General features: G+C 42.5%; 52 protein-coding genes (2 of these 52 running past the window's edge). 31 read left to right on the forward strand and 21 right to left on the reverse strand.

The window, feature by feature from the left end:
* From queC to V6252_RS05120, 12 genes are all read left to right on the forward strand, one after another.
* Window positions 1-391 carry the 3' portion of a 7-cyano-7-deazaguanine synthase QueC gene (gene queC / locus V6252_RS05065; RefSeq protein ID WP_101205716.1) on the forward strand. The gene continues 386 nt to the left of window position 1, outside the view, so only the last 391 of its 777 coding nucleotides appear in the window; its start codon lies off the left edge, out of view; the stop codon is at window positions 389-391.
* 344 nt (window positions 392-735) lie between these two features.
* Window positions 736-1,065 (forward strand): hypothetical protein, encoded by a 330-nt coding sequence (locus V6252_RS05070; protein WP_057760815.1) that lies wholly within the window; start codon window positions 736-738, stop codon window positions 1,063-1,065.
* A 175-nt stretch (window positions 1,066-1,240) separates the two neighbouring features.
* Complete coding sequence (locus V6252_RS05075) at window positions 1,241-1,738, forward strand: peroxiredoxin (RefSeq protein WP_160020998.1); 498 nt, start codon at window positions 1,241-1,243, stop codon at window positions 1,736-1,738.
* A 145-nt stretch (window positions 1,739-1,883) separates the two neighbouring features.
* The gene (locus tag V6252_RS05080; protein WP_341609599.1) at window positions 1,884-3,374 is read left to right on the forward strand and encodes a dihydrolipoyl dehydrogenase; all 1,491 of its coding nucleotides are present in this window, start codon (window positions 1,884-1,886) and stop codon (window positions 3,372-3,374) included.
* Between the two features lie 160 nt (window positions 3,375-3,534).
* Window positions 3,535-4,719, forward strand: a complete 1,185-nt coding sequence (locus V6252_RS05085) for a mechanosensitive ion channel family protein (protein WP_228153189.1) — start codon at window positions 3,535-3,537, stop codon at window positions 4,717-4,719.
* Window positions 4,720-4,869: 150 nt separating this feature from the next.
* Window positions 4,870-7,176, forward strand: coding sequence for a bifunctional 23S rRNA (guanine(2069)-N(7))-methyltransferase RlmK/23S rRNA (guanine(2445)-N(2))-methyltransferase RlmL (rlmKL, locus tag V6252_RS05090; RefSeq protein ID WP_341609601.1), 2,307 nt, complete (start codon window positions 4,870-4,872; stop codon window positions 7,174-7,176).
* A 279-nt stretch (window positions 7,177-7,455) separates the two neighbouring features.
* Window positions 7,456-8,031, forward strand: coding sequence for a TerD family protein (locus V6252_RS05095; RefSeq protein WP_057760825.1), 576 nt, complete (start codon window positions 7,456-7,458; stop codon window positions 8,029-8,031).
* Between the two features lie 227 nt (window positions 8,032-8,258).
* A complete protein-coding gene (locus V6252_RS05100; protein ID WP_057760827.1) occupies window positions 8,259-9,326 on the forward strand; it encodes a DUF475 domain-containing protein in 1,068 nt (355 codons plus the stop codon).
* Between the two features lie 247 nt (window positions 9,327-9,573).
* Window positions 9,574-10,494 (forward strand): glutaminase, encoded by a 921-nt coding sequence (locus V6252_RS05105; RefSeq protein ID WP_341609604.1) that lies wholly within the window; start codon window positions 9,574-9,576, stop codon window positions 10,492-10,494.
* 454 nt (window positions 10,495-10,948) lie between these two features.
* Complete coding sequence (locus V6252_RS05110) at window positions 10,949-11,524, forward strand: TerD family protein (RefSeq protein ID WP_057760832.1); 576 nt, start codon at window positions 10,949-10,951, stop codon at window positions 11,522-11,524.
* Between the two features lie 206 nt (window positions 11,525-11,730).
* On the forward strand, window positions 11,731-12,483 hold the full coding sequence (locus tag V6252_RS05115; RefSeq protein ID WP_057760834.1) for a TIGR00266 family protein: 753 nt from the start codon (window positions 11,731-11,733) through the stop codon (window positions 12,481-12,483).
* 76 nt (window positions 12,484-12,559) lie between these two features.
* A complete protein-coding gene (locus V6252_RS05120) occupies window positions 12,560-13,168 on the forward strand; it encodes a TerD family protein (RefSeq protein ID WP_057760836.1) in 609 nt (202 codons plus the stop codon).
* Between the two features lie 121 nt (window positions 13,169-13,289).
* On the opposite strand, the gene V6252_RS05125 is transcribed toward V6252_RS05120, so the two are convergent.
* Window positions 13,290-14,564 carry a TerD family protein gene (locus tag V6252_RS05125; RefSeq protein ID WP_341609607.1) on the reverse strand — a complete coding sequence of 425 codons (1,275 nt, stop codon included), beginning with the start codon at window positions 14,562-14,564 and terminating at the stop codon, window positions 13,290-13,292.
* A gap of 288 nt (window positions 14,565-14,852) precedes the next feature.
* Between V6252_RS05125 and V6252_RS05130 the strand changes: the two genes are divergently transcribed.
* Window positions 14,853-16,004 carry an ATP-grasp domain-containing protein gene (locus V6252_RS05130; RefSeq protein WP_341609608.1) on the forward strand — a complete coding sequence of 384 codons (1,152 nt, stop codon included), beginning with the start codon at window positions 14,853-14,855 and terminating at the stop codon, window positions 16,002-16,004.
* A 129-nt stretch (window positions 16,005-16,133) separates the two neighbouring features.
* Here the strand turns inward: V6252_RS05130 and V6252_RS05135 are convergent, their stop codons facing one another.
* Both V6252_RS05135 and V6252_RS05140 read right to left on the reverse strand, forming a co-directional pair.
* Complete coding sequence (locus V6252_RS05135; RefSeq protein WP_341609612.1) at window positions 16,134-16,874, reverse strand: MHYT domain-containing protein; 741 nt, start codon at window positions 16,872-16,874, stop codon at window positions 16,134-16,136.
* 124 nt (window positions 16,875-16,998) lie between these two features.
* Window positions 16,999-17,706 carry a hypothetical protein gene (locus V6252_RS05140; protein ID WP_296211579.1) on the reverse strand — a complete coding sequence of 236 codons (708 nt, stop codon included), beginning with the start codon at window positions 17,704-17,706 and terminating at the stop codon, window positions 16,999-17,001.
* A 729-nt stretch (window positions 17,707-18,435) separates the two neighbouring features.
* Between V6252_RS05140 and V6252_RS05145 the strand changes: the two genes are divergently transcribed.
* The 6 genes from V6252_RS05145 to V6252_RS05170 all read left to right on the forward strand — a co-directional run bounded on the left by V6252_RS05145 (window position 18,436) and on the right by V6252_RS05170 (window position 24,882).
* The gene (locus V6252_RS05145) at window positions 18,436-19,662 is read left to right on the forward strand and encodes a trypsin-like peptidase domain-containing protein (protein WP_341609615.1); all 1,227 of its coding nucleotides are present in this window, start codon (window positions 18,436-18,438) and stop codon (window positions 19,660-19,662) included.
* Between the two features lie 42 nt (window positions 19,663-19,704).
* Window positions 19,705-21,030 (forward strand): phosphoribosyltransferase domain-containing protein, encoded by a 1,326-nt coding sequence (locus V6252_RS05150; RefSeq protein WP_341609617.1) that lies wholly within the window; start codon window positions 19,705-19,707, stop codon window positions 21,028-21,030.
* Window positions 21,017-21,691 (forward strand): hypothetical protein, encoded by a 675-nt coding sequence (locus V6252_RS05155; RefSeq protein ID WP_341609619.1) that lies wholly within the window; start codon window positions 21,017-21,019, stop codon window positions 21,689-21,691. The genes V6252_RS05150 and V6252_RS05155 overlap by 14 nt, the downstream gene beginning before the upstream one ends.
* Window positions 21,688-22,518 (forward strand): HAD hydrolase family protein, encoded by an 831-nt coding sequence (locus tag V6252_RS05160; RefSeq protein ID WP_341609621.1) that lies wholly within the window; start codon window positions 21,688-21,690, stop codon window positions 22,516-22,518. Before V6252_RS05155 ends, V6252_RS05160 begins: the two co-directional genes overlap by 4 nt.
* Before the next feature lie 52 nt (window positions 22,519-22,570).
* Window positions 22,571-23,752, forward strand: a complete 1,182-nt coding sequence (locus V6252_RS05165) for a cysteine protease StiP domain-containing protein (RefSeq protein WP_341609733.1) — start codon at window positions 22,571-22,573, stop codon at window positions 23,750-23,752.
* Window positions 23,753-23,817: 65 nt separating this feature from the next.
* Window positions 23,818-24,882: an HpcH/HpaI aldolase/citrate lyase family protein gene (locus tag V6252_RS05170; protein ID WP_341609622.1), complete on the forward strand. Its 1,065-nt coding sequence runs from the start codon at window positions 23,818-23,820 to the stop codon at window positions 24,880-24,882.
* Between the two features lie 153 nt (window positions 24,883-25,035).
* Here the strand turns inward: V6252_RS05170 and V6252_RS05175 are convergent, their stop codons facing one another.
* Window positions 25,036-25,848, reverse strand: coding sequence for an alpha/beta fold hydrolase (locus V6252_RS05175; RefSeq protein ID WP_341609624.1), 813 nt, complete (start codon window positions 25,846-25,848; stop codon window positions 25,036-25,038).
* Window positions 25,849-26,186: 338 nt separating this feature from the next.
* Between V6252_RS05175 and V6252_RS05180 the strand changes: the two genes are divergently transcribed.
* Complete coding sequence (locus tag V6252_RS05180) at window positions 26,187-26,984, forward strand: enoyl-CoA hydratase/isomerase family protein (RefSeq protein ID WP_341609626.1); 798 nt, start codon at window positions 26,187-26,189, stop codon at window positions 26,982-26,984.
* A 70-nt stretch (window positions 26,985-27,054) separates the two neighbouring features.
* On the opposite strand, the gene V6252_RS05185 is transcribed toward V6252_RS05180, so the two are convergent.
* From V6252_RS05185 to acnB, 3 genes are all read right to left on the reverse strand, one after another.
* Window positions 27,055-27,495, reverse strand: a complete 441-nt coding sequence (locus V6252_RS05185; protein ID WP_341609734.1) for a PACE efflux transporter — start codon at window positions 27,493-27,495, stop codon at window positions 27,055-27,057.
* Window positions 27,496-27,703: 208 nt separating this feature from the next.
* Window positions 27,704-28,147: a DUF805 domain-containing protein gene (locus V6252_RS05190; RefSeq protein ID WP_341609628.1), complete on the reverse strand. Its 444-nt coding sequence runs from the start codon at window positions 28,145-28,147 to the stop codon at window positions 27,704-27,706.
* A gap of 219 nt (window positions 28,148-28,366) precedes the next feature.
* Window positions 28,367-30,970 (reverse strand): bifunctional aconitate hydratase 2/2-methylisocitrate dehydratase, encoded by a 2,604-nt coding sequence (gene acnB / locus V6252_RS05195; protein WP_341609629.1) that lies wholly within the window; start codon window positions 30,968-30,970, stop codon window positions 28,367-28,369.
* Window positions 30,971-31,390: 420 nt separating this feature from the next.
* On the opposite strand from acnB, the gene V6252_RS05200 reads away from it, so the two are divergent.
* Together V6252_RS05200 and lipA are read left to right on the forward strand one after the other, a co-directional pair.
* Complete coding sequence (locus V6252_RS05200) at window positions 31,391-31,789, forward strand: carboxymuconolactone decarboxylase family protein (protein WP_341609631.1); 399 nt, start codon at window positions 31,391-31,393, stop codon at window positions 31,787-31,789.
* A 148-nt stretch (window positions 31,790-31,937) separates the two neighbouring features.
* Window positions 31,938-32,981 (forward strand): lipoyl synthase, encoded by a 1,044-nt coding sequence (gene lipA, locus V6252_RS05205; RefSeq protein WP_057760861.1) that lies wholly within the window; start codon window positions 31,938-31,940, stop codon window positions 32,979-32,981.
* Window positions 32,982-33,124: 143 nt separating this feature from the next.
* On the opposite strand, the gene V6252_RS05210 is transcribed toward lipA, so the two are convergent.
* Genes V6252_RS05210 through V6252_RS05220 form a run of 3 tightly spaced genes read right to left on the reverse strand, consistent with a single transcriptional unit; the run spans window position 33,125 to window position 36,699 of the window.
* Entirely contained in the window at window positions 33,125-35,128 is a 2,004-nt protein-coding gene (locus V6252_RS05210; protein WP_238050775.1) for a TRAP transporter permease, read from the reverse strand.
* Between the two features lie 10 nt (window positions 35,129-35,138).
* A complete protein-coding gene (locus V6252_RS05215) occupies window positions 35,139-35,702 on the reverse strand; it encodes a DUF1850 domain-containing protein (RefSeq protein WP_102092890.1) in 564 nt (187 codons plus the stop codon).
* On the reverse strand, window positions 35,680-36,699 hold the full coding sequence (locus V6252_RS05220; protein ID WP_057760864.1) for a TAXI family TRAP transporter solute-binding subunit: 1,020 nt from the start codon (window positions 36,697-36,699) through the stop codon (window positions 35,680-35,682). Before V6252_RS05220 ends, V6252_RS05215 begins: the two co-directional genes overlap by 23 nt.
* 483 nt (window positions 36,700-37,182) lie before the next feature.
* Here V6252_RS05220 and mtnP point away from each other — a divergent pair, with 483 nt between their 5' ends.
* Window positions 37,183-38,076: an S-methyl-5'-thioadenosine phosphorylase gene (gene mtnP / locus V6252_RS05225; RefSeq protein ID WP_341609632.1), complete on the forward strand. Its 894-nt coding sequence runs from the start codon at window positions 37,183-37,185 to the stop codon at window positions 38,074-38,076.
* A gap of 157 nt (window positions 38,077-38,233) precedes the next feature.
* On the opposite strand, the gene V6252_RS05230 is transcribed toward mtnP, so the two are convergent.
* The 6 genes from V6252_RS05230 to V6252_RS05255 form a co-directional block, all read right to left on the reverse strand.
* Window positions 38,234-39,277: a methyltransferase domain-containing protein gene (locus V6252_RS05230; RefSeq protein ID WP_341609633.1), complete on the reverse strand. Its 1,044-nt coding sequence runs from the start codon at window positions 39,275-39,277 to the stop codon at window positions 38,234-38,236.
* Between the two features lie 115 nt (window positions 39,278-39,392).
* Entirely contained in the window at window positions 39,393-40,055 is a 663-nt protein-coding gene (locus tag V6252_RS05235; RefSeq protein WP_341609634.1) for a TIGR04282 family arsenosugar biosynthesis glycosyltransferase, read from the reverse strand.
* 84 nt (window positions 40,056-40,139) lie between these two features.
* Window positions 40,140-40,844: a TIGR04283 family arsenosugar biosynthesis glycosyltransferase gene (locus V6252_RS05240; protein WP_341609635.1), complete on the reverse strand. Its 705-nt coding sequence runs from the start codon at window positions 40,842-40,844 to the stop codon at window positions 40,140-40,142.
* 45 nt (window positions 40,845-40,889) lie between these two features.
* Window positions 40,890-41,711: a DUF547 domain-containing protein gene (locus V6252_RS05245; protein ID WP_341609636.1), complete on the reverse strand. Its 822-nt coding sequence runs from the start codon at window positions 41,709-41,711 to the stop codon at window positions 40,890-40,892.
* Between the two features lie 120 nt (window positions 41,712-41,831).
* Complete coding sequence (arsS, locus tag V6252_RS05250) at window positions 41,832-42,821, reverse strand: arsenosugar biosynthesis radical SAM (seleno)protein ArsS (RefSeq protein WP_341609637.1); 990 nt, start codon at window positions 42,819-42,821, stop codon at window positions 41,832-41,834.
* 231 nt (window positions 42,822-43,052) lie between these two features.
* Window positions 43,053-44,249 carry an FAD-dependent oxidoreductase gene (locus tag V6252_RS05255; RefSeq protein WP_341609638.1) on the reverse strand — a complete coding sequence of 399 codons (1,197 nt, stop codon included), beginning with the start codon at window positions 44,247-44,249 and terminating at the stop codon, window positions 43,053-43,055.
* 377 nt (window positions 44,250-44,626) lie between these two features.
* Here V6252_RS05255 and V6252_RS05260 point away from each other — a divergent pair, with 377 nt between their 5' ends.
* From V6252_RS05260 to V6252_RS05285, 6 genes are all read left to right on the forward strand, one after another.
* The gene (locus V6252_RS05260) at window positions 44,627-45,583 is read left to right on the forward strand and encodes an alpha/beta fold hydrolase (RefSeq protein ID WP_057760879.1); all 957 of its coding nucleotides are present in this window, start codon (window positions 44,627-44,629) and stop codon (window positions 45,581-45,583) included.
* 224 nt (window positions 45,584-45,807) lie between these two features.
* Window positions 45,808-46,629 carry a 2,3,4,5-tetrahydropyridine-2,6-dicarboxylate N-succinyltransferase gene (dapD, locus tag V6252_RS05265; RefSeq protein ID WP_057760881.1) on the forward strand — a complete coding sequence of 274 codons (822 nt, stop codon included), beginning with the start codon at window positions 45,808-45,810 and terminating at the stop codon, window positions 46,627-46,629.
* A 225-nt stretch (window positions 46,630-46,854) separates the two neighbouring features.
* Complete coding sequence (gene queE / locus V6252_RS05270) at window positions 46,855-47,601, forward strand: 7-carboxy-7-deazaguanine synthase QueE (RefSeq protein ID WP_341609639.1); 747 nt, start codon at window positions 46,855-46,857, stop codon at window positions 47,599-47,601.
* A gap of 61 nt (window positions 47,602-47,662) precedes the next feature.
* Window positions 47,663-48,814 carry a multidrug resistance efflux transporter family protein gene (locus V6252_RS05275; protein WP_341609640.1) on the forward strand — a complete coding sequence of 384 codons (1,152 nt, stop codon included), beginning with the start codon at window positions 47,663-47,665 and terminating at the stop codon, window positions 48,812-48,814.
* A 100-nt stretch (window positions 48,815-48,914) separates the two neighbouring features.
* Entirely contained in the window at window positions 48,915-49,550 is a 636-nt protein-coding gene (locus tag V6252_RS05280) for a trimeric intracellular cation channel family protein (protein WP_341609641.1), read from the forward strand.
* 71 nt (window positions 49,551-49,621) lie between these two features.
* Entirely contained in the window at window positions 49,622-50,287 is a 666-nt protein-coding gene (locus V6252_RS05285) for a trimeric intracellular cation channel family protein (RefSeq protein ID WP_057760888.1), read from the forward strand.
* Between the two features lie 82 nt (window positions 50,288-50,369).
* Here the strand turns inward: V6252_RS05285 and recJ are convergent, their stop codons facing one another.
* On the reverse strand, window positions 50,370-52,208 hold the full coding sequence (recJ, locus tag V6252_RS05290; RefSeq protein ID WP_341609642.1) for a single-stranded-DNA-specific exonuclease RecJ: 1,839 nt from the start codon (window positions 52,206-52,208) through the stop codon (window positions 50,370-50,372).
* A 317-nt stretch (window positions 52,209-52,525) separates the two neighbouring features.
* Between recJ and V6252_RS05295 the strand changes: the two genes are divergently transcribed.
* Window positions 52,526-53,041, forward strand: coding sequence for a hypothetical protein (locus V6252_RS05295; RefSeq protein WP_341609643.1), 516 nt, complete (start codon window positions 52,526-52,528; stop codon window positions 53,039-53,041).
* Between the two features lie 184 nt (window positions 53,042-53,225).
* The gene (locus V6252_RS05300; RefSeq protein ID WP_341609644.1) at window positions 53,226-53,615 is read left to right on the forward strand and encodes a hypothetical protein; all 390 of its coding nucleotides are present in this window, start codon (window positions 53,226-53,228) and stop codon (window positions 53,613-53,615) included.
* A 98-nt stretch (window positions 53,616-53,713) separates the two neighbouring features.
* Here the strand turns inward: V6252_RS05300 and V6252_RS05305 are convergent, their stop codons facing one another.
* The 4 genes from V6252_RS05305 to uvrB form a co-directional block, all read right to left on the reverse strand.
* Entirely contained in the window at window positions 53,714-54,091 is a 378-nt protein-coding gene (locus tag V6252_RS05305; RefSeq protein ID WP_341609645.1) for a hypothetical protein, read from the reverse strand.
* Window positions 54,092-54,271: 180 nt separating this feature from the next.
* The gene (locus tag V6252_RS05310; RefSeq protein ID WP_341609646.1) at window positions 54,272-55,774 is read right to left on the reverse strand and encodes an AbiH family protein; all 1,503 of its coding nucleotides are present in this window, start codon (window positions 55,772-55,774) and stop codon (window positions 54,272-54,274) included.
* 152 nt (window positions 55,775-55,926) lie between these two features.
* Window positions 55,927-56,979 (reverse strand): histidinol-phosphate transaminase, encoded by a 1,053-nt coding sequence (locus tag V6252_RS05315; RefSeq protein ID WP_341609647.1) that lies wholly within the window; start codon window positions 56,977-56,979, stop codon window positions 55,927-55,929.
* A gap of 310 nt (window positions 56,980-57,289) precedes the next feature.
* Window positions 57,290-57,671, reverse strand: partial view of an excinuclease ABC subunit UvrB gene (gene uvrB / locus V6252_RS05320; protein ID WP_101206411.1) — the end only. The gene runs 1,730 nt beyond the window's last position; 382 of the gene's 2,112 nt are visible here — the last part of the coding sequence; its start codon lies off the right edge, out of view; the stop codon is at window positions 57,290-57,292.

A 57,671-nucleotide genomic window follows, 5' to 3' on the forward strand; every position in this document is an offset into this window, starting at 1 on the left:
TGCGCGTAATACTATCTTCTTATCATACGCGTTAGCAGTCGCCGAAGTCGCTGATGCCAATCATATCGTCATCGGTGTCAGCTCAGTTGACTACTCTGGCTATCCTGATTGTCGCCCAGAGTATATAGCTGCCTTTGAACATATGGCCAATCTCGCGACAAAAGCGGGCGTTACTGGTCATCGCTTATCGATTCAAACGCCATTGCAGCAATTATCAAAAGCCCAAACTATTGAGCTTGGTCTGTCATTAGGTGTCGATTACGGCCAGACGATTTCTTGTTATCGTGCAGATGCCAATGGTCTTGCTTGCGGTGTTTGTGATAGCTGCGCACTGCGTCGTCAGGGCTTTGCCCAAGCTGGCGTAACCGACCCTACTCATTATCAGTCTTAATTAATTTTAGTCGGTCCTATATAAGTTGGGTACGGTACAAGGCGCGCTTAGTCTACTACTTGTATTACGTCTACTCGCCTATCTTATACCCAAATCATATAAGACCGACTATGTATTAACGCTAAACGCTGCGTGGCATGATGATACCCATCAACATTCGCGCAACATTCGCTTGCATTAACACAGCACGTCGTTCTTGTATTCTAATCGACATACTTGCTATCGTATGAACGATTATATTTATCGAAAGATGTACATGACGATATCGGTCACTCATATATTGATGAGTTGACTTTGCATTGAGCAAAAGATAAAAAATTGACGCTACCCGTAAGAGGAAATTTATGAAGTTGTTGCCAGTACTACCCCTAGCCTTAGCGGCCCTGTTTGCCATGCCACAAGCTAACGCTGCTGACATTAAGCAAGACAATATCAATTCATGTGTCAATGGCGCAGTCAAATACAAAGTCGCTGACAAAAGCAACGCAACCAAACTATGTAACTGTACTATTGGTGTGCGCAGCAACATGACTATCGGTCAAATGTGGGAAATCGAAAGCTACGCACAAGATAAGAAAGACCCTTCTAATCTGCCATATGTGAAAGCGATGCAAAAAGATTTGCAGCAGTGCACCGTTGGCTTGGATTTGAAGAAGCCACAAAAACCTGCTTAATATTTAATCGTTTGATGTACAAAAGACTGGCTATTGCCAGTCTTTTTTGTTGCCAATGAATGGGCAAAGTGTAAAACTGATTATTTATTTCTACTAATCTGCCTATAATAAGAACACTATAAATAGAACCATCATCAAGCCAATACACATAACTAAAACTAATAAGGATTTTACAATGGCCAAGCCAACGACAGAAACCATTCACCTACCTGATTTTCCAGTAACCATAGTACGCAAGCTTGCTGGCAACTTTATTCATGATGAAATCAATCTAAAAGAAATGGTCGCCAATACCGATAAGGGCCTTATCCTTTATTTTTATCCCAAAGACAACACGCCAGGCTGCACCACACAGGCAACAGAGTTTACCTCGCACCTTCATGACTTCGATGAATTGGGCTACGATATTATTGGCGTCTCTCGTGATAGCGTTGAATCTCATGAAAAGTTTATTGACAAATATGACTTGCAGATTCCACTTATCAGTGACGCTGATGAAAAGCTATGCCAGTATTTTGACGTTATCAAAGAAAAAAATATGTACGGCAAAGTTACGCTAGGCCTTGTACGTTCGGCATTTGTATTCAACAAAAACAGCGAGCTGACTCATGCCCAGCGCAACCTACGTGCCAAAGACTATACCAGTCGCTTACTGACTATATTGGCGCCGTAATCACTGGTTCTGTAATTAAGTCAGTATTATTGACGTTATAGTTAAATCAGTATTGATCATAAGAACGATAAAAACCGAATAAAAAAATATAAGCCAAGCATTCAGTCTATTATTGAATGTAACCTTGCCCCTATTAGAGAATAATATGAATAAACAATCTGACACGACCACCGACGATACGCCGAAAGAAGTCACGCGTAAAGTATCTGTCGCTATTATCGGCGCGGGTACCGCAGGTCAAAACGCTTTTCGCCAAGCAAGTAAAATCAAAGATGACGTGGTCATTATTAATGAAGGGTTTTGGACCACGACCTGTATTGCGGTCGGCTGTATGCCTAGTAAGCTATTAATTGCAGCTGCTGATCGCGCACATGATGCCAATCATTCTGCTGAATTTGGTATCCATGCGACCGCGCAAATCGATGGCAAACGAGTCATGGAACGTGTACGTGACGAACGCAGTCATTTTGCTAGCTACATTAAAAAGCAAGTAGACAGCTGGCCTGATCATAAGAAAATCGACGGTCGTGCTCGTATTAATGAGCAAGGGCTAATCGAGGTCAATGATGAGCTGATTGCTGCTGAGCAAATCATTGTCGCCACCGGTAGCTCGCCATTTATTCCTGATGGGTGGGCGGATAAGCTTAGTGATACCATGCTCACTTCTGATAGTGTCTTTGAACTTGAAGACTTACCAAAAACGATGGCTGTTGTCGGTGCTGGTGCTATTGGCCTAGAGCTTGCACAAGCGTTTACACGCTTGGGTGTAGAAGTCACGCTGCTAAACCGTGCCAAACAAGTGGCTGGTCTAAAAGACGATGATATTAATAATAAAGCCATGGATTGCTTAAGTCATGAATTGACCATGCATCTAGGCAGCGAAATTACCGATGTAGGAACAAAAGCAGATGAAGGTAATAAAAGTGCGTTTATCAAATATGAAGATAGTGCTGGTGAGTCTCAGCAATGGCAAGGCGAGTACGTCTTAGTTGCTACTGGTCGTCGTAACAATATTAAGCAGCTAGGTGTCGAAAACTTAGGTGTCGAGCTAGACGATAAGAACCGTCCAAAAGATTTAAGTAAAAAAACAGGTCAGATTGGCGACTTAAACGTCTATATCGTTGGTGATGCCAATGCTAATATTCCGTTACTGCATGTGGCTAGCGATGAAGGCTATAGTGCAGGTAGCATGGTCTGCGAAAATACAGAGGCGGCCTATATTCGCCCACCTGCGACTCCGTTTTCTATCGTATTTTGCTCACCGCAAATCGTCAATGTTGGTCTGTCGCTACCAGAAATTCAAAAAGATTCAGAACTCGAATTTGTTATCGGTAGTGTGAGCTTTGATAATCAAGGACGTAGCCGTGTAATGGGTGTCAACTGCGGCTTACTACATATCTATGGCTGTAAAAAGACAGACAGAATTTTGGGCGCTAGTATGGTCGGCCCTGATGCTGAATATATCGGTCATATACTTGCTACAGCGATTACCAATGATCTGAGTATTAAAGATATGCTCGACACCCCTTTTTATCATCCAACGATACTAGAGGGGCTACGTACGGCGTTACGTGATGTGCAGTACAAAATGGAGATACCTTTCCAATCTCTAGATACCCAAAAGGATAATTCTTAATCGACCCTTTAGCTAAGTCCCCAAGTCAGTAATGCCTTTAAATTAAAAGTAGCTAGTCTTAACCATTACTTTATTTGATTGCCTTGACGACTTGAGGTAATTTATAAATAGATATTCGTTTATAATTTTTTGTACAAACACACCCTGCATGGACGAAAAAATGCCAATCGCTAGTGTTACCGACTTTTTTAAAGAGATCATTCGCGACTTACATACTAGCCTATATCTTGCTCTCGGCGGCTCTATCGATGAAGAGTCACTTAATTGGTCCTCTCAAGCAGTAGAACTGGCTAGCACTGGCATCAAAATCCTAATACTGCTTGCGGTATTGGGATTTTTTTATTGGTTGGCCAATTATATCCTTAGACAAAGCCGTGCCAAAATTCGATTAAATGAGCGCCGCACCAAGATTGTCCGTTCAGTTTTGCGCTATGTCTGGATTGTCGCCAGTCTGATAGCGATTATGAGTCAGATAAACTTTGAACCAGAAACCATCAAAGCCACCGCAAAGGCAAGCACTTGGGCAGGTATCTATTACGTACTTTGGGCATCATCAGGACAAATCATTCATAGAGTCCTACAGCATTATGGTCTCAATGCTTCCATAGAGCAGCTACTCAAAAATATTTTATCTGTATTACTATTGGTACTCGGGCTTGCCAGCGTCATGGCGCAATTTGGCTTTGACATTGTATCGTTAGTGGCGGGTTTGGGTATTGTTGGTTTGGCAGTAGGTTTTGCCGCTCAGTCTACCCTTGCTAATTTTATCGCTGGTATCACCATTCTGCTTGAGCAGTCTTTTCAAGTCGGTGATTGGATTCATATCAATGACAATGAAGGGCGTGTGGTACTTATCGCGTTGCGCACCACTCATATCCTCACTCGAGACAATATCACTGTCATTATCCCAAACTCCAACGTTGCCTCATCAGAAGTCATCAACCTGACTTCCAAAAACTTTATCCGTTTTGATATTCGTGTACGTATCGCGTTCGAAGATGATATAGAAACGGCTCGCAAGGAAATCTTGCAAGTACTTAGCGATACCGATGCGGTGCTTAATCGTCCTGAGACTTCAGCGACCGTGGCAGAAATTGGTGAGTACGGGGTGTTCTTTATCGTACGTTTTTGGGTCAAACCAGCAGCCGTTGCCCGCATACCCAAAATTAAAGAAGTGCTGCAAGAAGAGATTAAAATTGCGTTTGATGCTGCCAACATTTCTACGCCCTATCCGCATATGCGATTGCTGATGCCAAAAGATGTTGACTACCCTATCGCAACCAAGCCCTTTGCAACCACCACTCAAATCGTCCCAGAGGAATTACCACTGACGAAGGGTGAGTAGAGAATTTATTTTCACGTATTTGAGTATCACATCTTAAAATCTTAAACACGGCTACTTTGAACCATCCTACTGTGAATTATGGTAAAATTGCCGGTTACACCGATTATCTTATTATTTGCTTTTTTGTCAATTTAGCCCACAGGTACCCGTATGACCGAACAAACCGCGCCCGCATCTCTAACAGCAGCTTCACCAGAGTTGTCGCTTGATCTTATTATTACCTGTGCCGATGGGCTTGAGGCACCACTGCAGACTGAGCTAACCAGTTTTGGCATTGACAGCGAAATCAGAAGTACTGGCCGTCTAGCTGTCACTGGTGGCTTACGTGAACTATATACCATCTGTCTATGGTCGCGCGTGGCCTCGCGGGTATTGATGCTGATTAAACGTAAAAACATCAATGCAGAATACGACGTTGCGGAGCAGCTATACGGCTTGGCAAAATCGGTCAATTGGACTGAGCAGTTTAGCCTAGAGCAAACCTTTGCTATCCGTCTGTCTGTCGATAAGCGTGTCGCCGTCAGTCAGCAGTTTGCCATGCTACGTATTAAAGATGCGATTGCCGATACGTTTAACGAAGTTTACGACAGCCGTCCTAACGTCGATAGCAAAAACCCAGACTTCTCTGTTTTTGCAACCATCAATGACAAGCAAGCTGAGCTATATCTAGATTTGTCCGGTACCAGTTTGCATCGCCGTGGTTACCGTGTGGCCATGACAGAAGCACCATTAAAAGAAAACTTGGCAGCCGCCCTACTCTATAGTGCTGGTTGGCACAAGAAAAACGAAGCTGGCGACGCACCTTTTTATAATGCGTTAATCGACCCAATGTGCGGCTCTGGAACGTTCCTTATCGAAGCGCTATTGATGCATTGCGACTATGCCGTGGGTATCGACAAAGCTGCCAATCAATTTGGTTTTTACCAGTGGCAGCATCATGATGAGACGCTATGGCAAGAGATGATCGATGATGCTCAAACACGTTTCCGCGAAGCATTAGAGATTGCCAATGAGCAGCCTGATACATTGCCGCTTATGTTGGGCTTTGATGCTGATAGTGGTGCGATTCTTGCCACAGAAAAAAACTTAATTGCCGCAGGTTTACAAGACCTTTTACCATTACTCGATATCGAACATCGTGCGCTTGACCAACTCAGCAACGTGCTCAAGCCATTAGTCAATGATGGTCGATTGAGCAATCCTTTGGTCATTACCAACCCACCATATGGTGAGCGTTTGGGTGATGAAGAAATGATTAAGCCGTTGTATCAAGCGATTGGGCTGATATTGCAAGACAGCTTTGCCGGTAGTGGCATTGACCCGATGCTTGGCATATTGGCCTCTCATGTCGAACAAGTAGATATTCTACCGATTAAAGAACCAAAAACTTTACGCTGTCATAATGGTGCTATCACTGTCTATTTCCGCTACGGAACGCTTATCGCTGGGCAAACAGGCAATCTTGTCAGTCGTTTTGAGAAACGCGAGATTGAAGTAGAAGATGGTCAAGACTTCATTAACCGTCTGCAAAAAAACCTTGCTAAGCTTAAGAAACTGGCCAAAAAAGACAATGTAAGCAACATTCGTGTTTACGATGCTGATTTACCTGATTTCAAAGTTGCGATCGACTTATACGGTGATTATGCGCATGTGCAAGAATATGCGCCACCAAAGACCATCCCGCCTGAAACTGCAAAAAAGCGCTTTAACTTGGCATTGATGGGTATCCGTGAAGTCTTTGATATTAACCGTGAACAGATCTTTATCAAAACGCGTGCCCGTCAGTCTGGTAACGACCAATACAGCAAGCAGAACACCACAGAAAAACGTGGTAAGTTTCATGTTGCGCGCGAAGATGGTGCCTATCTGTATGTCAACTTTACAGATTATTTAGATACTGGTCTGTTTATCGATCACCGTAATATGCGCGCTCGTATCAAAGACAACAGCCGCGGTAAAGCAGTACTTAACCTGTTCGCTTATACTTGTACCGCAAGTGTGCATGCAGCGCTTGCTGGTGCGAAAAAAGTCACTAGTGTTGATTTGTCACAGAACTATCTAGATTGGGGCAAACAAAACTTTGTCTTGAACGGTTTGGACGTTAGCCGCAATAAATACCAATTCGTTGCTGCCGATATCTTTGAGTGGATAAAAGACAATACCGAACAGTTCGATGTTATCTTTATTGATCCACCGACCTTCTCAAACTCTAAGAAATTCCAAGGTACTTTTGATGTGCAACGTGATCATGCTGCATTGATTAATCGTGCCATGAACCGCCTCACCTCTGATGGCGTCTTGTACTTCTCTAACAACTTTACGCGTTTTGAGTTAGATGAGCAGTTGACTCAGCGTTATGACATCATTGATATTACGCAAAAAACCATTGGCTTTGATTTCAACATCAAAAAACCGATTCATCAAAGCTTTGAGATTCGTCATCGTCAAAGTCTATAACTCGAAGTTTTAGATTTACAGTTTAGAATCTAAAGTCCGTAAATAGGATTTTGATAAATAAAACTATAGATTTATAGTGGCAGTATAAGTACCTGAAACTTCTGTTTTTTGCCGAATGTATATGAAATATAACAATGGCCCAATCAGCTTTGATTGGGCCATTTTTTGTTGCTATGATAGAGCGTTACTAGGCGATGGATTTGCGCAGTTATTGCGTAAGCATCGCCTTTTTTCGATGACCTTATAAAACCACTAACGTCTAATAAAAAGGATAACACCATGGCTTTATCACTTAATAAAGGCGGTAATTTATCGCTAACGAAAACTGACCCAAATTTAACCAAGCTACTTATCGGTCTTGGTTGGGATGAGCGCGCCACTTCTGGTGCTGAGTTCGATCTTGATGCTAGCGTTTTTTTGCTAAATGGCGCGGGTAAAGTGCGCGGCGATCATGACTTTATCTTTTATAATCAGCTGAAGTCTGACAATGGCGCTGTCGAGCATACTGGTGACAACCGTACTGGCGAAGGCGATGGTGATGATGAAGTTATCAAAGTAAATCTCACTCAAGTACCTGCTGATGTAGATAAAGTAGTCGTGACAGTGACTATTCATGACGCTGCTGCTCGCAGCCAGAACTTTGGTCAAGTCGCAAACGCCTTTATCCGTGTTGTTAACGAAGAGACTGGCACTGAAGTCGTACGTTTTGATCTAGCAGAAGACTACTCTGTAGAGACAGCGATGGTGTTTGGCGAAGTATATCGTCACAACGGCGAATGGAAATTCCGTGCTGTTGGTCAAGGCTATTCAGGCGGCTTGCAAGCGATGTGTCAGCAATACGGTGTCGATATCTAAAACCATTATTTACTGGTATTTAGTCTGTTATTAGTCACCGTCATTACGTCCAAAATAGCAAACCGCCATCGTTGCAAATAGTCACAATTTTTAATGGCCAAATGACTAGTAATGCTTTACGTTTCGTTTAAAATTATGCATAAAAAGTGGTTAGTAATAACCGCTTTTTTGCGGTTCATGCCTATACTAGGTAGACCTTAGCTTTACGCAACCATACAGGATGTGTCATGAGACATTTTTATTTAGACTTTATCTTCACCGCAATTGCTTTGGCAATAGCAGCATGGTGGGGATATTCACATGGCGGTATGGGTGGCATGATAGCCACTCTTTCTATTACCGCTATTTTGGCCGTCATGGAGATTTCATTATCTTTTGATAATGCGGTGGTCAATGCTTCAGTCCTTAAGGGCTGGGACGAATTTTGGAAAAAGATATTTTTAACCGTTGGTATCCTAATCGCCGTATTCGGTATGCGATTGGTCTTCCCTATTGTCATCGTCGCGGTTACTGCTGACCTTGGTATGATGGAAGTCATCAACTTGGCTTTATATAGCCCTGAAGAGTACTCAGCAAGACTGATGGCACACCATGCAGAAATCTCAGCATTTGGTGGTATTTTCTTGCTATTGGTATTCTTGAACTTTATTTTTGATGACAAAGAAGTACATTGGTTTGACTGGCTTGAGAGCCGTTTAGCCAAGCTAGGTAAAGTCGATGCCATGAGCGTATTTGTAGCGCTTATCGTCTTGATGATTGCGGTATCGTGGGCTAATGCAGAGCAGTCAAGCGCTGTCCTAATCGCAGGTGTTTGGGGTATCTTGGTTTATCTGGGCGTACAGGTTGTATCAGGTATGCTTGAAGGTGATCTGGAAGAAGACCTAGAAAACGAAGAGAATGGTTCGGGCGCTGCGGCGACCAGTGCCATTATGAAGGGCGGTATCATTGGTTTCTTATACTTAGAAGTCCTAGATGCTTCATTCAGTTTCGATGGCGTGATTGGCGCATTTGCAATTACCAATGACGTGATTGTTATCATGTTAGGTCTTGCAATTGGTGCGATGTTCGTACGTTCTATGACTATCTTCTTGGTAGACAAAGGCACGCTTGACGAGTTCATCTATCTTGAGCACGGCGCACATTATGCCATCGGTGCATTAGCACTGATTATGCTATTGTCAGTGAAGTTCCATGTACCAGAGATTATCACTGGTCTGATTGGTATTGCCTTTATTGGTTGGGCGCTGCTAGCGTCACTTCAGCATCGTAAAGCTGAGAAAGCAAGCCTGAACTAAGGCGTGTTCTCAGTGTAGTCTGTATTTAGTTATACATCTAAGCAGGTCATATCATCAGGTATGGCCTGCTTTTTTTCACACTATTTTTGCCTTACTGTTAGGTGATATTGAAGCCCCAAAATATCGGAATAACCAATAATTGAGACAATTAATGGTTAAAGTTACGTTTGCCCTGTTACTATCACCCTATCTTCAGTTAAAATCCTCATCCTTAAATAACTTGTCGAAATAAGACCCTATAAACGATATGCAAAAAATTCTTGATGATATTGCCGCAGAGATGGCAAGAGAAACTGACCGCGGCAAAGTCGCAGATTATATCCCGCAATTGGCTCATATTGATCCTAATCAGTTCGGTATAGCCGTAGCGACTCCTGATGGGCATATGTATGCAGCAGGTGATGCCAGTACACTGTTTTCGATCCAAAGTATCTCTAAGGTATTTACCTTAACAATTGGTCTTGGCAAGCTAGGCGATACACTTTGGACACATGTCGGGCGTGAACCATCTGGCGATCCTTTTAATTCAATTGTGATGCTCGAGCATGAGTCTGGCCGCCCACGCAATCCTTTTATTAATGCTGGGGCAATCGCAGTTGTCGACGCTATCATGATGGGACATGAGCCAAAAGAGACACTGGGTGAGATTTTACAGTTTGTTCACCTCATTGCAGATGATGATTCAATTCGCTTTGATCATAAAGTAGCGGCTTCTGAGATGGCGCACAAGGACCGAAATGCCTCTCTGGCGCACTTTATGAAATCCTTTGGTCGTTTAAGACACGATGTGGATAATGTATTAGGTACGTATTTTCATCAGTGCTCAATTGCAATGAACTGCCAACAGTTGGCCAGTGCCGGTCTTTATTTAGTGTCTAACGGAGTTGATAAGCACTCAGGAGTACGTGTAATCAATGAAAAACGAGCACGTCGTATTAACTCATTGATGATGATGTGTGGTCATTATGATGGCTCTGGCGAATTTGCTTACCGCGTGGGCTTACCAGGCAAAAGTGGTGTTGGTGGCGGTATTTTGACGATAGCACCTGGTAAAGGGTCTATCGCGGTTTGGTCACCAGGGCTTGATCATGTAGGTAACTCTAAGCTTGGACTAAAAGCACTAGAGCGCTTCGTACAAAAAACTGGCTGGTCGGTTTTTGCAGAATAAGAGATACATGTATATTTATCTAAATAGGTTTTTTATATAATGCCATGCTCTCATACTAGCTGCGAAGCATACCTATGCCATGAGTTAGTTTGTTCTAAGCCCATATAGTCAGTCGGTGCTTTTCAAAGCGATTGTTTTATCTAAGCTACCTTTGTGCTAAATCCCTTTTGTATGAAACATTACTTTTCATAACAATATCTTAAAGACTATTGCTAAGTTGATTAGAAATTATCAAAGATACAGAAGTATTATGTCCCTTAGTAAGCATATAGTAAGCGCACAAAATACGCCTTGCTTAGTGAGCAAACGCTTAGTATAGTAAAACCTAATGATATGCAGGGCATAGGATACAGGTAAGTTTTTATTATTTGCTCTGAGATATCAGTCACTGCACAACTTTTAGTTTATTTTTTATCAATCAATCCACTTAACTATTAATCCAAAGGATATTTGTATGGCTATTAGCTTAACAAAAGGCGGCAACGTAAACTTATCAAAAGAAGCGCCAGGTTTAACTAACATTACAGTCGGTCTAGGCTGGGATCCACGTGCCACTGACGGCCAAGAGTTTGATTTAGATGCAATCGGTTTCTTGATTAACGAAGCAGGCAAAGTCCGTAACGACCAAGATTTTATCTTTTTCAACAACCTAAAATCAGACAACGGCGCTGTTGAGCATACTGGTGATAACCGTACTGGCGAAGGCGATGGCGATGATGAGAAAATCAAAATCAATCTTGCTAGCATCCCAGCTGACGTCAACAAAGTAGCTATCTGTGCAATCATCTATGAAGGCCAAGCACGTAACCAAAACTTTGGTCAAGTTGGTGATGCTTATATCCGCGTTGTAAACGACAATGGCGAATCTGAAATCGCTCGTTATGACCTATCAGAAGATGGCAGCACTGAAACAGCGATGATTTTCGGTGAATTATATCGTCACAGCGGTGATTGGAAATTCCGTGCGGTCGGTCAAGGCTTCAGCGGTGGTCTTGGACCATTAGCAGCCTCTTATGGCGTAAATGTTTAACGTTAAAACCAACGTAAACGTTTAGCAAGCCAATTATCATAATCAGACGTCTGGTTATGATCCAATGAGCCATCAAGTGTGCCCCTTTAACGCATTTGATGGCTTTAAATTTAATTGGCTTATCATTAAAATCTATAAAGCATCTAAAAGCACACGCACACATTAAGAGCATTTAACAAAGATATTAGAATAAGGATTTGCAAGCCATGGCCGCAACATTCAGTTTAATCGGTACTATTGAACCTTTTTTGCATTGTAATCTCAAAAAAGGCGATTCAATTTATTGTGAAGCCAACGCGATGGTGATGATGGAGTCCAATCTTGAGCTGAAAGGTAAGCTACAAGGTGGGCTGATGCAGTCACTGATGCGCCGCTTTGCAAACGATGAATCGTTGTTTCAACAGCAGATTGAGGCGGTTAATGGTGAAGGCGACTGTCTGCTTGCGCCTACGCTCGATGGTGATATGCAAATCATAGAAGTTGGCAAACAGCAGTATACATTGAGTGATGGTGCGTTTGTCGCGGCTCAAACTGGCGTCGATATCAGAGCCAATATTCAGCGCAATTTAGGCGGTGCAGTATTCGGTGATACAGGCGGCTTTATGGTGATGCAGACCCAAGGCCAAGGTCAAGTCGTGGTATCTGGTTTTGGCTCGTTGTTTGAGATTGATGTCACACCAGACAAAGATGTCATTATTGATAACGGTCATGTGGTCTGCTGGGATTCGAACCTTGAATACAAACTGTCAGTTTCGACCAGTAAGAAAAAAGGCATCATGAGCAATATTATCAACTCCGTCACTAGTGGCGAAGGTATGGTTCTGAACTTCTCAGGAAGTGGCAAAGTCATTATTTGTTCACGCAATCGTGACAGTTATCAAGGTTGGATACAAAGCGTCCTAGGTAGTAGCTCAGGCGGACGTGGCGGCGGTGGTGGCTTCTTAGACAATATCTTATAGTGCATTTCGCAATTTATCACATTCTTTAGCATTATTTTTAAACGGTTTTACTCACAATTATTATAAGGATACTCACATGGCAGTTAGTCTTCAAAAAGGTCAAAAAATCTCCCTAAGCAAAGAAGCGGGCGGCGAGCTGACTCAAGTTAAATTGGGTCTAGGCTGGGATGTCGCTCAAGGGCCACAAGATAAAAAAGGTGGCTTCTTAGGAAAATTATTCGGCGGCGGTTCTGGCGGCGACTCTATCGATTTAGATGCTTCATGCATCATGTTCGATGCTAACAAGCAAGCGGTCGATGCCATTTGGTTCAGTCAGCTAAAATCGAAAGACGGCAGTATCGTGCATACTGGCGATAACCGTACTGGCGACGGCGATGGTGATGATGAAGTCATCAATGTCGATCTCTCAAGAGTACCTGCCAATGTGGTCTCATTGGTATTCACGGTTAATAGCTTTACTGGTCAAACGTTTGAGACAGTAGAAAATGCGTTTTGCCGTATTGTTAATGCCAATAACAATAGTGAAGTAGCACGTTATAACTTGTCTGCCCAAGGTGGACATACAGCGATGGTAATGGCAAAGGTTTATCGTCATAACAATGAATGGAAAATGCATGCGATTGGCGAGACAGCTTCTGGCCGCACCTTCCACGACTTAATGCCTGCTATCACACCGCATGCGTAATTGACTTTAGACTCTAACTGGATTATTAACAATCTAGTTAAATAGTCTATTTCAAAAAAGAGCGGCCCATCTATCAATAGATGGGCCGCTCTTTTATATTTATTACTTATAATTAAGAATACTATTTACGTCCACGCTTCCAGCTAAAGCCCCAATTAAACGCTTTGTCCATTTCTTGATGACCTTTGAAGTATTGGTTGATACGCTCAACATTGATACTGCCTTGCTGATTGACCAAACGGGCAATGGCACACATTGGTAGATTACCTGTACCTTCGGTCAGACGTGTCTCAATCGGTGATTGCTCTGGCACATGGATAGTTACAACCCCATCGGTTTTTTCCCAGTTGGGTGCGCCTTCGTAGATAAATGCAAAAATAAATACCTCTTCAATCTGCGACCATTGCTGACCATTGATATCTAGCCATTCACCGCCACTTACCTGCCCCGTTCTATCATCCGCACGTAGGCAAACATAAGGCGCTGATTGCAAGCTACCAAAGCGATTGCCCAATGCTTGAATAAGGGTTTTTTCACCATTTTTTAGATGAATCATAGCACCCACATCTAAATCGATACCGCTTGATTGATGCTGCTTAAACAGATCTCCCAGTATGCCTTTCTTGGGCGCTGCTTTATCACTTTGAGGGCGTTGGTTCCAGTCTAAATTGACTGATATTTTGCCAAAGTCATCACGTTTTTTAAGATTAATGCTAGATTGGTTTTTTGTTAATGTTATTTTACTTAGGTTAATCGAAGGGTTAGCAGGAATTGGTGGCGGGTTGTTAGCTTGAGACGTGTTGCCTGCTTTTTGCGTATTGATTGGGCGCTGCGTATTGATAGGTTGAGGTTGGTTTGGTGCAGGATTATGATTTTGGGCAGGTGCCTCATCAGCGATTTCCACACCGAAATGCTCAGATAAAGGTTTTAACCCTCCCTCAAATCCTTGGGCGATAAAACGAAATTTCCAGTGTCCTTGTCTGCGATAGCATTCAGCCAATATAATGGCTTTTTCGTTACGGCCTGCGCTACTCAGCTGACAGGTCATCAGCACTTGACTGCCCTGCAAGACTTGAATGTCTACATCACCAACTTGTGACAATGTTTGCGCACTAGAAAACGCTAGGGCAATTTTCTCAATAGTTGCAGGCTGTGCAGACAAATTAACATCAAAAAACCCATCACTATCATGACCGCGAAAGCTAACACTACCATCATCACTACGTGTCTGACCATAAAATATCATGTCACCATCACCGCGTACTTTGCCGTCATTAGTCAGACGATAAGCGGCACAATCAATGGCGTTTTGGCTTAAAATACGAATGCTAATATTGTCAGTTGGTAGTGGCGCATTGGCACCTGCAATTAGTTTTTGAGGTTGGTTTTGACTCATCATACGTCCTTTAGATTATTTATTATGCTGTTGTCATTGTCATGCCGACTATCATCATATAGTAGCATGGATATTATGAAAGTTTTGAATCAGGCAATCGTGATATAAGCGATAAAGTCATCCTTACAAATCCCTATGACTATTTTATTAGAGGCGTTTATAACGCATATCATTTGTATATAATACGTCCTATTAAACCGTATACCTTTGCTAATATTACTACTAGATTTGCAGTAGCAATATTGACCTACCCATTCCCCGATACCTAATGATAACGCTGAGAGAATTATGAATAATCTTGCTGACAATAGTAACCCTTCAATACTAGTAGCGGCGTGGTTAGCTGAAGGCCAATCTAGCCAGCGTGATATGTTAGAGAGCTTACAAAGTCTAAAGAGCAAATCAAGCAGTCCTTCAAACAACCCTTTTCAAGTTATTGCCTCACACCGTCATGATAGACCTGAAATTTTTGAATTCGCCGATATGATTTATCGCGAGCCATCTGACTCGATCGTAGATACTGATAACCACATGACTGGCGAAACTGCTATACCACGCTGGCAGTTCGTATTAGAACAAGCTCAAAAGCATAACGTAAAAGTACTACTGACTGGACGCAATGGTATCGATTATGAAGTGCATCGTGAGAAATTTGACGCTGTTGGTATTCGCTTATTGACGGGCGCAACCAGCGTGGCGGCACTAGAGTCAATCGATGATAAATTTGCTTTTATGCAGCACTGTCACACTCATAATATTCCAGTGGCAGACGCATGGCGTTTTGATAATACTACTGAGCTTGAGGATTTATTAGCTGAGCATGGTGACCAGCCTCTATGTGTCAAACCTGTTGTCGGTATTTTTGCCCAAGGGTTTTGGCGACTAGACACTGGTAAAGAATATGACGAGCAGTACGATAGCTTTGAGCACTTATATTTCACTGAAGAGAAAAAAATCAACACAGCTCAGTTTGTGAATGCCTATGCTAACAGCGAAATGGTACACGATCGCCCTATTCCAATGTTGCTTATGCCTTATCTGTCAGGGCAAGAGTACTCTATCGATGTGGTCTGTGAATATGGTGAAGTCCTGGCTGCTGTCACTCGTCATAAAACAGGAAAAATACAACATGTTGGTTATGAACAGTCTGTCATGGATGTCGTAATCCCACTGATTAGGGCTTTTGGCTGTGATGGCATCGTCAGCGTACAAACCAAAGCTGATGATAGCGGTCAGCACCGAGTTCTTGAGATTAATAGCCGCCCATCAGGTGGTATTGGCTATACTTCTCATAGTGGAATTGATCTGACGCAGGTCGGATTTTCTTACTGGTTGGGGTTATCAGAGAAACCTAACTTAGAGACCAATATTCAGCATATTGAACCATGCCAAGTACGCTCTATTATGTTGAGTGTGAAAATTGAAAAGGGTGATGAATAAATAGTCCGCAAGGCATGCACGTGGTTAGTAAATGATTTGAACAAGCACAAAAAAGGATTTTTAGATATTAATCTAAAAACCCTTTTTTTGGCTTCGGTTCTAAGGTGTATTAAAAACGAACGCTTTGAATTATTCACCAAACGCTAGTGTTGTTTGCTTAGGTGCATTTTTAGAAGCAATGAACCATAACAAGCTCAATACAACGGCTGAACCGATGAAAATCATAATAGATGAAGAAATTGCACCTGCATGTGTATAGTCCATCGGCATCACATGGTCAGTCATTGTCATTTCCATCGCGGCTATACCAGTGTAATGCATACCACAAACGGCAAGACCCATGATAAACGCACTACCAAAACGCTGTAATGAACCACGCAAATTAAATGCCAACCATAGTGCAGCGATAGCGGCTGCAATAGCAATCACAATTGATACCATTAATAACGGTATATTGTATGACATGGTAGCTTCCATTTGCATAGAGGCCATACCCGTATAATGCATAGCTGCGACACCAAGTCCAGTAAGCACACCACCACCGATCAGTTTACCAATGCTTGAATCACCGCGACCTACGATAAGGACACCGACAGCAACGAAACAAATCGCAAGTAGCATTGAGACAATCGTTAACCCTAAATCATAGGTAACAGGCATTTTCATATCTACTGCCATCATACCGATATAGTGCATAGACCAAATCGCACCCCCGATTGCAATCGAAGATAGCGCAACCCAAAAATATAAATCTGTTCCTGGCTTGGCAGAAGGAACTCGAATGGCTAGGTTTAGGCCGACATAAGAACCAAACACTGCAATGGCGTATGAGACCAACACCAAAAGTAAGTTATATTCAACTTCAATCATTTTTTTGCCTTTTATCTATCATAAAAACTGAGCCAAATAACGTTACTTCAATCACAACACAGTGCGTCATTCGCTCATTAGTATTTGTTTTACACAGACATTAGATTATCTATGCATAATATTTTTACCCAATGGTAAATTCGCAAATGTTGGTACTGCCCGCACCACAATTAGTTTCTTTAACCTGAACCATATCGACAGCAGGATTGCTTGCTAAAAAGCCTTCTATATAACCTACAATAAAATGGCATCCTGAATGATTATGGTCTGACGATTTACAAAACGGACATTTGATTAAATAAATTACATTGTTCTTTGCTTTAACTTTAGAAAGCCCCTTTAGTGCTGGCACAAGTTCGCGAGTAATCGTAGTAGGCATCTTTAACGGACTACCAAGTGAATAATCACGTTGGTAAATTCCGCCACCAACCTTACGGCCCAATTCGTGCAATGCAGTCATGCGTTGATCACTGGGCAAACTATCTTCATACTGACCGACAATATCTGCTATTTTAGGGTAGTACGCGCCGATGGCTGATAGAACACTCTTCTCATCCAATGTCTTTTTTGCAGGGGCAGCTGACGAGCCACCCTCGTCATCTATTTCTAGATTAAAAAGCGTACATCCTTCGATCGAAGATAAGTCATCGATTAAATCTTCCTGCGTTTTAGACCCCAGACTTCTTGCAATCACGTGAATGATGTTACCACCATTCTCTGAAGCCTCCTGTCTTTGGGAGACTAGCTGATAACCTGCTTTGATAAGCGGCGAAATAACATTGACCAAACGAATACGTTCAGAAGACGTTTCTAATGCACAAGAGAATTTCATAGAGCACTCCTTTTCTTAAAATACTGCTACGCTTTCTTCTATCAAGCTCTCTACATAAAGTAATTAACAAATATGAATAACGTTTTAAAGATCCGGCCAACTGACTTTCTCACAATATAAAAAATATTCAGACATCAACCACACAATAGTTTTTGTATATCTTTTATATTATAAGAAATGAAATATATTCAGTAGATGAAACTTCAATTTTATAGTTATTAAGCATATAAACGATTTAACAACTAGAAATTCATTAATCTTAAAGCAGTAATGAGCTTGAAAACAAGATTGAGATAAATATGTTTAAATAAACTACTATTCTTAAATTCTTATGATAACACTTACTCACAGTGAAGTTACTAAATAGCAATAGATTTTGATTGTATTATTACTGGAATTTTGTTTTGTAGCAATACACTATAAGGTATTGTCCGATAAATGGCTACATTAGCCGACAAATGGCTAGACTATAGAGCCACATCGTTGTTCTATAAAAATAATGTATTATTTAAAAAATCTTGACAACTATTTATATCTATCTATTTTGATATTTCTATTATGCAATTAATCTTAACTGTATATTAAAACATCTATTACTGTTTTCTCTTGGTAGAATGATAGGTACAAAATAAAGTCAAAACCCTTTATGTGGTCAGACTTTAGTCTCAAGGATAAAATCATTAAACAATAAAAATAATTATAATCGCGCAAATAGACTAAGGAAATGTGATGTCGAAGCAAGTTGAGTTAATGCTAGGGGCCAATACGGTTATCGAAAACACCAAATGTTCGATCGCATTTTCTACTACTAAACCATTAGAGTTTGGACAGCAGCTTGGACTATTGTGGTTGCCATTAGATGCCAATCGTAAAGCAGTTTGTAGTCCTGCTTATTTACATGAGTCTAAAGACTGGGCTCAGCTCGATAACAAGGATAATCCAAGTACATGGCAGTTAGATTTACCCCAGTTATTTGATAAAAATAATGTTAGTTTCTTACAACTGATTGCTTATGTTTATCATGATCCAAGCCTAAACTTGCCAGCGGTAGAGTTAAATGACGTAAGCCTCACGCTCAACAACGGGGATATTCGCTACAACTTCACAACAAACGAGCGGCATGTCAAAGCGGCGATTATATTAGAAATATATCAGCGTAATGGACAGTTCAAATGTCGGGCGCTTGGCGAGGCATCAACGCAAGGCTTGGCGAGCCTTGAACATCATGTACAGGTTAGTCTGGATGTTCGTCCACCTAGCATACATACGCTTATTCAAGAAGCGCAACAGCAGCAGCGTACTCATCCAAGCAACGAAGCTCGCCTTCCTCGTCAAGTACAAGCAGGCGAAACTTGGACAGGAACAGCGTTTGCTATTGATCCCTATCATCTGCTCACTTGCTATCATGTGATTGAGTCAGCAGCGATGGTTGGCGTACGTCAGCAAGGTCAGCCTGATCGCGAGGCACAAGTCGTACTCAGCGATATCGGAAGCGACTCAGCTATTATTAGAGTTAGTGATCCTTTGCCTAGCTACCTTCCATTGGCGCAGCAGTGTGTTGATATATTGGGTGAGACCATTACCACAATGGGGTTTCCGTTGTCAGGACTGAGTAGCCAACTGCAAGTCACCCAAGGCTGTATATCAGGATTAACAGGTTTAAATAACGATATCCGTCATATGCAATTCACCGCACCCATTCAGCCCGGTTCTAGTGGTAGTCCTTTATTATTGCCGACTGGAGAGGTGGTCGGTATGGTCACATCAAGTCTGGTTCATGAACATGCACAAAATATGAACTATGCGGTGAAATTTCAGTTATTATCTGCCCTACTGGCGAGCGCTGGCATCAGTTTGGAGAACACGACTGATTTGACCAGTGCTACGCCTCTTACAACACCTCAGCTAAGCAAGCAAAGTCGCAGTGCCTTATGGCTGGTTGGCTGTCAGGGTTAAGAAATCTATTCGATATATAAATAAAAGCGCCAAGGAATATGAATGTTAAATGAGCAACACAGTACGACCATCACCCTACCCCGTGGTACGCTAGATCTGACTTACCAAACCAACTCAGCCACTAATAAATCAGTCACTAATAAAAATGGCGTAGAACAACGCGACCGTTATCAATTAGAAGATTTGCTAGGATTTGCACAGCGTATTAATCCAAAACGGGCGTTTCTGTTTGTCTCAAAAGTGCTAGGTCGTCATATTCCCGTTGCGCCAAGCATCATGCGAGAAGCATTTACTGATTTGGCTGACTTAGTGCCTAATGACTTGCCTGAGCCAGTTCTAGTCATTGGTATGGCAGAGACCGCTGTTGGTCTATCTGCTGGCGTCCATCAAGCGCTACAAACGCGCTATCCTCAAGCTCTGCTGTTAAACTCTACGCGTCATGCACAGCACGATGAAAGTAGTGATCCGAATGGTACCGACTCCTTGCTGACGACGTTTTGTGAAGATCACAGTCATGCCAGCCAGCATTTGATTTATCAGAGCAAAGATAGCGTTACTCAAGCGCAGCTCCTGGCCAGTAAAACACTGATTATGGTCGATGATGAAGCCTCAACGGGCAATACCTGTGTTAATGTCGTCACTGCCTTACGTGAAGCAGGACTGACCCAGTTAGAGCAAGTACATCTGACGACACTGGTGGACTGGTCATTAGATCAAGAAAAACCTCACCCACAGTCAGATGCTAAGCCTGCACGTATGGCGGATCGTCTCGCTGGTATTGAGTTTCATCGTCATCATTTACTGTCTGGTGCATGGCAATGGACAGATGCACCCAATCCTGAACCTATTACGATGCCATCGGTTGATACTACTGCCGCTGGTAGTCAGGCGCTCGGTGATACGGGCAACTGGGGGCGTTTTCCAACGCTAGACAGTACAGAGGGTTTTGCTAACTACCTTTCGAGTTTTCAGGCTACATTTACGCGCTTCGATGATCAAGAAAACTTTGATGTTACTCAGCTACCAAAAAGAATCCTAGTATTGGGTAGCAATGAGTTTGTTTGGTTGCCATTTCTATTGGCTGAATGGCTTGAAGTAGAGTCTAAAAAACTGAGCGGAAATACAGCGTGCATGGTTAATTTTAGCGCATTAACCCGCTCACCGATTGCGCTTGGTGGAGCGATTACCACGATGCTGAGCTTCAGCGATAACTACGGGCTTGGTATGACCAATTTTGCTTATAACGTTGAGCCTAGTGATTGGGATTTGATTGTGTTGTGTATAGAAACATCAGCTGATAGTGTGGATGCTATGTGGCGAGGTTTGGATAATGTGCTAGTGGTAGGTGCAGGTCATGGAAATAGCTGAGATCCTGACTTATATCAAAATCATTACAGGGTTTGGTGAATCCTCACTAGCAATCATAGCGCTTATATTTTCCGGTATTTTCTTATTAGTAAAGCTTTTTATTTATATCGTTAATCGTGTTGATGCTAAAGATGATAAACAGTTTGAAATGCTCTATAAAATAATTGATGACGAAAATTTTCTTGAACGACTGAGTAACCAACCATTCCTAATCAAGCAACTTTTTTACAAGCGCTTGTACCTACTCAAAGACTATAAGGTTGAAGAAATAGAGTTTCTGATGTCTCAGAAGTTTTTAAAAATTAACCTACATGAGCTTAGCGCTTTAAAATCAGGTTCTATAATAAGATTCGAAGATGGACAGTACATCAAGAAGGTTAGAGGTTTAAGTAGCTATTGGAGCAATAACTATCATCGATTCAATATTTTCATTATTATTTTTTTCTTGATCTGGATACTGATAGTAGGTTTTTTATCTCTCGTTCTCTTTCAAAATCAAACACTATTTTATATTGCAACGATACCTCTCTACATACTAGAAGCATATTTATTATTCAAAATTGATGCAGTAAGAACTTATTTGAGAACAAAAAACTTGATAGACGAATTTGTACATCAAAGTCAATTATTCAAAGACAATCAATGCAATAGGAACATATGACTATCTCATTCTTTAAAGCCAACCCAGACATTATTAAGCCTTATGCCTTGATGGATTTGGACGACACGCTATTCCAAACCCAGCGCAAAATTGATGCATGGGACTTGCCCACTACTGAACCTGAAACTTTGGTATGTGCGACGGTCAATAAACAAGACGAGCCTTTGAGCTTTATGAGCCAGCGCCAAGCAACCTTTTTTAACTGGCTACTTGCCAGCACTGATTTAATCGTAGTGACGGCGCGGGATCGTAGTGAGATTAAACGCGTTAAATTGCCCTTTGATAGCTGGCAAGTATTAACTCATGGGGCGATTATTTTAACGTCTGACGGAGCGCTGCTGAGCAGTTGGCAGCAGCATATGTATGCCAAACTTGAGTCATTGCAAGATAAGCTTAATAAATTAAGCGAATTGTTTGCCAGTCATAGTCAAAGCGAGCAAAGTCATTTAGTATTTACACCGCATATCGATAACTTTAACAATGGTTCTGATGATGAAGAGCTAACCATTTATCTGGCTATCAAACATGCGCAAAAAGATCATCAAGCGCTCGTAGATTTAGCTGAGAAACTGCCCACTTTGATACGTGATTTTGATCAAGATTTCTATCTACATGTGAACGCTAATAACTTAGCGATATTGCCTCATGCGGTTCATAAGCGTCATGCGGTACAGTTTTTATTAGAGCATCATTTAGACCATCAGCGTCCCAGTTTTGGCTTTGGTGATAGCTTAGCTGACCTGCCTTTCTTGCAGTTATTGGACTGGTACGGTATGCCCAATCATGGCCAACTGCATGAGCAATACCAGTCTAAATCGTCAATTTAAACTGCAGCCACGCAAATCCACTGTTATCATCAAGAGTGCTATTATTCATACTATGACTTTACCTAATATACAGATAAAAAGAGCGGCTCTGCAAAACTATGGCTCAGGTAGTTATCTTGCAAGCGATGTCACTGTCCTACTCGATATGGTAGATAAAGACGCAGTTGCCGATGTGCCCGTCAGTCAAAAAGAAGCGCTTATCCAAAGCGGACAACGCCATTACTCTGACATGCTGACTTTAGAGCAAGCACCTACTGCAATGCATGAGCAACTATACATACAGGCATTAGAGCAAGGCTCAACAAGGACAGCGACTGATATCGCTCATTTGTCTCATACGCTACATCATGTTTTTCAGCAGAATGTGAATGATGAGCATCCACTGATTTTGGTCAGCTTGGTGCGAGCTGGTCTGCCAATTGGGGTGTTATTGCAGCGTGCGCTGTCGGATACAGACAGTAGCTATCACCTGCCAAGTGTACATTATGGCATCAGTATCATTCGGGATCGTGGTCTTGATCCAGTGGCCCTGCAAATGCTACTAGAGGCTTATCCAAACAGTCCAGTCGTATTCGTCGATGGTTGGACAGGTAAAGGTGCTATTTATAAAGAGTTGGCTCGTAGTCTAGAGACGTTTAGCGATTATACTCATGTTAATTTCGCTAATATTTTTCATCAAGGCGCTAACGTCATTCCGTTACTGACTCTTGCCGATCCTGCTGGCGTTGCTTGGCTCGCAGCTAGTGAAGAAGACTGGTTAATCCCATCGGGTTTGTTGAATAGCACTGTATCGGGATTAATTTCACGTAGCTTGTATACAGAGCCGTCATCAGGCCTGCATCGCAGTGTCTTTTATGATGATTTAATTGAGGTAGATCATAGCTTGGCATTTATCGAGCGTATCGATGCCGTGAGACGATCATTGGCTGCAACTCCAACGCATTTACCGATTTACCAGCAGCCACGCTACCAGACTGCGGCGTTGATAGAGACGCTGGCAGCACATTATCATATCGTCAATCGTAACCGTATTAAGCCGACTATTGCCGAGGCAACACGTGCTATATTACGCCGTGATCCAGAGCGCATATTGCTCGCCACTGCTGAGCACCCTGATACCGTACTGCTACGCCATTTATGTGCGCAACGAAACATCACTATTAGTGTATTAGGTGATAAAATACTGCCTTATCAAGCCATCACGCTTATCAAGCAGCGCTCCCAAGACACTTAATACATTTACCAGTATTAAATACTTTCTTTTTTGTTCTCTTATACCCTCTACCTATGATGCCAATTATGTCAGATATGCTAAAAACCGAGTCAGACCTTTACAATGATACCCAATCTTATGCGCATCTGATCACTGAGCGTCATGCGATGGTCAAACCGCACACGCACCATCCATATCAGCTCGGTGCTAGCTTATACATGCCTGCGAATCGCCAAGATATTTGGCAAGTCATCAAGCGGGACAAACTACCTACGATTAATAGTATTATTATCTGTCTAGAGGATGCGGTCAGTCAGCAGGATGTAGAGTTGGCGCTTGAGCGTTTGCGAACCCTTTTGGATACTTGGGCTGAGCATGTGAATAGCATTAATGCGCCATCTAAATCAGCGACGATTCATGCTCAGCACCCGACACGCCCACTAGTCTTTATACGTCCACGTAGCCCGATGATGCTACAGCAACTGGCTGACTATACCCATATCAATCTTATCGATGGTTTTGTGATGCCAAAAGTTGATATGTATAGCTTATCTAACTGGCGCATGGCTTGTCAGAACCTAAAAGTAGATCAACTACTTATGCCGACGCTCGAAACCGCAGCGCTGTTTAATCCGCATCACAATCAGGAGCTTGCCATCGCTTTTAAAGAAGCATTTAGCCAGCCAGTTTTTGCATTGCGTATCGGTGGTAATGACTTGTTTGCAGCATTGCGCTTACGTCGCCCAAAAAACAGTATTGTCTATGACTCGCCTATCGGTACATTGGCTTATCAAATGCTTGGCTGTTTTGTGCCGCATGGTTTTTATCTTACCGCGCCAGTATTTGAGTATTTGGATCAGCCGACGCTGTTTATGCAAGAGCTGAACCGAGACGTCAGCTTAGGGATGGTAGGCAAAACTGTCATTCATCCAAGCCAAATCGCCCTAGTACAGCAAGCTTATTGCGTGCCATTGAGTACACTGGATGAAGCACAAGCGATCCTTCACTCAGAAGCCAAAGCAGTATTTAAGTACAATAATACGATGCTAGAGCCTGCGACACATCGTGCTTGGGCTACTGAAATTGTCAATCGTGCAGAAGCCTTTGGAACCATTGATGACGGACATAGCCAATACAGCTCACGAATGTAACTGTCATCGCTGATACAGATAACTGTCTGCTATTTAACAACTTACACCATACAAAAAGCCGCTATCAAATACAGGTAGCGGCTTTTTTATATAGCTATTTGCTTAGGTTTTTCTATAGATATGAGGCTTTAAAGCTCTCGAACAGTAGCTACATTAAGCACAACTTTCCAAAAACTGACGGAGTACTTGGTTCACTTGATCAGGCTCTTCTACTGTCGATGTATGACCCGCACCTTTGATAATAGCAAGCTTAGACCCAGCGATAGCAAAATGCATGCGTTCAGACTTGGCATAAGGCGTGGCGGCATCTTCATCACCTACCACAATCAGTGTTGGCGTTGTAATCTCACTTAATTGCTCATAAGTACCTGTACGCTCAATCACGCCCATTGTTGCTTTGACCACGCCACCCTTGCGATTACTTTGTAGCATCGTTAGCCACTGCTTACGGTCAGATTTACGCAGCTTATCTGCCAGAAACGTACTACCAAACATGATTGGCATCACTTTGTTACTCACACGCTTCATACCTAACCAGCGAATCGCTTTCACCAGCTTGCGATACTGAGGTATGTTTTTTGGATCTTCAGGGTCAGCAGAGGTTTCTAACAGCGTTAATGACAACAGCAACTCAGGGCGTTTGAGCGCAATACGTTGAGCCACGAACCCGCCCATAGATAGCCCAACGAAGTGACATTTATCAATACCAAGCGCTGCAAGTAAGCCAAGTGTATCTTCTGTCAGCGTCTCCATATCATAGCCAGACTTAGTAACCTGCGACTGACCTTGCCCGCGAAAATCAAAAGCAATACAACGATAGTCTGTTTGAAAATGCTCTACTTGCTTATCATACATCTGTGAGCTCCACAGTAGACCGTGAGCAAACACGATAACAGGCTTTTTTGTGTCGTTTGGTGCGCTGTCTTCGTAATAAATATCAGCGTTATTTACAGTGATAGTTGGCATAACCACATCCTTGTTTGATCAATGAAAGTTCGAGCGTACCCTTGTGTCTTTTACGACTCTTTTACGCTCAACCTGGCATATTAGCATAATCCATTAGACTCTTAGGTCATAGCCTTTTTACGAGCCAGTCGTTTTGTCTCATTAGCTAGCATCAGCTTTTGCGATAGAATAGTAAAGTTTACCAGCATATAGATGTGTCTTAAGCGCCCACAAAACACGCTTTAATAATCATAGCAAGCTGCTATAGTAATCAGCATTGAACCATTTTTACCTTTATCTCAAAGTATTGTCATTGATACAGAATATTAAAACAGTCATTTAAAATAAGGAAATCTCAAATGTCACAGTCTCTCGTCGATTATCAAGTTGCAGAGCACATTGCTACCATTACCTTTAACGATCCAAAAAGCTTAAACGCCTTTGGCACACCCTTAAAAAACCAAGTCTTGATAGCGCTAGATAAAGCGGCCGCAGATGAACAAGTACGGGTGATTATTTTGCAAGGGGCTGGTGGTAACTTCTCAAGCGGCGGCGACATTAAAGAGATGTTGTCTGAAGGATTAGACAAGGATATTGTTTCAAACAAATTAAGAGGTATGGTAGAAGGTGCAGGCGAAGTCAGCTTAAAATTACGTCATATCCATAAGCCGATTATTGCCAAATTAGAAGGTGCTGTAGCTGGTGCTGGTATGAACTTGGCGCTTACTTGTGACTTCCGAATTGCCGCAGACAATGCAAAGTTTGTACAAGCGTTTGTTAATATTGGCCTAGTTCCAGATGCGGGTGGTATTTACTTATTAAACCAATTGGTTGGTGCAGCAAAAGCCACTGAGCTTGTAATGCTAGGTGATAAATTAAAAGCAGAAGATATGGCGCGCTTAAATCTAGTGAATAATGTGGTAAGTATTGACGAACTAGAAGCCACCGTACAAGCATTGGCTCTACGATTGAGCCAACTGCCAGGTAAAGCATTGGCCGCTATGAAAGAGAGCTTCAACGTACACGCCTTCGCTGGTTTGAGCGCGGCGTTAGATACGGAAGTAGAGCAACAGACCGTAATGGCAAAAACTGATGACTTTATCGAAGGGGTTAGCGCCTTTATAGCAAAGCGTAAGCCTGTATATCAAGGTAAATAACAAGATAAACAATAATGCCATCAAAAAAGGGCTGCCAATATGGTAGCCCTTTTTTTGTCAATGCCTTTAATTAAGAAGCGGACGCGGGTTTAGAATGATGAGGTAAGGTAAATACCTTGTCAAAAATCAGAGTAAACGTAAACGTATAAACTAAGAAAAACAGCAGTAGCGCTACTTCCATCATAAAGGCTTTTACTAGCCCAACATCGTACCAAATCATATACAGTGGCAAGCAGATCAACACCAGCCCACCTTCAAAACCAAAAGCATGAACACTGCGTATCCATAACGTACGACGTACAATACGTCTGCGACGTTCCCACGCTTCAAAAGCGGTATTATATATAAAGTTCCAAACGACGGCTGCTACCGACATCATTACGGCGATTGGTAAGGATTCTGATGCATCACTGTGACTGAGTTTCATCAATATAAGGGTAGATAAGATAATCGCGATAATTTCGAAAGCGGTCACATAAATTAAGCGACGTTTAAGCGGTGATAAGGTCATCAACCAAGACTCCAAAGCACCTGTATTTAAACAGCAAGGTGCATGTCAAAGTATCGGTCCGTCCCGAGTTAGAAAAGATAAATAAAGTGCAGAGCCACGGTTTCCGCCTGCCCCTATATTATACAGAAACCAAACTCAAAAATCAGTGAGGACATTTGTAAACAGGCGTAAGCCGCTTTATTAATCATTAGCGCCCATTTTAGCCAGACTATTTTGCTGGTAGACCCCATCTATTGGTTTCGGGTTTGGTATCACTCGCTAGGAATACTAGCAATATAATAGAGCCTATCAGTGGCACCACACCTATCAAAAACCACCATCCTGAGTGGCTAGTATCATGCAAGCGGCGGATAGTAACGGCAAGACCAGGCAGAAATAAACCAAGTACTGCTACTATGTAAAATAAACCTGTTTCTGAGCTGAATATTATTGCGTCTAGCAGCATTGCAACGATCATCACCCCCATTTGTACTAGAAAAAAATACCAATACTCTTTACGGCGCGCACGGCCAGAAAAGTTCGTATAATTTCTCATGCCCTTTTTAAACCAGTCAATGATGCCGTAATTTGCTTCAGCATTATGATTGTTAGCCATCGTAGATCTGGGCAATGGCGGCGGTGTCGCTTTATCAAGCTTAATATTGTTTTCCATAGGGCTTTTTATCTCAGTCGTAGAAAGTAGAAATCGTCAGTTAACATTATCAATAATTGGCTTTGATTATAGATACTCAATAAAAGTTTGTAAATGAATACTAGTTGTCTTAGAGTCATCAATAAAAACCCCCGCATCATGACGATACGGGGGTTTTTTGTCTTACGTATAAAGTTTTTAGTATAAAGCTTCTAATTTTAAAAGCTTATATACTCAAGACTAGGTCAACTGAGCAACGTTGATCTTATCTGCTTCTTCAGTATAGTCTTCCATACGATCGAAGTTCATGTATTGATAGACTTCATCGCCCATGCTGTTTAGCATGCCAGCATACTGCTGATACTCATCGTTAGTCGGCAATTTACCAAGTACCGCTGCGACTGCTGCAAGCTCTGCAGAAGCTAGGTATACGTTAGCGCCTTGACCTAGACGGTTCGGGAAGTTACGAGTTGAGGTCGATACCGCAGTAGATTTCGGTGCGATACGTGCTTGGTTACCCATACATAGTGAACAACCTGGCATTTCAGTACGAGCGCCGGCTTGTGCATAGATGTTGTAGTAACCTTCTTCCATCAACTGACGTGCATCCATCTTAGTAGGTGGTGCAATCCATAGACGAGTCTTCAGGCTACCTGCTGGTACGTCTTGTAGCAATTTACCAGCGGCACGGAAGTGACCGATGTTAGTCATACATGAACCAATGAATACTTCATCAATCGTATCACCAGCCACGTCTGCTAGCGTTTTTGCATCATCTGGATCGTTCGGGCAGCACAGGATAGGCTCTTTGATTTCGCTCATATCGATAGTGATGTCGATCGCGTATTCAGCATCATCATCAGCACGCATGAGGCTTGGATTAGCCAACCACTCTTGCATTTGCTCAACACGGCGGCTGATCGTACGTGCATCGCCATAGCCTTCTGAGATCATCCACTTAAGCAGCGTGATGTTTGAGTTTAGGTACTCAGTCACTGACGCTTCAGACAAAGTGATGGTACAACCAGCAGCACTACGCTCAGCTGAGGCATCAGATAGTTCGAACGCTTGCTCAGCGGTCAAATCTTCTAGACCTTCGATTTCAAGAATACGGCCGTTGAACTCGTTGATTTTACCTTTCTTATCAACCGTCAGGTAACCTTCTTTAATGGCTTGATAAGGGATAGCATGTACTAGGTCACGTAGAGTGATACCAGCTTGACGCTCACCAACAAAACGAACACGAACAGATTCAGGCATATCAAGTGGCATTACACCAGTTGCAGCTGCGAAAGCAACTAGACCAGAACCCGCTGGGAACGAGATACCCATTGGGAAACGAGTATGCGAGTCACCACCAGTACCAACGGTATCTGGAAGTAGCATACGGTTCAACCATGAGTGAATGATACCATCACCTGGACGTAAGCTTACGCCGCCACGGTTCATGATAAAGTCAGGTAGTGTGTGCTGAGTCTCAACATCAACTGGCTTTGGATAAGCGGCAGTATGACAGAATGACTGCATCACTAAGTCTGCTTGGAAGCCCAAACATGCCAAGTCTTTTAGCTCATCACGCGTCATTGGACCAGTCGTATCCTGAGAACCGACCGTAGTCATCTTAGGCTCACAGTACATACCTGGACGTACGCCTGACAGACCACAAGCTTTACCAACCATTTTCTGTGCAAGCGTAAAGCCTTTACCAGTATCAGCCGGCTCTTCTGGCTTAGCAAAGATGTCTGAATGACCAAGACCCATGTATTCACGAGCACGGTTAGTCAAACCACGACCAACGATCAATGGAATACGGCCGCCAGCACGAACTTCATCAAGCAATGTTGGTGAGTTTAGTGAGAACGTTGATAGTACTTCGTCAGAGTCATGCTTAGTGATTTTGCCTTCGTACGGATAGATGTCAAACACATCACCCATGTTTAGGTTATCAACTGCAACTTTTTCGATTGGCAATGCGCCAGAATCTTCCATCGTGTTGAAGAAGATAGGAGCGATATTGTTACCAAGTACTAAACCGCCACCACGTTTGTTTGGCACATTAGGGATATCTTCACCCATCAACCAAAGTACTGAGTTGGTTGCAGACTTACGGCTAGAACCAGTACCAACCACATCACCAACATAGGCTAGCGGATGGCCTTTTTCTTTCAGTGCTTCGATTTGCTTCATTGGGCCAACAACGCCCTCTTCGTCAGCATTGATGCCGTCGCGAGAGTTTTTGTGCATGGCTAGTGAATGCAATGGGATATCAGGACGGCTCCATGCGTCTTGCGCAGGTGACAAGTCATCCGTATTGGTCTCGCCAGTTACTTTGAACGTCGTGTAAGTGGTTTTCTTTGGTACTTCAGCACGGTTCAAGAACCATTCTGCGTCAGCCCAAGACTGAATCACTTCTTTCGCAATAGTGTTGCCAGCTTCAGCTTTTTCAGTCACGTCATTGAACGCGTCAAATACTAGCAAAGTTTTCTTTAATGCTTCAGCAGCTTCTTGTGCAACTTCGCTATCATCTAGTGCAGCAACTAATGGCTGAACGTTGTAGCCACCTTGCATAGTGCCTAGAATTTCAACGGCTTTTTGCTTGCTGATAAGTGGTGATGATGTTTCACCCTTTAAGATAGCAGCCAAAAATGCCGCTTTAACGTATGCTGCTTGGTCAACACCAGCAGGGATACGGTTTTCTAATAGGTTCATCAAGAACGCATCTTCGCCTGCAGGCGGGTTCTTTAATAATTCAACCAACTCTACTACTTGTTTTTCATTTAGTGGTAGGGGTACAGTTCCTAGCTCAGCACGTTCTTCGACATGTTTACGATAAGCTTCTAACACAATAGTCGTCCTCGTCAGTTGGGGTGTAGCACATTACGTGGGTAGTCAGCATGACTGCCTGCGTCTATATACTATATGAAATAATTATCCGTGCAATCATAGCTTAAAACGCTTTAAATGTTAATGGCTCAGCCCTGAAAAGGTACATAGTAAGGCCATATTGAACATTTATTATAAAAATAGTGCCATCAATAATATGATTGTTACGCTCATTATAACTGGCATTTGCCTGATTACGCTTATCAATCAGCGCTTGCTTTATGACTGAGCAGACACCATATGACTGATATACGATTTTGTAAGAAACAACTTCGATAAAATTCAGCTTAAAAAAATGTAGCAACTTAGATTTATTAATAGTCGATTGATTAGTAGTCGATTTGGTAAAAACATTTTGGTAAAAATATTAAGGACGACGATATGACTGACAACAATCCTAACTATGACAATGGTCTCAAGGTACGCACTGAGGTCATGGGTGAGCAGCATGTCAAACGCTCGCTTGATGCTGCCACAGGATTTACTCAACCGCTGCAAGACTGGATTATTGAACACGCTTGGGGCAGCACTTGGCAAGACGACTCAGTATTACCGCGCAAGTATCGCTCATTAATCACTATTGCCTTTTTAATTGCCCAAAAAAGCCCAAACGAGTTGAAAGGACATATACGCGGTGCCATTAACAATGGGGCCAGTGTCGCTGAGATTAGAGAAGTGCTCATGCATAGCTTGCCGTACTGCGGTGCACCTGCCACGCAAGAAGCGTTTCGAGCCGCCATAGATATACTGAATGAGTTGGAAATCGATATAGATATTTAAAACTATGGTCGTCCGAGCAATCATAGTAATCTTAACAATATTGTTTAAAAATTGACGACCAAATTTCTGCTATAATATCTGCACTCATAAAACATTCTGATAATTCCATAAACCCTTATAATATAAAGGGTTAAGAGATAACTCCATTATGACAACTGCCGTACAAACACATGTACCTGCTGCTAAGGCCAAACCAAAAAAAGCCATCCAAGGCGAAAAGCTACGTGGCTATGACAAAGTTGCCCGTATCCCAATTAAAGTGATCCCGACTGTCGAGGCAAAGAAAAAGCCTGATTGGATTCGGGTAAAAATGTCCTCGCCTGCTGAAGTTGCTCGTATCAAAGCAACCTTGCGTGAGCAAAAGCTTTATACCGTTTGTGAAGAAGCGGCCTGCCCTAACCTGCCACAGTGCTTCGCTGATGGTACAGCCACCTTTATGATTATGGGTGATATCTGTACGCGTCGCTGCCCGTTCTGTGATGTAGGCCATGGTCGCCCTAATGAGCTAGACAAGGATGAGCCGCGTCATACCGCTGAGACGATTCAAGGTCTACAGCTTAAGTATGCCGTAATCACCTCTGTCGATCGCGATGATCTAAAAGACGGCGGTGCGGGACATTTTGTAGAAGTGCTAAACGAATCAAGAGCACTTAGCCCAAACTGTTTGATTGAAATCCTAGTACCAGATTTCCGTGGCCGTATGGATATCGCATTGGATTTATTGACAGAGACTGCACCAGATGTGTTTAACCACAATATCGAAACGGTGCCACGTCTATACAAAGCTTTCCGTCCAGGTTCTGACTATCAGCATTCGCTAGATTTGCTTAAGATTTATAAAGAGCGTCGTCCTGATATCGCCACTAAGTGCGGCTTTATGGTTGGTCTTGGCGAGACAGAAGAAGAGATCTATGCCCTACTCGATGACTTAAAAGCTCATGATGTAGATATGATTACTATCGGTCAGTATCTACAGCCTAGTAAAAACCACGCGCCTGTCGATCGTTATGTCCATCCAGACGAGTTCCAACGCTATATGGACTACGGCAAAAAGATTGGCTTCTTTAGCATTTGGGCAGGTCCAATGGTACGCTCAAGCTACTTTGCAGATCGTCAGTACTACGGCGAAGACTGCCCAGCACCTATCCGTAGCAAAAAAGCATTAGAAGCTGAAGGTAAACTTGGCTGCTAATTTAGCAATAAAGTGATGTGAAAGTAGTTGCGAACAGCAGTCGCTAAAACATTTCTTAAGAATATTAAAAAGGGTGAATAACAAATTTGTTATTCACCCTTTTTTTAGCTTTATTAGATTTACGAATGATTAAACCTAACGCTTTACACGGTTAAAGTTGGCGTTGGCTTTCCAGCTGTTTTTATATTGAATGCAGCAATACCAAGGACAATAATACCACCTGCAATACCAGTCGTAATCTCAGGATAAATCAATAGTAAAGCACCAATAGCTAAGATGACACGAGTTACCGTATTCATACCGCCTCTGAAGTACCCTTCAAGTGCTGAGCTCAGCGCAATAACACCCGTCACCGAAGTCACTACTACTGTAATAATATCTACAATAGGTGGCAGCGGGAAATCTTTTGCCGTGACTGCCAAACCAGTTGGATCTATCATCAACATCGTTGGATTATAGATAAACATAAACGGCACGATGAATCCTGCGAGGGCAAGCTTGAGGGACAAGAACCCTGTTTTCATCGGATCACCACCGGATATACCTGCACCCGCAAAGGCTGCGAGACATACAGGCGGTGTAATATTGGCAAAGATACCAAAATAGAAAACAAACATATGCGCTGATAAGATTGGAATATCAAAACCGGCCAATGCTGGCGCAGCCATCGTAGCCGTAATGATATAGGCAGGAATAGAGGGTAATCCCATGCCTAAAACCATTGATGCCAACATCGTTAAAATAAGCGTGAAGAATAATGATCCTGCGCCTAGCGTGACGATAGAGGATGTCATCACCGTACCAAAACTGGTCAGGCTCACAACCCCAATGATAATACCGACGACGGCACAAGCCGCCATGACCGCTAGTGACTGGCGCGCGCCGTCTTCTAATGCACCCAAAATATCAGAAAAGCTCATGCGAGTTTCCGCACGTAGCATACTAATCACAACGGTAAAACCAATGGTATAAGCTGCTGCATATCCTACAGGTACGTTTCTGATTAATAAGAAAATCAAGAAGACAATCGGCAATAACATGTGACCGCGGGCTTTTAGCACTTCTTTGACCGCTGGTAAATTTTCTTTGGCAATACCTTTTAGATCACGACGTCCAGCGCGGAAATGCACCTGCGCAATGACGCCTAAATAGTACAAGATCGCTGGTAATAATGCTGCTAAGGCAATCGTGCTATACGGCAAGCCTGTTGTCTCAGCCATAATGAAGGCACTGGCACCCATAATCGGTGGCAAAATCTGTCCACCAACCGAAGCACTGGCCTCAACTGCACCTGCGAAATCTTTGTGATAGCCGACCTTTTTCATCAACGGAATGGTAAAGGCACCTGTACTAACCACATTTGATAAAGCTGAGCCATTGATACTACCCATAAAACCACTAGAGATAACCGCTACTTTTGCAGGCCCGCCCTTTTTATGACCAGCGATGGCCAATGCTAAATCATTAAATAACTGCCCCATTCCCGAGCGTGCTAAGAATGCACCGAAGAGAATAAATAAGAAGATAAAGGTAACCGAGGCACCAATCGCAACAGAGTACAAACCTTCTGTTTTCAAGAATAATTGACCAAAGATATCACCCATATCATAAGGACGAGTCAGCAGCCTATCGGGCATAAAGTCTAAATGACTAACAAATGGATAGGCCAAAAATATGCCGGCCAAGATTGGCAAAATCCAACCAGTAATACGGCGACTGCCTTCTAACACGCAGACTACCGTAATCAAAGAAAATATCACATCGACCTGATTGGCCATACCGCCACGTGAGGTAACGATATCTTGATATTCATAGATGAGATAGCCCATACCGGATAGAGACAGGGCAAACCAAATCCAGTCATACCATGCCACTCGTTTGCGACTGCTTTTTTTGCTGGCTGGAAAAATTAGGAATATCAATGCAAAACCAACGCCCACGTGTACAGAACGCTGTAACAACGCTGGCATTGGATTAAAAGTGATATATAAATGAAACAGTGAATAGAGTATACAAATGCCAGCGATAAAATACTTCACTGGTCCTTGAGTGATATGACGCGTGATTGACTCTCGGTCATATTTTTCCAATACTGCTCGGTTGACCGCATCCGCCTCAGCATCGTTATCAACTTGAGCATCTGGCATGGTAGTCACACTACCTTGATCCGTCACTTGGGAGTTCATGACAAAAGTCCTTTTTAAATCTATCAATTAAATCATACGTCTTAGGCATGATCACCACTTCAGAATAGTCTGGCACCCACTGGTGAATCAAGAAACGATGACCACCATAATCCATTTCACCTTTGGTCAGTCTAGATACAACCCAATTAAGGCGAGGCAGTTTTTCGTTGATTTGATAACCCAGATAGCCAGGCTTTTGTATAGGAGCGAGCATTTCGGTGGAGGGTGTCCCCGCACCGAACGCTTCAAAATAGGTCGTGGTCAGTAACAGCTCCGCACCTTCTGTACTGCTGCCGTCTATGCGTTGATACTGCTCTTCCCACCACTGTTTTTCTACAGAATGTATCCAACGTAGCTGAAAATCAGGCTCAGTGAAATAGCAAACCTTATCATCAGCACCGTCTACGCCTGCGACTCGCACTTCAACGACAGACTGAAGCGTAGAGCCTAACCATAGCGTAAAAAAAACCAGCGCTGCAATAAATGCCGCGCCAGTTGATAACCATAATGAATTACTTGGCTGCTTGTTCGTCATAGTACTTTTTAGCTCCAGGATGGATTGGGGCTACCATGCCATCACGAGCGGTTTCTAGACTGATATCATTGGCCGCTTGGTGAGCTGTTTTTAGACCATCTAAATTATCAAACAATGCTTTGGTTAGTTTATAACCATCCGCTTCAGATAGATCAGAGCTAACCAATAATGCATTCATGATTGCAGCAGTTGGTACGGCTGTTTCGTTGCCATAAGTGCCAGCAGGAATCTCAAAGGTTTTGAAGTAAGGCTTGGTCGCAATGATTTCTTTTAGCTTGTCTTGGTTGATAGTGACAATCTGTAAATCTAAGCCTTGCTCTAGCTCCATCAAAGATGAGTTTGGTAGACCGCTACTAAAGAATGCCGCTTCGATCTTACCTGCTTTCATACCATCAGCGGCTTCAGCAAAGCCTAGATAATCAACGGTGACATCATCATATGTGATACCAAACCCTTCAAGTAAAGTACGAGCATTGACTTCTGTACCAGAACCTTGATCGCCTACCGCAATGCGCTTGCCTCGTAAATCTTCAATGTTTTTGATACCAGATTTTTTTGAGGTTACGATTTGCACCACATTAGGGTACAAAACAGCAATCTGTTGAATGTTAGTGATTGGCTGCTCAAAGTTGTTTTTACCTTCGACAGCATCCGTCACTACGTCACTTAGTGCCAAGACCATGTCGACCTTGCCTTGGGTCAATAGATTGACGTTTTCGACTGATGCGCCAGTGGTTTGAGTTTTTGAGTTTACGCCAAAGGTTTTGACATAGACTTCAGACAATGAAGTACCAATGATGTTGTAAGGGCCAGACGCGCCGCCAGTAGCGATGGTCAAAAACTTAGTATCAAGCTTATCTGCTGCAGTATCTGTTGCCGCGCTATCTGCAGATGCAGTATCACTGCCCTCTGAGCTTGGAGATGAGCATGCAGTTAGACCTAATGCAGCACTCAACATAGCTGACAAAAGTAATGGGGATTTTAAAGAATTAAGCATTGAATTCATCCTTGAAGTGGTCGATTTTTTACGTTTAACAATATCCGTATTTATACATAAATACGTTACAGACGAGTAATAATATAGTAATTCTGTCAATAAATAAACCTTAGCTTACTTTCTCTTTTTCTTTCAATACCTTATATTTAAAGCTATCAGAGAAAATATATGGCATTCATTAATTAAGCTAACATATACGTATGTTTTGCTATGCGAAACAAAGTTCCATTTAATAAACATTAAAACAAAAATTGTCGCTATTGTAAACCTTTATCGATATCTGGAAAATATTGTCATATCGCATTATTTCTTAGGAATTTTTAGATATAGCAAATTAATGAGAATTCTCTATTTATAACTATCTCAATTTATAACTATAAGGACAAAAGTTCTGCTATATTTTATCTGAGCTATTTTTTGGTTCAGGATATTACATGGCACTAGTCTGTGTCTCTCTTTTATTAACCCATTCGGATAGTCTTTATGACAATACCCCACACGGAAGTACTGGCAACATTATCTGCTGATATTGCTATCATCGGTGGCAGCGGTCTCTACCAAATGTCATCGCTGACCAACAAACGCAGTGTGACGATACAGACGCCTTATGGCAGTCCATCTGATGATATTGTCTTAGGTGAGCTTGAGGGAGTGACAGTCGCATTTCTAACACGGCATGGTCAGGGACATAGACTGACGCCGTCTGAAGTGCCCTATCGTGCCAATATCTATGCGCTAAAAACGCTAGGGGTACGCTATATCGTCTCCGTATCAGCAGTTGGCTCATTGCAAGCGCATCTTAAGCCATTAGACATGGTCATTCCAGATCAAATGATTGATATGACTAAGCAGCGAGTGAGTACCTTTTTTGGTGAGGGAGCCGTCGCCCATGTGTCGATGGCTGACCCACTATGCCCTGTCCTAGCAGACATCTTGACGCGCGCTTATGACCAAGCGGATATTACAGAAGGCACTAGTCACCCACAGGCGACTTATGTCTGTATCGAAGGGCCACAGTTCTCAACTCGTGCAGAGTCAGAGTGGTATCGCCAAATGCAGGCAGATATTATCGGTATGACCAATATGCCAGAAGCCAAATTGGCACGTGAAGCCAGTATTGCTTATGCCACGTTAGCTCTGGTGACAGACTTCGACTGTTGGCATCCAACGGAAGAAGCCGTCAGTGCCGACTATGCTATACAGAACCTAATGAAAAATGCGGACAATGCTCAGAAAGTGATACAGAAAGCCGTGGCTTTGATTGCCGCTGAGCTGCCTGACTCAATCGCCCATAATGCTCTCGCGCAAGCATTGATCACGCCTATAGATGCGATGGACGAGCATACCAAGATTAGACTGGCCGCCTTGCTAGCGTAATCTTAATACTTATTCTCCATCTTGAACTGACTGCTTCTAATCGGTTTAGTCTTAATCTGACTTCAATCAAGTCAAAAAAGGCCATTATCTAGAATAATGGCCTTTCTTATAATTTAGCATGTATATTTAAATTTATGCTAAATACATTACTTTAATATCAGCAACAACCGCCCAAGCCAGTTGCCAGCATCATAGGTTGATTAAACGGCATTAGCTCACCGCAACCTGCAAAAATACCGTAATGGCGACTGTCATCACCGATAAACTCAAAGTGCGGTGCAAAGCGCGATTCTTTCAGCATGCGAAACGTATTGCCACATACTGGGAATACCCGACCAGCTTCGATAGCATGATGTTTATCTAAATCAAACCGATGCGGTGACTGCTCGATAGTTCCTTTATATATCACCGCTTGTCCATGATCTTCGCAAGCATCCTCAAGCGAGTCGATTTTAAATAGACGGTAAGTCGCAGAGAAAAACTGAATATCACCAATTTTGGCCGCCAATGCAGGATCTGTAATCTCAAGAGGACGATCCTCGACCAAACGTACGTCTAAAAACCCTGCATCTCGTGACAAACGGGTAAAATCTTTCCAGTACAATGCGCCGCTCAAACACTCTCCATATAAGACTGGGTCATCGATCAGGTGTTGCGGGATACGGCGATCGGCATAGACGTCAGAAAAATAAAACTCTCCACCAGGTTTCAGCAAGCGCTGCACACTGGCCATGACCGCAGCTTTATCTGGTGATAGATTGATAACACAATTTGAGACGATAATATCAAAGCTATTAGCCTCAAGGTCTAGTTCATCTAATTTTTCGATATAGCCATGCAAAAATGTCACATTGTCATAACCAAACTTATCGACATGATAATCCTGATGCTGTTTGGCAACGGCTAGCTGCTCATCGGTCATATCCACACCAACTACGTGCCCACTCTCACCCACCAGTTGCGCTAATGCATAGACGTCTCGGCCTGAGCCACTGCCCAAGTCTAAAATTCGGCAGCCCTCAAGCACTGCTGGACACACCAGACCACAGCCGTAATAACGACTCAATACTTCATCATGAATGTTTGCGAGTAATGGCTTGAGCCACTCAGGCATATTGCTGATATCACAACAAGCCGAGGTCTTTAAATCATCGGTACTCTGTAACTCTTTTCCATAATAATTTTGCACGACGTCATGCATAACAATATCCTTATTGAATGTGCCATCCAGTTAAAAATCTTAGTAAATCATTTTAGAATATACAACTACGTTAGTGAGTTTATTGACCTAGTTATCAATTATCCGTTATCAGCTATCAGTCGTTATCGACCTTAATATTAATGTAAGAATCTAGCCAGCCTGACGGTAAATGCACTAAATCTTTAGGCTCATCAATATCATGTAAAGGGTCGAATAGTGCCAGTGTCCAGCCCAATGCCGCCATGCGCTGCTCAGTGACAGCGGCTACACTAGCCGTACTCCAAACAATGTCCGAAAACAGGCTTTCATCAACTCGCTTAAACCCTAATAACACATAACCACCATCAGTCGCTGGAATCATGACCGCATCGTGTTGATCTAGCTGCTGTACCGCTATCTGAATACGTGCTGTCGTAAGACTAGGGCAATCCGTACCAACTAACACAACCTTGTCAAAACGTTGCAATGCGCGCTGACTGGCTATCAACATACGCAATCCTAAATCACCCTCGGCCTGCGCAGACCAACGCAATGAGTTGGGCAAATCAAGCGCCTTCCAGTATGGATCTGTTGGTGCTGGACTCACACATAACTCAACGGAAAAGCCCGTATCAATAGCCTGATCAATACTATGCAGTAATAGTTGCCTTGCCATACGTGCAGCACCATCTAATCCTAGCGCTGGCTGCAAACGGGTTTTTGCCTTATTGGGCGCTGGATATTTTGCGAACAGAATGATGCAGGTATCTTGCTGTCTTGCAGATGAATCAGCTGTCACTATAACGGTCTCTTAATTAGTCAAATGCACGAGGATGAACTCTTTCTTATCTTGTCTATCATGTTTATAAATCAAACAACTTCATTAATTATAGTAGCGTTGTTTCAAAACGTCAGGCGATACGCCGCGCCAATAATCAAAGCGCAAATGCCACATCAAGAAAATCGTCCGCCATGTACCATGCTGCTGCCAACGCCGCGCTGAGGTCGTCACTGTGCTTTTTAGACAAGCTGGACGAGAAATTTTCTTTAGCCGTTTACACAGTTCGATATCTTCCATCAATGGCTGATCAGGATAGCCACCAATCTGCTCGAACAAGGATTTTTTGATAAATATTGCTTGATCACCAGTGGCTATACCCATTAAGCGCGAGCGCTGGTTTATCATTAATCCGACGATTTTTAACAATGGCTCACGGCTGTCTAAACGGACATCAAAACGGCCCCAATCGTACTGAGCTACTGTCTGCTGAACGTTATCTATCGCGTAAGCTGGCAGCTCGGTATCAGCATGTAAAAATAGCAACACGTCACCTGTTGCCAACATAGCACCCGCATTCATTTGCTGTGCGCGCCCTACGGTAGATTCGATAACATGCCAGTCAATGATTGATTGAGCAACCTCTGTACTTTTGAGCACACTGTCGGCGATAGCAACCGAACCATCCACTGAACCACCATCGACCAATATCACTTGTTGCGGTGCTGGATCGAGACGGACAATATGAGCCATAAGCTCAGGCAAGTTGTCCGCTTCATTTAATAATGGAACAATAATTGATAGGTTCAATGGATATACCGTCACATTAATCAGCGAGTAAGATTAAAAAATGGCTTATTTTTTATTCAAATTCCAGTTGTAATCGGTATAGCTTATTTTTATCTTGCCTTGTTTGAGATCCGCTGTCTGAGCTTTGCTCAATCCTAATGACGAGCTATAACGACCTAAAAACCCTGCCAAATCTTTTGTACCGCGCCAGTTGGTTGCAAAGTCTTCTTTATACCATTTAAAAATTGGTGACACTCTTAGCGTATCGCCTTTGAGACTGTTGCGGCTACTGTCTGCTAAAAACTTAGACGTTGCCTGCTCTAATTGACTGTCTAAACGCTTGCCGGTAAAGGCATCATCTTGCAATGCAGGGCAACCAATACTGGCACAATTGACCGCAAAGTGAATGCGCGGATCGTTGTAGCGTTTAGAGCCACGAATCAGGTTGTGCTCAATATCATCAAGTGAGCGCGTCTTACCAAGTACCGAAACAAACTCTTGCTTCCATGGTGACCCAAACAGTCCGCCGATATCTTTGATAGATTTGACGTTTGGATATTTCGTCAATACCAAATCAACCGTACCAGCGTTATAAACGTTGATTAAAAATGCCAACTGCTCGTTTTTACTCCAACGATTAAACTCTGATTGAGATACCTTGCTTGTCGCTTCCAGATAGCTTGTCAGCTTACTTTGATCTGCTTTCATGCCAGCATAATTGACCACTGAAGCTTTGTCACCATTGGTCATGGTCACATGCTTATTTAATAAGCTATCCCAGCTCTGATGGTTGAAGTCAGCATGAGCAGCCACACTTGCTAATAAAATAGTCGTAGCAATCACTGGTTGGGCGAAAAACGTCTTCGCTGAAAAGTTAAATACTGACATAGGACTTACTCCGTTTACACTGATTGTTTTTTATCTAAATTTTTATGTATGTTAAAAGCACCTATGTTTAAAGTGCTTAGATTAAAAGTGCTTATATTAAAACCACTTGCATTAGAACGGCTAAGGCGTGTCTACTAGCACTGGCTCGGGCTCTTCTTCTAACGCGCCGCCACAACTACTGCCCTGTCCTGCTGTACAGCCATAGCAGTGGTCAGCAATGGCAATGTCATCACCAGACGGGTTCTGCGTTAACAAATCACTTAGGTGTCGCCGTGTTTTATTTGGGACAGGTATCTCTAACTGCTGATTGAAATCACAATCAAACAGCTCACCTAACCAATTGACACTAATGGTCGAACGGCACATGACTTCGGCCAGATTAACAGCCATATAATTGGCTTTAAGCAAATCCATATACGGGTGGAACTGGTCTTTCGCCAACAGCACCGCACCAAAACGCTGAATGGGCATATTGGTTAGGGCAAATAGATGGTTAAACTCGATATCAAAGTGCGCTTTTAACTCACGCTTATAATCCGCTTCAAGCTGTTGTTGATTGGGTGGCAGGGTCGCACCTTGCGGATTGAAGACCAAGTTTAATATTAAATTCGAATCAGACTTGCCATAGCCCAACTGATTGAGCTTCTGTAATCCTAATATACTGTCGTCAAACGCACCTTTGCCGCGCTGTTTATCGACATTTTCTAAGGAATAACAAGGCAAAGATGCCACCACTTCAACTTGGTTGTCTGCTAAAAACTGCGCCATATCCTCATAACCCTCTTCCATAAGGATAGTCAGATTACAGCGGTCTATCACTTTGACGCCTAATGCCCGAGCGGCCTTGACCAAATACTTAAAATCCTCGTGCATCTCAGGCGCACCGCCCGTCAAATCAAGCGTATCGATATTTTGTGCTTGCAATACTTCTGGTATCAACTCGACCAATTCACGCGACATCATCTCGGTACGATAAGGGCTGGCAGCCACATGACAATGTACGCAAGACATATTGCATAAATAGCCCATATTCACTTGCAATATGGTCAGTTGACGACGTTTTATCGCTGGAAAATCCGTATGCTCAAGTAACTCAATTGTTGATTTCATGGTGGTCTAAAATCCTGTTAGCAGTACAACTAAAAAAGGATAGCAACGTGACATTAAAGATTAGAAAACAAAGTTAGCGCATTGCTTTTACTGTTTATTTTTGAAATTTACAACGTAAAACCCACTTTCTCATTTTACGGTTTATCTAATCAATCATACCTGATTATCAATAAGCATTGACAACTAATCATATGGATTTTATAGTTTATTCCAAATGAGCATTAACCTTCGTTAGTTCTTATCAGCTTCAATGAAGCGCTTATCGATATATTTCTTGAGATGCCATACCCAGCGACCTTGTAGGTTTACATTACCCCAACTACCAATGGCGTATTTATCACCGCAAGACAGCAGATATAGCGTGCGTGACTTTGGCTGATAGCTCTCCATTATGCTATCTTTCAAATAGGCCAATAAATTATCGGCTTCGATAGCACCACCATGCACTGAATGAACCCCCGAGTGCGCCACGTATTTATCGATTCGTGTCGCCACATCACCAACCGCAAACACATTGGAATGAGAGACACTCTGTTGCTTATCGTTCACCGCGACAAACCCATCACCTTCTATTTCTAAATCTGTAGAAACCGTCCATGCCGACCCTATGACGCCAGTCGCAGCGATGACAGCATTTATGGGCAGTGATTTATTCGTAGTTGATAATTCTCCATCACGATAATCGGTCGCTCGTTCTCGAATTATCGTGATGTCATGACGATCTAGCTGCTTAATGACCCGTTGTCGAAAGCCTGAATTAAACCCTGACAATAGATTCTCACCGCATACTAATGTCACCTGATGATTACGGTTAATATTCCGTAGCGCAACTTTGGCTGCCATCACCAATTCTATGGCCGCAGCGCCTGCCCCGATAATAGCCAATTGATACTTTTCAGACTGCTGAGCTTCCTTTAGAATCCGCTGCCATTGAATGATAAATGCTGATAACGGTCGTATGGCAATCACGTCAGTATCATTATCGGTAGCGCCAGTATTGTTATCGTTACTGTCGCTTTTATGCTCGTTGTAGCCATTGTGGTCAGGTAGCCAACGCATATCTGTATCTGCGCCCGTATTTAGAGACAAGACATCATAGTCAAAATCCGTTTGTTCATCGCCAGTCGTAACCACCTTGTTTGACGCTGCGTTTACTTGTACAAGCGACTGCTGAATAAAGCGCACGCCTGCTCGTACACAAAGCGATTTGATATCGATACTGATATCATGCAATTGATAATGCCCTGCCATCCAACCCGGTAACATGCCAGAATAGATGGTTTGCGGTTGCTCACTAATTAAGTGAATATCTGCCTCTATCGTACCGGTATCCTTTAAACGCGCGGCGCTAAGTCGGCGTAACATACCAATGTGAGCATGACCTGCGCCTGCCAATAGTAGTGTCTTTTTCGGTAAAAATTTTGTCATAGATGATTTTATCAAGGCGGTTGGTTGCTGTTAGTGTTTAATGGAGTGTTGATTGATATAAATGACTTTAAAAACTCATTTAAAAGTATCATATAAATAAGACCAGTCTGTTGCGGGCAAACAGTAAGAGCGTAAATGGCTCATTCGATTCATGTGACTTATACATATTCAACCATAGTCACTGCGTCAACCGTTATTAGTAGAACGATATTTTGTATAACGGAATTAAAATCATAAAATAAGATGAAATTATTTATCATCGCCCAGTACAATAGGACATTATAAGAGCCGCATGATAAATTGCGTTGCTTGACCCATTATTTGAGAAACATCGTCAAAACCGTTAATGAAAATTATAAGTAATCAAGGAACATTACATGAGTACCAATATCGATACCAGTAACGATCACATTTTGTCTTCTGACAATATTCACTACTTGCATCATGACTTTTTTGAACCAAGTAGCAAAGACGTCGAGATTAGCGCGACTTTATTGATTGTGCATGGCATGGCAGAGCACAGCGGTCGCTATAGCGATTTTGCACAGTTTTTGGCAGATAATGGTATTGCTGTGGCGACTTACGATCATTTGGGTCATGGACAGACGATCAAGACTGAGGCCGATCTTGGGTTTTTTGGTGAAGAGCATCCGGTACAGTCGCTTTTGAAAGACGTGATTGTGATGGCCGATAGCCTAAAAGACCGTCATCCAGACGTTCCGCATTTTGTGATGGGTCACTCGATGGGCTCATTTATCGTGCGCAACGTACTCAAGCATCATGCGCATAATTTCACAGGCGCCATTCTAATGGGTTCCGCAGACGCCAACCCACTGGCTAAGGTTTTATTACCTATTAACAAGCTACTGGCCAGAGTCGCACCAAGACAACCGAATACAGTTTTTGCCAAGGTGATGAATAAAGTCCTGAACAGCCAACTCCCTGATCGCAATTCGTCCTCACAGTTTGCGTGGCTCAGTGAAAATACTGCAAATATTGAAGCCTATGAAGCCGATCCTAAAACTGGTTTTGACTTTACCAATAATGGCTTTATGACATTGTTTACGCTCATGGATACTGGACTGAATAAAAATTGGGCTACTACTATTGCCAAAAACTTCCCGATGCTGTTTATCAGCGGTGAAGATGATCCGATTGGCGAAATGGGTCGCGGTATACGTAGGGTTGTCACGCGTCTGGACAAGCGTCATTTCAGTCATGTCGATATTCAGCTGTATCCTAATATGCGTCATGAAGTGCTGCACGAAAAAGATAAACAGACTGTTTATCAAGACATTTTAGAGTGGATAGAGACCAATACGACAGACGATTAAATCATGATAAATGAGTTGTTTTGAGGGAATGTCTGAAAACAACTCATTCAATATTGTCACGATAAGACCCTCAACGTGTTTGCTAAAAGCGGTCAAATTAGCGACAATACGGCAAGCAAGTTTTTGGACCAAGCCATACCTTGAATTTTCTTTAGGCTGGGTCATATAAGTCTTTAACCATAACATTAAGATCACCCTCCCTTTCATTCATTTTAGGAACCTTTATGTCATTACAACAAACCATCGAACAAGCTTTTGAAAATCGCAACGAATACAGCCCAGCCAATATGCCACAAGACGTGCGTGATGCTATCAATCAAGTACTTGAGCAACTAGATAACGGTAGCCTGCGCGTAGCAGAAAAGAAAGATGGCGAATGGGTTGTCAATCAGTGGGCCAAAAAAGCCGTACTATTGTCTTTCCGTCTAAACGACAACTACGTTCAAGCTGCTGGCGAACATGTACAGTTCTATGACAAAGTACCGACTAAATTTGCTAACTGGACCGAAGCACAGTTTAAAGAAGCAGGCGTACGCGTTGTACCACCAGCTGTCGCTCGTAGAGGTTCATTCATCGCAGCAGGCGCAGTATTGATGCCGTCATACGTCAACATCGGTGCATATGTCGATCAAGGCGCAATGGTTGATACATGGGCGACTGTTGGTTCATGTGCTCAAATCGGTAAAAACGTGCATTTATCAGGCGGCGTTGGCATCGGCGGTGTATTAGAGCCATTGCAAGCAAACCCTACTATCATCGAAGACAACTGCTTCATCGGTGCACGCTCTGAAATCGTTGAAGGCGTTATCGTTGAAGAAGGCGCTGTCATCTCTATGGGTGTCTACATCGGTCAATCGACGCGCATCTATGATCGCGAGACTGGCGAGATTCATCGTGGCCGTGTACCAGCAGGTTCTGTTGTTGTACCAGGTAGCTTACCGTCAGAAGACGGCACGCACAGCTTGTACGCTGCTATCATCGTGAAAAAAGTTGATGCGCAAACTCGTGCAAAAACATCAGTAAATGAGCTATTACGCCTAGCCTAAATATTTGGCAAGTACCGTTGTTTATTGAATAATATTGTTTTATATGAAGATGCTGAAGGACGACTCCAGCATCTTTTTTGCAGCTTAATATAACGCGTTACGTTATAATCCTCTTTTATTTTGTCTTTATACAAACACAAAATAATTCGTACCATCCCCTGCCTTTTTATTATGATTGATAAGCGCTTCATCGCCTTATCGACCTTTAACTGTATTTGAAATATTATGAGTGAATCATCATTACGCACCGCCGCTATCCCTGTCACTGACCCTGAAGCAGGGTTACGTCTGACTGAGATTTTTTATTCCCTACAAGGTGAAGCGATCACTTCAGGCTTGCCGACGATATTTGTGCGTCTAACGGGCTGTCCGCTGCGCTGCGTCTATTGTGATACCGAATATGCTTTTACTGGCGGCGAACGTCAATCATTAGAAACCATCATAGAAACCATCAAAAGTTATCCGTGCAAACGCATCTGTCTGACGGGCGGTGAGCCGTTAGCACAGCCAAACGCCATTGAATTGATGAAACGTTTGCTGAGCGATGGGTATGAGATATCCCTTGAGACTGCAGGCGCGCTCACGGTAGAAAACGTGCCAGCAGCAGTCAGTAAGGTAATGGATCTCAAAACGCCAAGCTCAGGTGAAGTCGATAAAAATCTATGGTCAAACCTCGACTATCTCACTCAGCACGACCAGATCAAGTTTGTCATTATGAATCGTACAGATTACGACTGGGCAAAAGCTAAATTGACCGAGTATAAGTTAAACGAATTGGTCGGTACGGTGTGGTTCTCTCCGATGTTTAATGTCGCAGATGACATCAGTGAAGATGCTAGTGAAAAACTTCCTAGCCCTGAGGTGCCTGTCTTGGCGCGCGAGCTAGCAGAATGGATGCTGGCTGATGCCTTGCCTGTTCGTTTTCAATTGCAATTGCACAAAATCATTTGGGCGGATGCCAAAGGCAAGTAACTATCAGCAAGTAACAAACAAAAAGTGTGAATACGTTGAGTGCCATGGATAAGGTAGCGGTATGATCAAACTCATTTTACTGGGCTTGCTAGCGGGTGCGTTTTTTAGCTCGACATTTATCTTAAATGAGCTTATGAGTAGCGCAGGTGGACATTGGTTTTGGTCAGCGAGTCTACGCTATGTCTTTATGCTGTTAATTATTACCGCCGTTATTACGATGCAACATGGCTTTAGTCGTATTAAAGCGTTAATGAGAATTTTTCTTCAGCATTGGGGCTTTTGGTGTATTACTGGCAGTATCGGATTTGGACTGTTTTATACTGGTATTTGCTATGCCGCAGATCATGTTGCAGGATGGGTGGTAGCGGCTACCTTTATGTTTACCGTCGTCGCCAGTTTGCTTGTGCTATTGGCATTTGGTCAACGTTTTGATAAAAAATTCATCGTATACGCTGTCATTGTCTTTATCGGTGTGGCGCTCGTCAATATCAGCGAAGGTCTGCATGCTGCCTCTATAACTGACGCCGTCCCCATGTCTGACATGCTGCTTTACGGTGCGCTACCTGCTCTTATCGCTGCTTTTAGCTACCCAATTGGTAACCAGCTGGTTTGGCAGGCTTCTCATAATGCTCGCCAGCGCAATACTGAATTACAGAAGGCAGCAGAGTTGAACGCTCAAAAAGCTAGTATTGATATTGATATTAACGAGCAGAGTGAACCACTCATATCCGAAGCTTATGATTTGCCAGCTACGACATATGATGCTACCGACCTCGATAACGTACTGCAAAGTAACAACACTGCGGCAACCTCATCCCTACAAAATCTAATTGCTCGTATTCCTTCTATCGAAACCACGCTACTGCAAAATGCCTTTAACAAAGTGTGGCTAATGACTCTTGGGTGTTTGCCATTTTGGCTGTTTTTGGGCATTATAGTGCGCCCTGACCAGCCCCACCCCTCACAAATAATCAATACGTTGCTCGTTGCTCTATTGGCAGGCGTGGCAGCGACCACTATATTTTTGTATGCGCGCGAGCAAGCTGTTACTTCAAGCGAGGTTGCAGGTGTTGACTCAACCCAAGCCAGTGAGGTTATCTTTGCTTTGATTGGGGGTATATTATTGTTAGATAATGCCATACCTTCGGCGATGGGACTGGTCGGTATAGGGCTGATTATTGTAGGGCTGATATTCTTTGCAAAAGACGGTTAAATGGCACTACAACACTATGCCTATTTCGTCAAATTTATGCATTGAATAACCGCCTAAAAAACACCTATCACTTTGATGATCTCGATTTGGCACTATAACCATGGGTAATGCTTTGATTTTTCCTGATATTCTATTATATTTATTGGACATGGTTGGCATTGTTGCCTGCGCGATTGCAGGGACTTTGCTTGCGCAGCATAAAGGCTTCGATATCGCTGGTTGTATCTTGGTGGCAATGGTCAATGCCATCGGCGGTGGGACATTACGTGATATGGCTCTAGACCGTCATCCTCTATTTTGGATGACTGATCTTAATTACGTGATCGTTATCACGGTGACCTCCCTTATCTTACAAATCTTCTTTCACCTTTATCATAAGATTGATAATGCGTTAAAGCTCTTTGATGCCATCGGGTTGGCCGCTTTTAGTGTCATTGGTTTTAAGGTGGCCTTATCCATAGACATGTCTCCCCTTATTGCTATTATGATGGGTGTCTGGACTGCCATTATCGGTGGTTTGCTACGTGATATCATCTGTAATGAGATTCCGCTGGTACTACAGCGTGAGATTTATATTACTGCCAGTATCGCAGGGTCTGTAACCTATTTATGCTTACAGTATTTTGGAGTCGGTGCCAGTCTCAACGAATTTATTATGCTGTTTGTCATCTTTGTAGTACGTATGCTCGCGCTCAGGTTCGACTGGCATCTGCCTTCTATTCGACTCGTGGACTGATTGATTGAGCAAGACTCTACTTAGATAGCCTTTGTTTGACTGACAATAATTGAAAATAGTGAGAACTGCCCATGTTGGCTATCGTATTGGACCCTACCGTACTGATCACTACTTTTGACCCGCGCTCTTTGATATATTTTTTCGATATGATTGGTATTATCGCCTGTAGCGTCTCAGGAACGATACTTGCCAAGCACAAAAACTTCGATGTCTTCGGCTGTCTGCTCGTGTCTATTGTCACTGCTATCGGCGGCGGTACGGTACGCGATGTCATTCTGGATCGCCATCCGTTATTTTGGATGGTAGATATGAGCTATCTGACCCTTATTACGATTTCATCGCTAGCGATGCAGATATTTTTTCATCCAAACTCTAGACGAGTGGATAAGTTCCTCAAGCTTTCTGACACTATTGGCTTGTCAGCATTTACGCTGATCGGTATCAAAGTCGCTGATAGTATGGGTGCCAATGTGCCTGTGGCGCTATTATTAGGTGTGATTACCATCGTGGTTGGTGGCATCATTCGCGATATGATTTGCAATGAGATTCCATTGGTACTACAGCAAGAGATTTATATCACTGCAGCGTTGACAGGTGGGGTTCTGTACTTTGCTCTAAAGAATTTAGGCGTGACAGATTGGGTAGCTGACATCTCTACGATGAGTACAATTTTTACTTTGCGTATGCTGGCCATTCGTTACGATTGGCAGTTCCCCACACTAGAGTGGAAATATTGATACTAGGGCGTGGCTTCATTTCAAAAATACCAACGCGCCCATCTCTGAGCGCGTTTAGTATTATCGGTTTAATATTGTCGCTTTACCCTTGCTCTACCACAGCCAAATCTTTGACCATCAGCTGTAAGCTTTGTTTGCCATTCCATTCATTGATGTCTAGCTGAAATAACAGATGGACTTGCTTAGCACGGTAATCCCACGCGTCATTATCGAAGTTGAAACAAATTGCCTCTATCGGATATTGAACGTCTGGATAGCGCAGCGATAACTTAAGATGTTTGTCTTTTAAAATCTTAAAGCTCAATACCTCAAACACACCATCAAATATCGGCGGTGCAAATCCATGACCCCAGATACTGGCATCGGCTAAATGCTCGGCAAACCATAAGCTAAAATCGCTTGCTTGCAAAGGTCCATCGGTGAATTTTTGCTCTGCAAATACCTCATCATCCATCTGATCCATAACTTCATTAAAAGCTGTGACAAATGCCTCAAAGTTACGGCGCTTGAGAGTCAGGCCTGCTGCCATCGCATGCCCGCCGAAATGACTGATTAAGTCTGGATGACGCTCAGCAACTTGTTCAATCGCATCACGAATATGTACGCCAGCGATAGAACGTGCAGAGCCTTTAATGGCACTATCTTCATCTGTTTGTTCAGTGTCTGCTGGTGCAAAAACGATACTGGGTAAATAATGGCTTTCTTTTAAGCGACCAGCGACAATGCCGATAACTCCTTGATGCCAGTCATCTTGGTATAGAATAATACTACGCGCACCTGAATTGCTAGCCTTAGCAGTAGAGACAGCTTGAGCAATTGTGTCATCATTACTGGTATTATCATTGCCATCACCACTCATACTCTCATTGCTATTATCTTCATTGGCCAATGCTTGTACGATACTATCAGCTTGCGCACGCATCTCGCCCTCTACATGACGACGCGTACGGTTCAACTGCTCAAGCTCTTGTGCCAAACGTTGTGCGGTGCTCCAGTCTTCAGTTAATAAGCACTCAATACCGATGCGCATATTATCCATACGCCCAGCTGCATTGATACGTGGGCCTAATACGAAACCGAAATCTTGGGCATGAAGCTGCTTGGGATCACGGCCCGCTTGCTCAAGCAATGCTAATATTCCCATACAGCAGCGGCCTTGACGAATAGCTGACAATCCGTGATGTACCAAGATACGGTTATTCTTATCGAGTACCCCAACATCTGCAATCGTCCCAAGTGCGACCAAATCTAAATATTGGCTCACCTGTACCGTAGACTTGCCAGCTTCGCGGCGCAGCTTTGCTAAGCGTCCGAGCACATAAAACGCGACTCCAACTCCAACCAATGCCTTACTAGCAAAGTCACAACCTAGCTGATTGGGATTGACTACCGCTTCCGCAGGTGGCGCCTCTTTGGTCGTGAGATGATGGTCGGTGATAATCACCGTGATACCATCAGCTTGGGCGCGTGCTACCCCTTCATGACTTGAGATACCATTATCAACCGTCACTATCATATCTGGCTGAAAAGTCTCAATACCTAACTCGACAATCTCTGGCGTCAGACCATAACCGTACTTAAAACGATCTGGTACTAGGAAATCAACGACCGCACCCATCTTCGTGAGTGCGCGCATCATTAAGGCTGTACTGGTGGCACCGTCACAGTCAAAGTCACCAACGATCAAGATACGCTGACGCTCATCAATCGCCACATCTAATAAGCGCACGGCTTCTGTGACACCATGCAATGCCTCAGCAGGCAATAAACCTGATAGGCTAGTCTCCAGCTCATCAGGCGCAGTGATACCTCGCCCTGCATACAGACGGGCAAGCGTGAATGATTGAGCGGCAAATGGTTGCAGCGCGGCGGGCAACTCGTCAATGCGAGTGCTGGTATAACGGGGGGTTAAATTTAGCATGAGGGTATTCTACTGGCTTTAGTAGAGGCTCACAATGACAATTTATACTACCTCTGTATATCATTAGGCATTGTGCAACCTGATGAATAATGTCTGTAAACTAGCAATAATTGAAACTGCCATTTTTATAACTTATACAAACTACCTTCACTTAATCACTTACAAAAAAGGTGCACAGTATGAGTAATTTCATTCATTTTGCTACAAAGCAATGATTGTAAGCCACGCATAAATCCATAAAATAGTAAGCAACTGAAGGATTTGTTATCTATTGAACTTTTTATCATTTATATTTTAATTATTTATAAGGACACTTTATGAAAACCACGCCACTTGCTGAAAAACTTCCAAATACTATCGACCCTAACCTAGACCTTGATAAGGTTAAAAAAGAATGTCAGGGAATGGTAAAAAAACGCGCTAGAGTTTCTGCTGGTGTAGCGGTTGTGCCAGTACCATTTTTTGATGTGGCAGTTGATGCGGGCATGTTAACGCAGTTGATTCCAGAGATTAGTGAGCGTTTTGGTCTCATTGAAGACCGTCAGTCAGCCATCAACTTGGAATCTCGCGAAGTGCATTGGAGCGCAGTAAAAGACCGTACCGTAGACTTCGCTGGACTCATGGCAACACGTGGCATTGTCAAAAAAACCATCCAAGGTTTCGGTGGTCGTATCGCTGCCAAACAAGTGACCAAGTTTATTCCACTTGGTGGTCAACTAGTTGCTGCAACGATGGGCTACACGATTTTTAAGAAAATTGCCAATGACCATATCAATGAATGCTATAAATTGGCAAAAGATATTCAGCAAAAAGAACACGGCAAAAACGTATAAATAAGCCGAATAGCTTAGCCTATATCAAGCCAGTTAAGTGATTACTTAGCTGGCTTTTTTGTGGTTTATACAAATAGGTTATAGAGTTCTAAAATAAAATGCGCCTGTGGTTAATGATGTTATTGCTAGGTTTTACTGATAATATACAGCTTTATTTATGACAGACACCTTAAAGGACTAACTTATGAAAAAAATCTTGGCTTCAACGATTATGCTAGCGACTTTTGCCTTGGCAGGATGTACCACAACAGGTGCTACAAACAACGGAACAGGTACAGCAATCGGTACCGCAAATGAGATCGGCATGAATGTTTTTAAAGCTGCGATCGACAACCAATGCCGTAGCCAAATTGAAAAACAAAACGCGTGGCGTGTTGCAAGCGTCGCCATGACAGAAGCACAGCAAGAATCTGTTAAAACCAATGTTTGTGGCTGCGTCAGTGAGCAAGCACCGCAGCAAGTAACGATTGTTGAGCTGGGCAATGCCGCGATTGACTCTCAGTACCGTACTCAGTTAGTCGCACAAGTCGTCGCCAAATCTCTACAGAGCTGCTATACAAGCTTTGTTCAATAGAACAATTAAGTTATTCATTAGAATAAAAAATAATAAAAAGGGTGCGTTATGTATAACGCACCCTTTTTATTGCTAACAGATTGGTTCAATTAATTAGCCTAAAACTTATTTGTGTCAGATGTTTGAGACGTTATAGAAGCCGTAAAAGGCAACGACTGGCTACGACGGAAATACTTCGAGGTGCTATCAATAATTTTATCTACTTCCTTAATTAAATCATTAATCACATCATCATAAATACCATGATATAGCTCTTTTTCAAATGCTGTAAATGGATGCTTGCGCGACGCTGAACCCACCTCAGTGACACCGTCTTTACTATAAAAAATGTCTACGCGACCATCACTATTCAACACACAATTTAATAGTCCACCTTCAATTTCCATCTCTACGCGTTCTGGCATAAAAATATAGTCATCTACATTGATAAGCTTTTTTTCTACTTCTCGTTTAAAAAATGATTTGATATCGAACATAGGTACATCCCTAACTTTATAATTATAAGATACGTGAGCATGCCGAGCGCTGTGACTGTTACCCAGTATTCATCTGCGTGATTAACGGGTCATGCTTTACTCAGTTATCCTATAAGATAGCGTTAGATTATTTAAGGTGCGATATGTAAAACTGCGTTTGATGTTGGTAAAAATGAGAGATTAATGGTGGTTCTCTTTGTAGATATCGGGTGCGAGTTCAAATACTAGCCAACCTTTTTTTATCCATTCTTGGATAATATCTTTGCCCATTATATGCATAAGATTAGCAAGTGACATGTGTTGTGACTGATGATACCAAACCTTTATAACAACTCTATTCAACAGGTTCTCACTGTTGAGACTAAACATTTCTCTGATATATTCGGCATCTGAAGAATCTAAAGAGTGTCCCCAAATAATAATCTCATAGTCATTCTGAAGCAGGTAATCTATAGGCGGCTTATTCATTAACTTTACGTCAGTATTATCTAAGAACATATAATCTGTATTGTTTACAATTTTTCGAAAAGTTTTAACAAAGCCATATACTTTATATTTTTTCAGTTGTTCTTCATCTAAATCGCTGATTCCAAGAACGATATTCTTACGTTCTGCACTGCCATGAATATACTCCACTTCTATTTGATTAAGTTGATCATCAAGAATCTTCGGGTACAGCCTTTCAAAAGTATTGGAATAATTAAATGTATAAACTGCATCAATCTCTTTTCCTAAATCACCAAAACTATTAAAAGGTCTAACTGGCTTAAGTTGATTAATTACTAAGTTTATATAGCTAGTGAATATCTCTGAAAAACACTCTAAATCTGCTGAAAGTCTTTTAAATAATTCATCCGCTTTAAAACCAGTGTAAAAACTAGAAAATTTATCCAAATATTTCTTTTTTACAACCCTATCTATATCAAAGGTGATGAAGAGACTATCCCTATATTTCTTATGGATTTTGGTTTTTTCTCTTGCGCCATGACTATCATGAGACTTAAGGTTAACGATTTTACTCATACCATAATCTTTAACTTCTTCGTAAGATCCATATGCTTTTGATGTAATAGAAAAACTTCTGAGTATTCTCTGAACCTTACTGCTTTTAAACCTCATTTCATTGAGATATCTCGGAGAAAACTGAACTAGATTATCGCCTAGAAAACTATCAAATTCAGCTTTATTAGTTTGATAGTTTTCCCCATACTCAGAACTTACATCTACTTCTACATCTACCTCTGAAATAGTACTGTTATCAAAATCCTTACTGAGAAGAGTATTAATACTCAATAGCACATTTTCTATCTCAGTCTCAAAATCAATCCACGTATCTACATCGGTCAGATGATGCTTGAAATGCTGAAACCAACCATTATTTATTAACTTCTCTTGCAGATCATTCACAGTCTGAATCGATAACCTCAAATCATCTGTTTTATACAACTGCCTAGTCTTTGTAAAAAAATCTTTATCTCTATCGGAACATTCACCTGCGATATATTTACGGAATAAACTATCGAATCCCAGCTCAGAGTCTTCTCCACTGTCTTCTACTATTTTCATTGCGTCCATAAAATGTACGTAAGCCGTTGGTAAATAGTGAGCTAAATCAAAACCATTGCCTAATACAAATATTCTTTTAGTATCCAAAGCCTTAATCCCTTCAAATGTTTTTTCCATTATACATTAGCAAACTATATTTGACTGACGTAGGAATTACGAACTCTAAAAGTAATTGTTGGTAGAATTTACCCTTTAATTTGTTCCAAAAAAAGGAAGCTACCAATAAGCAACTTCCCTTTTTTATTATCGAACTACATTAACTGACTTAATTAGACCCAGCCCTTCTCACGGAATGATTTGAGTACTTCTACAAATACTGCCATCTCATCAGGTCTGCCAAGTGTTAAGCGATTAAAGCCAGTGATTGGCGCAAACTCACGCCCGACCGCAATACCATGCTCACGCATTCTGTCGATATAGGTTTGTACATCGCCTTTTATCTCATGGAATATAAAACTGGCCTGTGATGGCAAATAGCGCAAGCCAAGCTCATCTAATGTTTGCTCAACCAACTGACGCGATTGATTGGTCGTACGTAAGCTCAATGCTAAAAACGACTCATCATCAAGGGTCGCTAATGCAGCTACAGCACCTGACAAATTGGTATTATCAATTGAGATAAATGCTTCTAATCTAGCAATCATTTTCGGGCTAGCAACTGCATAGCCGACGCGCATGCCAGCGAGTGCACATAGCTTTGAGAAAGTACGCACCACAATAATATTTTCTGAGTACTCCTCTCGTATCCATGTAACACCACTCTCAAAACTTGGATCAGTCACATACTCTGAATAAGCTTCATCTAATAAAAAGTAATGGTTACTTGGTGCATGCCCTACCCATTCTTTGAGCTTTACTGTGTCAGTAATAGTCGACGTTGGGTTGTTTGGATTGCACAGATAAAACAAGCTAATACCGTTAAAGTCATCAGCCACTTTTTGCATACTTTGCAAGTCAAAAGCGTAATTTTCAGTCATAAGCGGTACTTTTACCACAGGCACATCGATAGATGTCGCGTATAATTCAGCATAGGCAAAGGTTGGATGCGGCACGATAACTTGGAACTTCTTGCCTTCTACCAAAGCTTGATTTTGTAGCATTTGGACGACAGTACGAATGTTTTCACTAGAGCCACTGGCTAGTGAGATTTGACTCTCTGTCACACCGTTTATCTCAGCGACTTTGGTAATCAGCGCCGCACGTTGGTCATCGGGATAACGAAAGCCGATGTCTAGAGAGTCGATAACCGCTTGTTTAGCAGCATCTGACATACCGAGTGAATTTTCGTTAGAGTTTAATTCTATTAAGTTATTGGTAAGCACAGTGAATAATACGCCTAGATTATGTCCATTCCAAAAATTTAGTCTGTGTTGACAATGTGATCTATAAAAACAGCAAGCCTAGCCCAAATAAAGCATTACACGTGCTCGGCTTGTTAGCTTGCGACTTAAATTTTTGAAATATTATATGGATGGTGAGGTTTATCGGATATGGTAAGTGGCAATGCGCTGCATTACAAGTATTCTGCACATTCCGTTATTGAATAAACCATAAAAAAGTGAGGTGCTCAAAAAGCACCTCACCTTCGCTATTGTTTAGCCTCTTTTTAGCCTTAATATTTAACCCAAGCTATCAGATCAAATGTGCTTTTAACTCAAGCACTTTGTCACGCGTTTTTGCTGCTTCTTCAAACTTCAAATCACGCGACATTTGCTGCATTTGCTTCTCTAATCGTTTGATTTCTTTGGCAAGCAAATCAGGACTACGCAAGATATTGATATCGACATCTGGCAAGTTACTCTTAACTGGGATAGCTTGATTGTCATTGGCATCCAAGCTTTCACCCGTATCAATCTTGTCCGTGATACTACGGCGAGCACCTTTTGGCGTGATGTTATGCTCAAGGTTAAAGGCAATCTGCTTATCACGGCGACGATCCGTCTCATCTATCGCCTTTTGCATACTTGGCGTAATACGATCAGCATAGAGAATGGCTTTACCATTCAAATGACGG

It is taken from the genome of Psychrobacter proteolyticus (assembly GCF_038155145.1).
Classification (GTDB): domain Bacteria; phylum Pseudomonadota; class Gammaproteobacteria; order Pseudomonadales; family Moraxellaceae; genus Psychrobacter; species Psychrobacter proteolyticus_B.

Bases quoted from the DNA above. Each gene is read 5' to 3' on its own strand.
- V6252_RS05070 (WP_057760815.1), top strand. From the start codon at position 736: ATGAAGTTGTTGCCAGTACTACCCCTAGCCTTAGCGGCCCTGTTTGCC.
- V6252_RS05075 (WP_160020998.1), top strand. From the start codon at position 1,241: ATGGCCAAGCCAACGACAGAAACCATTCACCTACCTGATTTTCCAGTA.
- V6252_RS05080 (WP_341609599.1), top strand. From the start codon at position 1,884: ATGAATAAACAATCTGACACGACCACCGACGATACGCCGAAAGAAGTC.
- V6252_RS05085 (WP_228153189.1), top strand. From the start codon at position 3,535: ATGCCAATCGCTAGTGTTACCGACTTTTTTAAAGAGATCATTCGCGAC.
- rlmKL (WP_341609601.1), top strand. From the start codon at position 4,870: ATGACCGAACAAACCGCGCCCGCATCTCTAACAGCAGCTTCACCAGAG.
- V6252_RS05095 (WP_057760825.1), top strand. From the start codon at position 7,456: ATGGCTTTATCACTTAATAAAGGCGGTAATTTATCGCTAACGAAAACT.
- V6252_RS05100 (WP_057760827.1), top strand. From the start codon at position 8,259: ATGAGACATTTTTATTTAGACTTTATCTTCACCGCAATTGCTTTGGCA.
- V6252_RS05105 (WP_341609604.1), top strand. From the start codon at position 9,574: ATGCAAAAAATTCTTGATGATATTGCCGCAGAGATGGCAAGAGAAACT.
- V6252_RS05110 (WP_057760832.1), top strand. From the start codon at position 10,949: ATGGCTATTAGCTTAACAAAAGGCGGCAACGTAAACTTATCAAAAGAA.
- V6252_RS05115 (WP_057760834.1), top strand. From the start codon at position 11,731: ATGGCCGCAACATTCAGTTTAATCGGTACTATTGAACCTTTTTTGCAT.
- V6252_RS05120 (WP_057760836.1), top strand. From the start codon at position 12,560: ATGGCAGTTAGTCTTCAAAAAGGTCAAAAAATCTCCCTAAGCAAAGAA.
- V6252_RS05125 (WP_341609607.1), bottom strand. From the start codon at position 14,564: ATGAGTCAAAACCAACCTCAAAAACTAATTGCAGGTGCCAATGCGCCA.
- V6252_RS05130 (WP_341609608.1), top strand. From the start codon at position 14,853: ATGAATAATCTTGCTGACAATAGTAACCCTTCAATACTAGTAGCGGCG.
- V6252_RS05135 (WP_341609612.1), bottom strand. From the start codon at position 16,874: ATGATTGAAGTTGAATATAACTTACTTTTGGTGTTGGTCTCATACGCC.
- V6252_RS05140 (WP_296211579.1), bottom strand. From the start codon at position 17,706: ATGAAATTCTCTTGTGCATTAGAAACGTCTTCTGAACGTATTCGTTTG.
- V6252_RS05145 (WP_341609615.1), top strand. From the start codon at position 18,436: ATGTCGAAGCAAGTTGAGTTAATGCTAGGGGCCAATACGGTTATCGAA.
- V6252_RS05150 (WP_341609617.1), top strand. From the start codon at position 19,705: ATGTTAAATGAGCAACACAGTACGACCATCACCCTACCCCGTGGTACG.
- V6252_RS05155 (WP_341609619.1), top strand. From the start codon at position 21,017: ATGGAAATAGCTGAGATCCTGACTTATATCAAAATCATTACAGGGTTT.
- V6252_RS05160 (WP_341609621.1), top strand. From the start codon at position 21,688: ATGACTATCTCATTCTTTAAAGCCAACCCAGACATTATTAAGCCTTAT.
- V6252_RS05165 (WP_341609733.1), top strand. From the start codon at position 22,571: ATGACTTTACCTAATATACAGATAAAAAGAGCGGCTCTGCAAAACTAT.
- V6252_RS05170 (WP_341609622.1), top strand. From the start codon at position 23,818: ATGTCAGATATGCTAAAAACCGAGTCAGACCTTTACAATGATACCCAA.
- V6252_RS05175 (WP_341609624.1), bottom strand. From the start codon at position 25,848: ATGCCAACTATCACTGTAAATAACGCTGATATTTATTACGAAGACAGC.
- V6252_RS05180 (WP_341609626.1), top strand. From the start codon at position 26,187: ATGTCACAGTCTCTCGTCGATTATCAAGTTGCAGAGCACATTGCTACC.
- V6252_RS05185 (WP_341609734.1), bottom strand. From the start codon at position 27,495: ATGACCTTATCACCGCTTAAACGTCGCTTAATTTATGTGACCGCTTTC.
- V6252_RS05190 (WP_341609628.1), bottom strand. From the start codon at position 28,147: ATGGAAAACAATATTAAGCTTGATAAAGCGACACCGCCGCCATTGCCC.
- V6252_RS05200 (WP_341609631.1), top strand. From the start codon at position 31,391: ATGACTGACAACAATCCTAACTATGACAATGGTCTCAAGGTACGCACT.
- lipA (WP_057760861.1), top strand. From the start codon at position 31,938: ATGACAACTGCCGTACAAACACATGTACCTGCTGCTAAGGCCAAACCA.
- V6252_RS05210 (WP_238050775.1), bottom strand. From the start codon at position 35,128: ATGCCAGATGCTCAAGTTGATAACGATGCTGAGGCGGATGCGGTCAAC.
- V6252_RS05215 (WP_102092890.1), bottom strand. From the start codon at position 35,702: ATGACGAACAAGCAGCCAAGTAATTCATTATGGTTATCAACTGGCGCG.
- V6252_RS05220 (WP_057760864.1), bottom strand. From the start codon at position 36,699: ATGCTTAATTCTTTAAAATCCCCATTACTTTTGTCAGCTATGTTGAGT.
- mtnP (WP_341609632.1), top strand. From the start codon at position 37,183: ATGACAATACCCCACACGGAAGTACTGGCAACATTATCTGCTGATATT.
- V6252_RS05230 (WP_341609633.1), bottom strand. From the start codon at position 39,277: ATGCATGACGTCGTGCAAAATTATTATGGAAAAGAGTTACAGAGTACC.
- V6252_RS05245 (WP_341609636.1), bottom strand. From the start codon at position 41,711: ATGTCAGTATTTAACTTTTCAGCGAAGACGTTTTTCGCCCAACCAGTG.
- arsS (WP_341609637.1), bottom strand. From the start codon at position 42,821: ATGAAATCAACAATTGAGTTACTTGAGCATACGGATTTTCCAGCGATA.
- V6252_RS05255 (WP_341609638.1), bottom strand. From the start codon at position 44,249: ATGACAAAATTTTTACCGAAAAAGACACTACTATTGGCAGGCGCAGGT.
- V6252_RS05260 (WP_057760879.1), top strand. From the start codon at position 44,627: ATGAGTACCAATATCGATACCAGTAACGATCACATTTTGTCTTCTGAC.
- dapD (WP_057760881.1), top strand. From the start codon at position 45,808: ATGTCATTACAACAAACCATCGAACAAGCTTTTGAAAATCGCAACGAA.
- queE (WP_341609639.1), top strand. From the start codon at position 46,855: ATGAGTGAATCATCATTACGCACCGCCGCTATCCCTGTCACTGACCCT.
- V6252_RS05275 (WP_341609640.1), top strand. From the start codon at position 47,663: ATGATCAAACTCATTTTACTGGGCTTGCTAGCGGGTGCGTTTTTTAGC.
- V6252_RS05280 (WP_341609641.1), top strand. From the start codon at position 48,915: ATGGGTAATGCTTTGATTTTTCCTGATATTCTATTATATTTATTGGAC.
- V6252_RS05285 (WP_057760888.1), top strand. From the start codon at position 49,622: ATGTTGGCTATCGTATTGGACCCTACCGTACTGATCACTACTTTTGAC.
- recJ (WP_341609642.1), bottom strand. From the start codon at position 52,208: ATGCTAAATTTAACCCCCCGTTATACCAGCACTCGCATTGACGAGTTG.
- V6252_RS05295 (WP_341609643.1), top strand. From the start codon at position 52,526: ATGAAAACCACGCCACTTGCTGAAAAACTTCCAAATACTATCGACCCT.
- V6252_RS05300 (WP_341609644.1), top strand. From the start codon at position 53,226: ATGAAAAAAATCTTGGCTTCAACGATTATGCTAGCGACTTTTGCCTTG.
- V6252_RS05305 (WP_341609645.1), bottom strand. From the start codon at position 54,091: ATGTTCGATATCAAATCATTTTTTAAACGAGAAGTAGAAAAAAAGCTT.
- V6252_RS05310 (WP_341609646.1), bottom strand. From the start codon at position 55,774: ATGGAAAAAACATTTGAAGGGATTAAGGCTTTGGATACTAAAAGAATA.